This window comes from Paraburkholderia fungorum (assembly GCF_046027605.1).
Taxonomy (GTDB): Bacteria; Pseudomonadota; Gammaproteobacteria; order Burkholderiales; family Burkholderiaceae; genus Paraburkholderia; species Paraburkholderia fungorum_F.
Window position 1 is genome coordinate 1 of the sequence record NZ_JAQQEF010000038.1, and the last position, 52638, is coordinate 52638.

The following is a 52638-nucleotide window of genomic DNA, read 5'->3' on the forward strand; positions in this document are numbered from 1 at the left end:
CACCAATCATCTCTGGCAGCCAGACTTCCGATTTCGGCCAGGAAGCGATACTCAAAAGGGCCCGTGAACGTCTGAAGATCGATACGATGCAGACGTCCGCTGCCTCATCGATCTTGCGGAAACGCGAAGCGAAGGCTTGCTACGGTTGAACTGATCCACTATCAGGTTTCCAAGCGGCCAACCTTCTTTGTCGAAGGTCCTCTCGTGCTTTCTCCATTGCCCATTTGCGAACACCCGAAGTCAACGAGTGCGTTGGGCTGCCATAACTACTGAAATATGTTGTGAGCCCTCCATTTATAATTTTCACCTTGCCTACGTCATTTCCCAGCTCAGCAGGCGTGCTTTTTCGGTATGGGTCGTATATATTTATCGATCCGTTTTCTTTGGTCAGCCACTGAGATAGTACGGAATTAATATGAGTGTCCCCGAATCCGTAGCCAATTACATCAAGCTCGGTTATTGATGACATTCTTTTTTTGAATTCATTGAAAAAAGATAGGGGTGCAACTTGATCAAAACTTCCTTTAAATTTATGTGCGCCAGATAAGAGGGAGCGTCTCAAAAACTGTAATTCACCGTCGACATCAAGCACATTGAGTTCCCTAACCGTTCGCGACTGCATCTGGGCGCATACCTCGTGGCTGTGTTTTTCCACTCGCATGATTTCTTGAAGGAAAGAACCAACTCCCTCATTTTTTGCCGTAGCGCATTTTAAGTACAGATTCTTGTCCTCAACAGCAAATATGTCGAGCGAGCCGTGAAGCTTGATAAGATTCACCCCCTTTTCCTCTGGCCCGAGGAAATTCAGGTTACCTGAATCCATCTGCTCCTTGGTCAACGTGTCGAAGCGTCCAATGTTCGAGTAACGTTCGCCGCCACTTTCAAAGAACCCGTCTCGATACCGGACGCCGTGGTAAGCGCATATTTCTTCGAAATTTATATCATGATTCAGACTGAACACATGAACGCACGGATATTGATCGATGAGACCTTTAATTCCGATATAATCTTTGACCTTTTCAGCAAATAGCTTGGTTGTGTGCATCTGATCTTCGAGCAGAAGAATTTGCACACAATCTACGAGTTGTAAGAGCACGCTGTGCGCTATCTCCCAATACGGCCCTCGTGCCAAATATAGTGCCTCAAGCTCCCCCGCCATTTGCTCATAGTGAAGATTTGGGTTGGACAAAATCGCTTCGAAATGCTGGCGAAAGGTCGGATCTTTTCTAAAATCAAAAAGATGGGTGTCAAGTCTCCTTAGGATATTCGCCCTAAGAGTATTGGTAAATTCCCATACAAGTGGCATGCCGCATTCGTAAGATGCGCCAGCTCCTAGGAAGAGTGCCTTCATCGGGTTTTTCCGGAGTTTTTTTCATATTGATCCATTGTACGACGGCGTCCATGTGGTAAGCGTCCGCAGTACAGATTCCGTCCGATGGCCGTTCTAGGTCAGCTAATGTGTTGATTATCCCTTGATCCCGAATGACTCTTCTATCTCCCATTACAGACAGTCAACAAACGCCTGAGCTAAACCACTATCACGAAGTGGTGGTCGACTTGTACGCACTTTTAATTTTATGCAGGAAAACCGCGCTCGCGCGCCTGATGTATGGCTGCAACATGCTCAATGAACTTGGTCACGACTCCGGTGACCTCGTTCTTAGACTTGTCCACGTTCACGGTGGCGCTGGACAATTTGATGTGGTTAACACCTTCCGGAACTTGCGATTGCTGGACTTTCATCTCCCGTTCGGCCTCCTCGGCTACGAATTGGGGAAACTTCGATTGAAGCTCTGCCTGAAGGTGCTGGATTACGTCATAGACGTTTTCAGCAAATTCGAGTGCCTCAGCTTCCCGCACAATCTTGCCTCGGTGGATCACTTTGTTACGAGTCTCGGTAATGCGTGGCTCAAGCTTGAACGGGCAGCTCTGGTCAAGCATGTAGAGGAACTGAAATGCACCAAATTGGCGTTCTGACTGCGCTGCGACATTCTTCCAAGCCACCTCAACCGTTTCTTCCGGTATACCCTTTGCCCGGGACGAGACACGGATGTAGAACTCGTACATACGTTCTAGTGCCGTAGACATAACGGCTACGACTTCGTTTGTATATCCGTCAAGCGCTGCACGAGCGGCTGATTTCACGAGTACTTCGTATCTGCGGGCGTTGTATAGAACGACTCCTCTGTGCCCTTGATCGCAGGTGACATGAATCAAGCCATTGTCATCAAGTTCGCCAGCTATGGGATTGAACTTGGGCTGCTTCCCATCTTTTGATGCTTCTTGAATGCAATCTGGGCATGCGGCGATGGTCTTCATAGCATTTAACGTTTGAATTAAGTCCTAGCATCGATAGGGCTTGAGTGGATGATAGCTCTTTAGACAAACCTAAAAATTTTCCGATCGCTGCCTGTAGTAAGTGCATGAAACTCGGGGGGCGAATGTCGCTTTCTGGCCCGATCACTGCCTCAGTCGAACGGCATATCCCGACCCGCTTCGGGCACTGAACTGGCGATGCGCTCAACGGCTGCTTCCAAAGTGGAGCAGTCGTTCGCGCGGCGAAAACCCAGACGGAGTATTAACGTGCATTAAAAGTTGAATATTTGACGAAGCAATGTGCAAAAATTTTTCAATAATGCAAATTTCTTGTCTTCATTAGCTCGATTTTCAAAGACTCTCCTGTTATCAGAATCCGACGAACGCGATCTGGCTCAGGTTTTCCGAATTTGTCACTAAAAGAGTCACCGGTGCAGGCGCCCGTAAATTCATTCAAGCTTTTTGAAATGGACTCTTGATTGAATTTAGTATATTGCTTATCCAAATACTGAATCACCAATTCAATTTTTGTCTGAAATCCAATCGCATAGTAATTCGCAGCAGTCTTTGAGCGGTCCTCACTGGTCCAATATTCACAGGCATACGCCTCGAGTTTTGATATTGATTGAGATAGCTCTTCTATTCTTTTTGATAAATCTTGAGATTTAATGGTATATCGCGTTCTCCAATAATTTGTAAATATTGCTACTGCAGCCCCGATAAGGGCCGAGGTGATGCTTATCGAGTACTTATCCATTTTTATTTCCCGCATCTCGAATATACTTAAGAATACGGATTGCGTAAATTTCGTTCTGGGAAATGATGTTGAGTCTTGATTCAAGCTCGGAGACAGTAATTCCACGGCGCACAAGCCCACCGAAGGCGGCTTCTAAAAACGAGTCAGCAAGCCCATATGTGCCGTCCAAGTCGATTGTTACAATATCGGCTTTATCGAGCGACTCCGCGATTTGATTTGAAAGCGCTTCTCCAGAATGCGGGCCATCATTTATGAATCGACCGGCCGGGAATGGACTGAAATCTTTCGCGACGGAAATTTCGACATTATCAATCCGCGTCATTTTTCTTGAAATATATTTAAATGATATTTCAATTGACGTCCCCTGAAAAATGGCGGTTTGATCTCTAGAGAATCGATTCTCTTTTTGAGAATAAGCGACGCTTCCGTGGCGACTTTTTATGCGGAGGGACTGGAATATTCCTCGCTTCGTAGTTTCAACAATACTCGCTATCCCTAAGCCGCGGCCCGGCTGGTTGATCACGGACGGTCCGTTCGCGGCTGCTTCGATCAATTTGCTGTCCGCATCGCTATCGGAAAGAAGCTCACGCCGTGTATCCGGAGAGATTTTGTCAAATATTGATTTTGGAATCGTAACCCCGTAGTCAACGATCGAAAATTGGGCAATCGATTCGTCTAAAACAGTGATAGCGATCTGTAATTCGCAATTCAATCCTCGACGGAAATTGATGGGATATGCATGGTGAATTACATTAGAAATAAGCTCAGTCGCAGCAGCGTAAATCTCAGAAAGTAAAGGTTTTTCAATATCAAAACTATCGTTTAGCGTGTCAATCAGACTAATGGCGGCCGATAGGTTGGATTCTTGATACTCCCATTTCTTTATGTCTTCCATTTTCATCCCCGGTAAATATCGTTTGATTTGATTGACAAGTTTTGTTGAATTATAAACGCCATCACCCACCTTGGTTGGGCATTTCAGACGGAGTTCTTGCTATTTCAGGCCGAGCGAGCCGTAAGTACGCGTCGTCTACACGGGGCGTCGCCAATGACCGCTCAGAGCCGAGCGCCTGGAGGGCGTCATAGAGCCCACTGGCCAAAGCCGGCCACCGCCGATAATACGACAATGGCTCTCTGCGTTCGAGTGACAGCTTGCAAAGTGAAACTGCCTCTTGACTATCATGGCAACGCAACGGATGAAGGTCGCCTTCCGGCCGAACCCGGAAGTTCGTCGTCGGTCGACAATCAACCTTCCAGACTTAACCGCGAACTTCCGTCTTCGACCCTTAGGACCCGGCGATTTCGACGTGCCCTAAGCAGAACGAGAACTTGCCGCTGGAAACGCGAGCATTTAAGGGCTGACCTGCCGACTGGAGTCCCGTCTGTTTGGTGGCGCAGAACATGACGTCGGCGAACAGATTCCGTAGCTGTTGCGTTACGGCTTACCCGATCCGGAAATTTGACGACACTCCGCGTAGCGATTCCGAATCACCGCAGAGCCGGGTTCGGCAGCCAGATCAATTTCGAGTACGTCTCCAACTTGCCACCCCTCAGCGACCAATTCGTCCCAGAGTTCGTCGGGAAACTGCAGAATGCCGTCGCCACTCCCGTCACGGGAGTCCTGAATCTCAATGATCCAACGCTTCGAAGAAACCACTTCGCATCTCCAGATAGTTTGTGCGATTGCGGGGAGTCGGCAGGATTCGATGTGAAAGAGCAGTCGCCCCGAAATGAGCTTGATGTCGAAGGGGACGGCTCGGGGTGCAATTACATGCTATACCGACTTAGTCACCCTCCGACGAAGCTTTGGCCTCACTGGCCAAGAACCGCGAGCGCTGGAAAATCGTCGAGGGTCTCCACCCCAGCAGTTGCCATCTTGGAATGCGCTCCAGAAAGTTCAAAGTTAAACGAGCCAAACTCCGGATAGTTCGAACTTAAGTGAACCGCGGGTTCAGAGTTGGCTGAGCAGCACGCCCCGAAAACCTCATCCAAGCGGCATGACCAGTTCAAAGTTAAATGGATCTCGACATTTCCGGTTCCCACCCCTGGCGATTTCGCTTTTTGCCGCTCAACCGCAGTCGGACAGCTCGCCTCGAAACGCCACAAGTAATTGAATCTCATCGAAAAACCGGGAATTGACGAGCCGACGCGGAGCGCGCGGTGTCCAGGGAATTCCCCTACGCGCGGGTCCCCTTTCGCACTCTTTCTCGCCGGGATGTCTTGATTCGACTGCAGGATGGCGTTTTCGCGCGCTATACGGCGCCTTGCGCTGACAGTCCCTGGTGTTACGCTCAGGAAAGTAGCCTTCGCGGCAGTCAGCCGCCGTTCAGCGGCAAAATCAGCAGCCACAGAACATACCGCGAAGCGCGATTGCCGGCGAACGGCGAAACATCGCTGCGGGAGCGACTGCGATGCGAATCAGAACATATACGGCGTTGACGTTATGGGTGTTCAGCAGTGCTGCTTTCGCATGGCAGCCGCTCACCTATCCGATCCGAAGTCAAAGCGCTTATCAGCGCAGCGTCGACACCGCGATGTGTTACGCCGCGGCCAACAAGCAAACCAAGGTCAACATCGCGCACGAATCGCAGCTTCCGCCGCGCAAACCTGCAGCGCTCAAGACTTCGTCGACTGGCACGCCCTCGCGGCCGCCCTTGCCGCCCAGCAGTTTTTCAGCGACCCCGCCGGGCGCCAGCATGCCCACCGCCGCCGCCGCACCTGCTGCAAGCGGGCCCGGCGTGAACACGGCAACGGCCACCACCGCGGCGGCGACGAAAACAGCCAGTTCGACCACGGCGACTGCAACGACGACCGCGAAGACAACGACCGCTCCCACGACAACGACGACGACAACGGCGACGACCGCGGCCGCCACGCCGGCATCGGCGACGATCGCGGAGAACGGCGCCTCGGAGACGGCAGCAGCCAGTGCGGCACAGACGGCCGCGGCATCCGGCGTGAAGCTGCCGCCGCTGCCGGCGCCCGAACCACCAATGACACAGTACTGGGCCGCGTATGGCGCGTGCATGCAAGCGCGGGGTTACGTCGTCACACAGTAATCCCGCTTGCAAGCTTCGTTGCCGTGCCTTGTTTTTCTTGATTGTGGCGCCGGCATTCGACGCCCGTTTGCGAAATGGCAATGCTTAGCGACGTTACTTCCGATCAGCATGATTACCCCCAATGCGAGCACTGCGGTGCGCCGCTAGCCGGTCGCTTTACGCCGTGCCCCGAGTGCAATGCGCGCCCGGTCGGTACGCTCGGCGTGCGCCACGCACCGCCCTCTCCGCTGAACGTGCCGCTCGACGATCCTCAGCCGATGCTGCCCACCCGGCTGATAACACCGCGAATCTGGCGCCCGTCCTCAAGAGACCTGATCAATCCGTACGCCGTCACTGAAGAGCCGCAAGTCGCTGTCTCCGTCCTGCAGCGATTGCGCCAGCCCGTGGCGCTCAGCGTGTCGGTGCTGGTCGTGGCATCCGCCGTGTACCTGGGGTTCCTGCACAACGATGACTCCGTCGACGGCACGCCGATCGCGGTGTCGGGCAAAGTGACAACCCAGAACGTCAAGCCGCCGATGGCCGTCGCCCAGCGGCCGCCACCGGTCGCTGTTACTCAGCGGCCTTCACCACTCGCCGTTACTCAGCGGCCTACCCCGATCGCCGCCGCTCAGCGCCCTCCGCCTGTAGCCGTCGCCCAGCGGCCCGCGCCTGTCGTGGTCGCTCAAAGGCCCGCGCGCTCCCCGCCCATCCCGCCACCGGCCGCGCCGCTGCCGGCTGCGCGGCGCGTGGTGACCGCATCGGCCGAGGCGAAGCACAACCCGGGCGGCCAGCCCAACCCCGTGCCCAATAAACTTAGTGTGGATGCGTCGAAGCAGATCCGATCCGCCCGCGCCAATCTGCAGCAGAACAATCTGTCGGCGACCAAAGCTCGCCTCGCGGCGGCCATCGCGGCGCAACCGGATAGCCCGGACGCACAGGCCATGCGCGCTACCGTGGCCCAGCGTGAACAGCAACGGGACGCACTGCTGAGCGTGGCACGAGGTTGCAGCTATGTCGGACGATGGGCGTGTGTCTGGCTGAAAGCCGGCGATGCGCTGCTGGTCGATTCGAGCAGCAAGGAGGCCCAGAGCCTCGTGTCGCTCGCGATGCGCGAGAGCGAACTGGCGAGCGCGTGGCAACCGGCGCCCGCGGCCGAAACAACCCCCGATGAACGCAGCATCGCCATCAGCCATCATTGAACGAACCTGACCCGCCACCGCGCAAGCGGCAGGCACAGGAGGGCGAGGTGAACTATGGGGCCGGCACCGCCAGACGACTGCTGACCTGATGCGCGATCGCCCGATAACGGGCCGCCGTATCCCTCAACGTCAGGCCAACCAGCGAGCGTTGCGCCCGCGCCTGCCCTAACGCCGCGACAACGGCATCTGCATAGCACCGCACCTCGTCCGTATCGACCAGCTGCACGCCGGGAAATCCGCTCGCGAATGCAAACGACGGAATCTTGCTCGCCACGATCGGAATCCCCGACGCCAGCGCTTCGAGAAACGCCACGCTATGCGCCTCGGAGCGCGAGGGCATGACGAACACGTTCGACTCCGACAGCACGCTCGCCACATCCGTACGTGGACCGGCGACCACGACACGGTCCGCGAGTCCCAACTCCCGCACGAGGTCGATGACGGCGCGCTGGTAATCCGGATCTTCGACCACGCCGTATAGCATGAGGCGTGCGTCTGTCACCCGCTCGATCACCTCGCGGAAAGCCCGCACCGTCAAAAGCTGATTCTTCACCGCCGCATAGCGCCCGATCTGCACGACCTGGGGCGCCCGGCCGCTACGCCCGGTGCCGTCGGTGAACGCGAAGCGCCCGAGATCGACGCCGTTAGGCACCACGGTCATCGAAGGATGCGGCCCGATGGCCTGCACGTAGTCGGTCACGCCCTGCTGCGATACGCCGATCACCGCCCGGGCACGTCCCGACAGGACGTGCTCGACGCGCCGGAACAGCGGCCGCTCGAAGTCGTTGGTCGCCGAATGCATGACGTACACGACCGGCACGCGCAGCGGCAACGCGCGCGCATAAAACGAAGGAATCGTGGCATGCGCGAAAATCACGTCCGGGCCGAAACGCCGCACCGCGTGAAACAGATTCCACAGTTTGCCGGCGAGGCGGCGGCGCCGCTCCGGAAACCAGCACGCCACGCCGTGCCGCTGCAGATCGTCCTGCAAAGGCAGGAATTCGACATGCGCGGGCAACAGCGAGGCCACGCACACAGCCATGCCCTCGGCACTTTGATCGATCGCGAGATCCTTCGCCAGCACTTCGGCGCCCGACAGGCGCGGCGCCAGAATCAGATGTAGCACTCGCATCACGGCGTCCTTGCAGTCAGCGTCCTGAACAGCATCCACGCCGCGGCGCAGCCGAGGCCAAGGGTCATGGACCAGGCAATGCCCGTCACGCCCCACCAATGAACCGCCGCAGGCGCGCTGATCAGCAGCACGACGACCTGAATCAGCGAGGCATGCACGGTCGCCTTCGCGTCGCCTACCGCGCGCAGATAAGCAACCAGCACGGCGATCAACGCGCCGATCGCCATATTGATCACCAGAATTCTGAAGAGCGGCACCGCGGGCAACCAGGCGGCGCCGAGAATCAGTGAGAAGAGCGGCTCCGCGATCAGCCTCAGCACTTCGACGAACGCCGCCAGCCCAATCGCGATCACGAGAAGATAAATCTTGATGAGCCGCGAGGCCGCCTGCGGATTGCGGCGATGACGCGCCGCGAAGGTGGGAAAGAGATATTGCGACATGGCGATCGCGGCATCGGCGAGCAGCATCTGCGCGAGCCGCGAGGACATCTGATAGCTACCCAACTGCGCCGGGCCGAGCAGCTTGCCGACCACCACCTTGTCGAACTGGTTGAGCAGCAGGTTGATCACGCTGCTTGCCCAGATCCAGCGGCTGAAGCCCACGTAGTGACCGATGCCCGACCACACGGCGCGGATCGGCGGACGCGGCTTCATGGTCGCCCAGGTCAGGACGCTTTTCAGGCTTTCACCGGCGACGAGGCCGATCAGCACCGAGGCCGCACCGGCGCCCAGGTAGGCGCAGCCGAGCCCGATCGAACAATCGACAAAGGCCGCCCCCACCTCGACGCCGGCAATATGCTGGAAGCGCCGCTCGCGCTGCACGAGGTAGTAAGTGGGCGATGCCAGCCCGCGCAACAACGGCAGAAGGGCCGCAAGCTGGATCAGCACCAGTGAACCGTCCAGATGAAACTGGCTGCTCAACAATGGCGCGAGCGCGACCAGCAGCAATGAGATGAGCACGCCGCGCGCGGTCAACGTCGTCCACACTGCGCCGAGCTGCGAACGCGTCGGCGGATGTTCGCCTTGAATGACCGCTTGCGCGAGACCGGTGTCCGAGAGCGCCTCGGCAATCGCCACCGCGAGCAGCGCCACGCTCACGCTGCCGATCGCCGCCGGCCCAAGCATCCGGCCAATCGCCAGGAACTTGACCGCTACGAGTCCACGCACGGCGAACTGCTGCAACAGCACCCACGTCGCCGCACTTGCGCCGAAGCTGGACGCTATGGAAAGCGGCGGAAGCCTGATCGCCCGCAAGCTGTATCTCCGTCGGATCGGAACGCCGTTGAATCGGCTGCCCGCAACGATTCACGCATCGCTGCGAAACGCCGCCGGCGCATAATTAGTTGGGTTGCACCAGCAAGCTGGCGAGGTTTTTCATCGAACGCTATATACGACCTTACCGCGAGAGAATCGGCGGCAACCGCCATCAGCTAGGCCTGTTCAGCCGAACCGGTTACGCGCTGGTACGTTTACACACAGAACGAGTCAAATAGACCAATCCACTCGCGCCCGCGATGCTAACGTTGTTCAGCCAGCGCCTCTCGACAGCCGGCGTCAACGCTGCTTCTTTACGACGCAATCGACCACGGAAGACCACTGAATCGATGGAACAAGACTACGTCCTGATTGTGGAGCCCAACCTCACCGGTCATCGCTGGCGTTATGTTGAGTGGACCATGCAGGCCTGCACGGAGGCCGGCTATCCGTGCATCCTCGCGACCGAATCCGGCAACGAAGATCACCGGCTCGCCAGACAGATCGTAGCGGCCAATCGCGCCGACTTGCAGATTGCATTCGTCGATCCCCAGGAGCGGCCTCGCGGCCTGCTGCGTCAGTCCAACCAGTACTCGCGCTTTCATCGCTATTTCAAGCGCGTGCATCGCGTGGTCAGCCATGCGCAGCCGATCAGGCTGGTGGTCGTGCCCTATGTCGACTATTTCTTGTATGGGCTGCCGTTTCTCGGCTCGCCGTTCCGTAAGACACCGTGGATCGGCATCACGATGCGCTCGACCTTCCATCACCATAAGGTCGGCATCAAGTCACCCGACCGTCCGATCGTCAATGCGATCAAGGCGCAGCTGTTCAAACGCGCGATCCGGAGTCCAGGCCTGCGCACGCTGCTGACGATCGATCCAACGCTGCCGGAATGGGCAGCGCGCAATGCCTCGAAGACCAGCGCGGCCGTCGCCTATGTGGCCGACCCGTTTCCGGACGAGCGGGCGGAAAACCCCGTTCTGGCTCGCGAGCGGCTCGGACTGGACCCCGATCAGCGCTATCTGCTGGTGTACGGCGCGATCAGCGAACGCAAAGGGATTTATGAGCTGGTCCATGCGTTGACGCGGCTGGAACACGCGCCCACGTTGATCGTCGCGGGCGAGCAGGACGCGGGCACGCGCCATTTCATGCGCAACCATGTGCGCAGCCTCAAGCCCGCGCCGCTGATACTCGACTCGTTCATTGCGAACGACGTCGAACGCGATCTGTTCTCCGCCTGCGACGCGGTCTGGCTAGGCTACAAGGGCCACTACGGAATGAGCGGTGTGCTCGTGCAGGCGTACCGCTTCGGCAAGCCCGTGATCGCAACGGAAGACGGCTTGATCGGCTGGTTCAGCCGGCGCTGCGAACTGGGGCCGATTCTGAGCGACCTCAGTTCCGCTTCGATCGGCCGTGCGATCACTGAAACCATGACCTCGTGGCCACACGCGCCGCAAACCATTCCTTCCGCACGCGAGGATCTGCTGTCACGGCACACGCTCGGGCAATTCAAGCAGACCTTGCTTCAACAGATGGCGTGATGATCCGGCCACACGCCGGCCGCCAGGCCAGCAGCCGATCGCGCGGCGTGATCAGGACAACTGGCCACCGGCGACAGGCACTTCCTCGCGCACCGAACTGTTGCGCTTTGCCGGGAACAGCGCGTTGCGCATCAGCAGGAACGGATACTCGATCGCGCGCGTGGTGACATAGCCGATCGCAATCGCGAAAGCGAACTGCGCGGTGAGCGCCACGATCCAGATCACGCTCGGCGCAAGACCCATGGCGGTCGCCTTGCGGATCAGCATGTCGCCAGGCGCGAGCGCAAGCGAATGCCACAGGTAGATGCCATACGAATAGAGGCCGACCCAGGCAATCCCGCGATACACCCACGTCGTCTTGAGCGATCCGGAATACTCCAGCACGAACACGATCAGCGCGGCGAAACCGATCGCCTGAATCGTGTAGCCAATGCTTTCGTCGAGCGCGATGTTTTTCGTCGCAAACGCGAGCCACGCGCACAGCATCACGATGCTGGCGATCAGCAGCCACTTGCGCCTCGCAATCTGATGATAGACGCCCGGTTTCATCCAGTAGATCGCGGACAGGATCACACCGACCAGCAAACTGTCGATGCGATATTGCGTGTATGCGAACGCCCCTTCCAGGTTGCCGCCCGCCACCGCGAAGCAGCGCGCGGTTAGCACCACCACACAGATCCCGGTGAGGACGCTGACAATCGTCCACGCGCTAAGACGCCAGCGCGCGAACAGCAACAGCAGCGCCGGCAACACGAGATAAAAGTGTTCTTCGACCGCGAGACTCCAGGTCTGGGTAATCGAGGTGCCCAGATAATTCTGCAGGTGGGTCAGGTTCTGGAACAGAAACGTATTCCACGGATGGCGCCCGGCCAGCACATGGAAAGCGATCAGCACGTAATACGCGGGCCAGATGCGGAAAATCCGCCGGATGATAAAACGCTTGGCGTCGACATGACCTTTTTCCGCGTACTGTCGAAGCAGCAGGCCGCCAACCAGAAAGCCGCTCAGCGTGAAGAACAGATTGACGCCTTCGCGCCCGAAACTCTTCAGGGGATATTCGATGATCTGGATCAGCCAGTTGCCGGTATGAACGGCATGAAAGTGAAAGCCCATCACCATGATAATGGCGATGCCGCGCACGAAATCCAGCTCGATCGCCCGGCCGGCTGTTACGGGTCCCGTCCCGCCGAAAAACTTCATGTTGTTCTCCCCTATTACCATTCCCGGGCGCGTGTCCCTTTTTGCATCTTCGGTGGCGGCACGCGTGCGTGCGCGCCAACATCAAGGCATTGGCCGACAACATCAGCAAGTGTGCGCGCGTCTTGCAGAGGGCGCCCTTGCCACTGTCGCCAGAACCCAGGCAATCGGCGACGAAACCGGCCATGCACAAGGGCTGAACGGCAATATTCCCGCACAATGACCCGATGCGAGACCGTCCGCTATAGACCGACGGCGGATCGACAGCGCGGGGAGGAATCAGCAATGCGCCATCAGTATGCGACGCTCTGGATATGGATTTTTCTGTTACCGCTTGCCCTGGACTATAAGGCGCCCGACGCCAACGTAGGTCACTTCGTCCAGTTCATCTTCGTGATCCCGGTGATCGCCGCCGGACTCGCACTTGTGCTGATCGCGCCACGCTTTCACAATGGCTCGCGGCTGCGCTCGGTCATCACCTTCAGCGTGCTGCTGTGCGTGCTCGGCAGCGTTGTCGCCCAACTGGTTCAGGATAACGACACCGGCAACTATCTGCGCGTTCTCCTGCCGTTCCTGCTGTTTCTGCTCGGCTACCTCGTAGCCTGCCGTCCGTGGAGCGAATACAGAATCTCGCAGTTCGAGAAAGCCCTGTTCGTCGCCAACGTGATCGGTCTCGTGTTCACCTTTGTCTATGGCTTGGCCACGAGCGGCAGCCTCGAGGATGCGCGCTTTCGCATCATCTCCGTGACGTTGCTGGGGCTGCAAGCCGTGCTGCTGCACGAATTCGTCGTCGCCAGGCGCTTTTCGTTTTTCACCGTCGCGGTGTTCGCCTTAAGCGTGATCGTTGAGTTGCTCAGCGTGACGCGTAGTTTGCTGGTCGGCACGGTCTTGCTGTTCCTGCTTGCGATGGCGCTGAGCGCGCCGTCGATCCAGCTCATCTGGCGCACGGCCGCGCGCGGCGTGATGACCGCTGCGGTGCTGGCCGGCGTGGTCGGCATCGTGGCCGTGAGTTTTCCGGCCGTCACCGAGCACTGGACGCAGCGCATTTTCGCGTCCGAGGAAACCGTCACCGGCAAGGATCCCACCACCATCACCCGTCTCGCCGAGATGCGCGATCAGTACGACCAGGTGACGGCGTCGCCGGAAACGCTGCTGTTCGGCGAAGGCTATGGGCACTATTACCGCTATTCCCCCGTCTACCTGCCGGATCTGGCCGGCCAGATCAGCGAGAAAGACTTTTACGCGATCAACGAATGGCCGGCGGGTCACAATTTCTGGGTCTATCAGTTCTTCGCTGGCGGACTGTTGTTCGGCATCGCCATGCCTTTAGCGACCCTGGCGGCGCTGGCCATCTGCTTTTTCTCGTACCGCTACTGGCGCGTGGTGGTACCCGACGCGCCCATGCTTCCGGTGCTAGGCCGCGCCATCATGTTGTTTGCCGCGCTGCCGGCCACCTCGATCGGCGGCAATCCGCTCGGACCACGTTTCTCCGGCCTGATATTCGGCGTCGCCCTCGGCTTGATGATCGCCACACATGCACGCTTGCGGCGTGCGTTGCCGACGCCCGCGAAGCGCGTACCGAAGCCGCCGCCGCACGGACGCCCGCCCGCCATGCCTGAACTGCCGGGCAGAATCCAGCCCGGCATGGGCCGTGCCGATCTCGTCAGAACACTGGGCATGTCGCAAGCGGCAAGCAGCGCGCCCGGCTCCCGCCAGTTCGGCGCCCTCGTACCGCACACCACGCGGACGCGAAGCGCCAATCGACCGAATATCGTCCGATGAAAATTCTCCATCTGCTTGCCAGTGTCGATCCACGCGCGGGCGGCCCGGTTGAAGGCGTGCGCCGCAGCGGCGTGGCGATGCAGGACGCCGGCCACGAAATCGAAGTGGCCACCTGCGATGCGCCCGGCGATGCCTACCTCGCGGCCTTTCCGTTTCCGGTCCACGCGTTCGGGCCTGTCAAGAGCCGCTACAGCTACAGTGCGCAACTCGCGCCGTGGCTCGTCGCCAACGCAAAACGGTTCGACGCGGTGATCGTGCACGGCTTGTGGCAATACCACGGCTACGCGGCATGGAAAGCACTACGCCAAAGCGGCGTGCCCTATTACGTGTACGTGCATGGCATGCTCGACCCGTGGTTCAAACAGGCTTACCCGCTCAAGCATCTGAAGAAGTGGCTGTATTGGCCGTGGGCCGAATACCGCGTGCTGCGCGACGCACGCGCCGTCATCTTCACGACGGAGGAAGAGCGCACGCGCGCGCGTCAATCGTTCTGGTTGTACCGCGCGCATGAACGGATCGTACCGTTCGGCACGACCGTGCCGCCGCTCGAGGCCGAACCCTTGCGCGAAGCGTTCCTGCAGGCCGTGCCTGGATTGCGCGGCAAGCGCATCGTGCTGTTTCTCGGCCGCGTCCACGCGAAGAAAGGTTGCGATCTGTTGATTGATGCATTCGCACGCGTCGCCGGCCGCGATCAATCGCTGCATCTCATGATCGCGGGTCCCGACGAGACCGGCTGGGTAGCCAGTCTGCGCGACCAGGCGCAGGCGGCCGGCATCGCGCATCGCATCAGTTTGCCCGGCATGCTGCAGGGCGATCTCAAGTGGGGCGCATTTCATGCCAGCGACGTGTTCGTTCTGCCCTCGCATCAGGAGAACTTCGGCGTCGCAGTTGCCGAAGCGCTCGGCTGCGGACTGCCGGCGCTAATCTCGGACAAGGTCAACGTGTGGCGCGAGATCGAAGCCGACGGCGCTGGCATGGTTGCCGCCGACACGGTCGACGGAACGGAAAAGAATCTCGTGCGCTGGCTCGAGCTCGACGACACCGCACGCGCCACGATGCGCGCCCAGGCGACCCGTACTTTCGAAGCGCGTTTTCGCGTCGAAACCATGGTCAGCGCGTTGACCGCTCTGCTGGAAACCAGGGGCGGCACCGGCGATCCGCGTGACAACACGCTCAGCACGCTGCGCGAGCTCGCGCAACCGGGCAAGCAAGCGAGCACGCAACCCAGCAGGTGACAACGCGCCCGCCTGGCGCGCATCGTCACCTGCTGTTCTTCACTGCTCTTTCATCAACGTCGTCAAGGTCGAGGCTGCGATCGGCAGGGTTTCGACTTGGGGCTGCTGTGTCTGAACCGACATCACGGAACTATTGGCGGCCTCGTTGCGTGTGTTGCCGACGATATCCGGAACATCGAGCTGCCGCACCAGATGGCCCGCAAGGCGCAACGAAAGCGCGGCGATCGTGATAGTCGGAAAGTTGGCGCCGACGGTGGGAAACACCGAGCTGCCCGCCACGTAGAAGTTGCTCATCCCATGCACCTTGCAGTCGCGATCCACCACGCCTTCGCGAGGTGAATCGTGCATCCGCGTGGTGCCCATGTGATGCCACGTGCCCTCCAGCTTCGCGGGCCAATGCCGGCCTTCGAGCGGCACATCGAGTTCGACGTCCGCGATGCCGGCCATCTGCAACTCCTGCGCGAGCAACGCGAAGGTTTTGTCGAACGTGCGCTTCACCTGTTCGCCCAGACGCCACTCCAGCTTCACGCGCGGCATGCCGAACCGGTCGCGCTTATCCGTCGACAACGTGACGCGGCTATCGGGATCGGGCACGGCTTCGACGATCGCCTGCAACGTCACGTCGGTGATCAGCACGGGCCACTGCAGGAGCCGCGTCAAACCATAACCTACGGTGTGCAGCGGATGCGCGATCATCGTCGCGAGATCGGTCTTCAGGCTGCGGCCCGGCTGATCCTTCTGCAGCAGCGCTTCCTTGCAATGGATCAGCGCCTCGGACCCCGCGGTTCCTTCACCGTACCAGCGCGAATAGAGCCATACACGCGAGTTCAGCAACTTCTCGCGTTCCATCAACTCCTGCTTCGGCGCGAACTGCGAGGATATCTTCGTGCCGTGCGCCGACACTGCGGCATTCTGATAGTGATACTTGATGTCATACAGCTTGTTGCGGGCATTGCCCGGACGAAAACGCACTTTTCCGCACATCATCCGCGGATGATCCATGAAGTAGCGGCCCACCAGATCGTTGGCATTGCCAAGGCCCGTCTTCTGCACGTTGTTCGACGCAAGCAGGAGGCGCGCATTCTCGATGCCGCCCGTGGCCAGCACGAAAATCCGTGCGACCACCGTCATCTTGCGACCACTGATGGTCGCCACCTGGAGTCGTGAAACCGAGGTTCCTTGAGCGTCGGCGTCGATATTCTGCACATTCGCGTACAGAAACACGCGCACCCGTGACGAGCGCGACAGCTCGTCGCGATACGCCTTGCCGAAGCGCACAGGCGGGCTGAACTGCGCGACGGTATCGCGCATATCGCCGGTTGCGAGCGGAATGCGGCGCACGTCGTTGCGGCCGATTTCGCGCTCCCAGTACGCGGGGTCGAAAGTCTGCGGGCCGAGCTTCAACAGTTCGTGCGTGCGCGCGTAGTACGGCGCCAGTTCCTCGAGGCCGAACGGCCAGCCGCTGTGCGCGATCCAGTCGCGCTTCTCGAAGTCCCACGGGTCGAGCGGGCGGCACCAGCCACCCCAGCAGTTGCTGCTGCCGCCGAAGTAGCGGCTGCGCGAACCGTCCGCGAAAGTATAGGGAAGCCCGACGTTCTCGCCACGATAGAGGTCGCGGGTTTCGTCGTCCGGCCCGAACCCGCCGCTTTCGAGCATGCAGGTGTCGACTCCCGCCCTCGACATCTCCAGCGCAAGCGTAATCCCGGCGACCCCTCCGCCGATGATGCAGACCGTCGTTTCAATGACCGTATTGTGTTCAACAGTGCGAGTATCGATGAACATCCCTACTCCCCATCTTCTTCATGCAGTCTGAGTGCGTCCGGCTACTCATCCAACCGGGGCTGGCAAGCAAACCTCGCACACGCCGTCACCAAACACATCATCGGCGTCGATCGAGTCGCATCGACCGATCATCCCAAAGCGGGCGCCGACATTCCGGCTTGACAACGACTGGCCTCCTCAGCGTAAAAACGCTGCGGTTCTCTCTCTGTGGTTCAGGTCACGGAAGCAAAACGCTTCCGGATGAAACGGCATGGATTGCCGCCATACACGCCCTCTGCATCGAGCGATCGATGCACGACGGACAAAGGCGTCACCACGGCCGACCGGCCGATCGTCACACCCATCTGCACCACACATTTCGACGTGATCCAGACACCGTCCTCGATGACGATCGGCGCGACGCGCAGATCCATCGTCGTGCTCATCTCGTGAGAGCCGGCGCTCAGGAACGTACCCTGGGAAATGCACACATTCGAGCCGATGTGGATCAGTGCCTGGTTGTAGAGCCAGACATCGACGCCGAACCAGCAGTGATCGCCCACTTCCAGATTCCATGGCGCCTTCACCCGCAAGGGATGCACGAAGCGGCAACCCGTGCCGATCTTCGCGCCGAACAGGCGTAACAGCGCAACCCGGACCGACGAAAGCGGCAGCAGCTTGTTGTTGATGACGCAGGCTTCAACGACAAACCAGATGAGTTCGATCAGGGCACCGCGCCTGGCGCGATAGTTTCCCTTTCCAGCCAGACTGAGATCGATGACGCGGCCATTCTCGCGGACGCCTTCGACTTCCGGCATACGCCCGATCTGCGGATCGTCTGCGACGTTACCCATCAGCTTTCTCCTGACGACGAACGGCATTCCACATACCCATTCGTCCTGCTTACATTATGTTTCGGCTCCTTACTCAAACTGGCTTCATGGCCGTCCAGGAAAGCGTTTTGGCGGCTCGGCGCGTACTGGTTGGCGCACGATAGCTCTATTGCGACTGCATCTTCCTGGGGCCTACGATGATCACCATGCTTCGGCATACAAGAACCTCGCTGCTGCTCGCGATCGCCACCTGTGCTGCGTGTGCCGCACCGGCACTCGCGCAGAACGCAGCCCCCGCGCCTGCGGCCCCGGCGCTCGCCGCCACCGCTGCGACCAGCTACGGCACGCCCGCTCCGGCAGCACGCGCCAAACCGGGCGATGCGCGTCGCAACAGCGAAGCGCAACTGCTCGGCGCTCCGCGCGACTATGGCTCGCCGGACGCGCAGAAAGGCAATACCGCCGACGCCCAGCAGGCCGCGCTGCTCGACGAACAACGCATGACGGTGTTGGGCGGCGCGCAGCCCGCTGTGCGCAACAAGGCGCCGGGCGCCGCCAACGGCAAGGTGCGCGTGGCCGGCCAGCCAGGCCGTCCGAATGCAGCCGACGGCTTGATGCCTGACGGCGCGGCGAAAAATACCTACGCCGATCCGTACGCCACCGGCAAACACGCCGTCTACAAGTCGCCGTGGTGATATCGCATTCATGAGATGGCCGCGTACCGGATCAATCCGGCGCGGCTTCCTCCGTTGTAGCCGGCTTGCGTTGCCGCCGCGTCGCGGCGGTTGAAGATCTCGCGGCCCCGAAATACGGCTTCTCCACTTTCGCGCGCTTGCCACGCGAGTTCCGGACCAATATCGCGAGCCGCTCTTCGAAAGTGCCAATCGTCGATTCGGGCGACAGGGCACGCTCCGCATAATTGCGCGCGGCCTTGCCGAGCGCCACGCGACGTTCGCGATCGCCCGCCAGCACGGTGAGCGCCGCCGCCAAAGCCTTCACGTTGTCCGGCGGCACGACCACGCCGCGCGGCGCCACCGCGTCGTAGAGCCCCGTGCCGCGTCGCGCCATCGCAACCACGGCGCGTCCGCTTGCGAACATGCCGGTGAGCTTCGATGGCATCACCAGATCCGCCGCATCGCCGCGTTGCGGCAGAACGTGAATGTCGGCGAGGTTGAGCAGTTCGTTCAGACGGTCCGCCGGTTGCAGCGGCATGAAAACGCAATTCGCCAATCCCGCGCAGCGCTCTAGCAAACTCACTTTCGCCGCGCCGCTGCCGCAGAAAACGAAAGTGATGTCGGCACGCGTGGCAAGCGCTGCCGCCGCATCGGCAACCGTTTCGATGCCCTGTTTCGCGCCCATGTTGCCCGAGTACAGCACTACCTTCTGGTCAGGCGGAATCCCAAGCAGGCGCCGGTATTCGCTCGCGCGCGCAAGCGGAAAGATGGTCGACACATCGACCCAATTGGGCAGACACACGACCCGCGAGGACTCGACTCCCTTGACGACCGCGCGCGCACTCATCTGCGGCGTAATCGACGACACGGTATCGAAGCGCCGCAGCAGCGTGCTTTCGATCCAGCGTGCCACGCGAGCCGCCCGCGAGCTTTTCAGAAGACCCAGATCGAAAGCCGCGTCGACTTCGAAATCCTGAATGTGCAGCCAGGCACTCGCGCGCGCCATCCGCGAGAGCAGCAACATGGCAGGCGCGCACATCAGCGTGGGCGCAATCAGCATTGCCGCATCGGGGCGCCACAGCACCTGCCGCGCGAGCAGCGGCAACGAAGTCGTCGCGAAACTCGCCAGATGCAGCATCCGCTTCAGGCCGTTGGGACGCGCGGGCACCCACAGCGGCGCGCGCCAGATCGCGACGCCGTCGCGCGTCTCGCGTTGATAGCGCCACGACACATAGTTCGCCGCCACGCGCCACTCCGGATAATAGGGCGGCGCGCACACCACCCGAACCTCGTGGCCGCGGTTGGCCAGAAGCACCGCCATTTCCGCCGTGTACTTGCCCACTCCCGTCAGTTCAGGCGCGTAGTTGAGGCCGTAGATCAGAATCTTCATTGTGGCTGCCAGAACGAGTTAGAGCTTCGCTTGCGCGACGAAGGCCGTGAGGCGCGTCAGTCGCTCAGCATCAGCGCGCAGCCACGAGCGATATTGGCGGCGGCGGAAGGCGGATCGAAACGGCGAATCACATCCATGCAGCGGCGCGCCGTGCCGCCGGCGTCGGCGAACGCTTCCATCGCCTTGAGCATCGTGCGTTGCAAGCCGGCGACATCGCCCGCCGTGAAGGCATAGCCGCTCACGCCGTCGATCACCAGCTCCGGCACACAGCCGCAACTCTCGCTAACCACCGCGGGGCAGCCATGCGCGAGCGCCTCGTTGACGACGAGTCCCCACGGCTCGCTATAGCTCGGCAGCACCATGCAGGTCGCGCCGTAATATTCCTGGGTGAGCGGTTCATCCTGCAAACTGCCGGCAAAGGTCACTGCCTCGCCCAGTTCAAGTTCGGCCACTTTCGCGTGCAGCGCGTCCGCCATCGGCCCGGTGCCGACAATGCGCAACTGCGCCGCTGGAATACGCCGACGCAAACCGGCGAACGCCTCGATCAGCGTGCCAATGCCCTTCTCTTCCGAAAGACGGCCCACATAGAGAAACACCGGCGGATTGCCGGCGCGCGCCGCCACCCGCTCAACCAGCGCGCGCTCCGGCGAAAACGAGCCGGGCATTGCGGCGGCCTGACACGGCACGAAAATCTTGTCGCGCTTGGCGCCAAGTGAAAGCAGATACTCGCGGCTGCGCTCGCCGAAACCGAAATAGCCGTCGCAGAGCGAGAAGAACACGCGCTTCGGAATCGAGGTCAGCAGCTTCTTGGGCCGGTCGCGCGCAGTGGAATCGCAGAACACCGCGCGCCGCTTGCCGGTCACGATGCACGCCGCCAGCATCGCCCAGTATTCCGGACGGTGGTAACCCGGCAGAACGATCAGATCCGATTTGGTCCGCAGAACTTCCCAGGTGAGCCGCGCGATCATCTTCATCGTCGGCACATCTTCGTAGCAGCCGTCGAACAGCTTCTGCATCGGATAGCGATGGTACGAATAGTCGACATCCGAAAAGCCGACACGATCGTGCTCGGTATCCGCAATCTGCACCATCGAGTAGCGAATCGCGCCGGACGACGAAATGTTATGCAAAGCGGAGAACACGACACCCTTGTGGCGCGACCATACGACGTTGTGGAAGATCGTGACTGACGCTGTCATTTTTATGCCACTCCTCGAAAAATCGTCCCTGTGTGCGTTGCACGCTACCCGCGCGTCACGCGCCACGCGCTCCCCCAGTTCCGGAAACGCGCTCAACGGCCCTTCAGTGCGCGCCTATACGTGCAAGGCGGCGACGGAGGTCGAGCCGGCGTGTAGTTCAACGAATTCCCGATACGTTGACGCGAGGCCTTCCTCGAGGCCAATGGTCGCGTGCCAGCCCATTTGCGCGAGCCGCGATACGTCGAGCAGCTTGCGCGGCGTGCCGTCAGGTTTGGATGCGTCGAAGACGAGTTCGCCCTCGAAGCCCACCACCTTGCAGATGCACTCGGCCAGTTCGCGAATCGACAGGTCTTCACCCACGCCGACGTTGAACAGGCCTTCTGTGACGTTATGCTCGAGCACGAAGAGGGTCGCCGCGGCGAGATCGTCGACGTGCAGAAACTCGCGGCACGGCGTGCCCGATCCCCACACCGTCAAGGTCGCGCTGCCGTTCACCTTCGCTTCGTGTGCCTTGCGCAGCAGCGCCGGTAAAACATGGCTGCTGTTCAGATCGTAGTTATCGTTGGGGCCATACAGATTGGTCGGCATCAGCGAGACATACTGCGTGTTGTATTCGCGGTTGTAGGCCTCGCACAGCTTGAGGCCGGCGATCTTCGCGATCGCGTAGGCGTCGTTGGTCGGCTCGAGCGGCGAGGTCAACAGATACTCCTCGCGAATCGGCTGCGGACACTGCTTCGGATAAATGCACGACGAACCGAAGAACACCAGCCGCTCGACCTGGGCACGAAACGCGGCGTGAATCACGTTGGTTTCGATCACCAGGTTTTCATAGATGAACTCACCCGGCTGCGACGCGTTGGCTAGGATGCCGCCCACCCGCGCGGCCGCGAGCAGCACCACCTCGATCTTTTCCCGCTCGAAAAAGCCATTCACGGCCGCCTGATCCATGAGGTCGAGCTCCGCCCGCGGTCGCGTGACGACGTTGTAATAGCCCTCGGCAGCGAGCCGCCGGACCAACGCGGAGCCGACCATGCCGCGGTGGCCCGCGACGAAGATGCGTGCTTGTTTGTTCATTGCCGTTACTCGTGATGTTCCAGCGCCGTGAAACCGGCCAGCGTGACGAGCGCGTCACGTCTTGCAATCTGATAGTCCGCGCGCACCATTTCCTTGACCAGTGAGGCGAACGACGTAGTCGGCTGCCAGCCAAGCTTGGCATGCGCTTTCGACGGATCGCCCAGCAGCGTCTCGACTTCGGCCGGACGGAAGTAGCGTGGATCGACACGCACGATCACGTCGCCGGGCGACATCCTGATCTCGCGCCCTTCCACCTTGTCGACAACGCCGATTTCATCCACGCCGGTGCCTTCGAAACGCACGGTGACACCCAGTTCGGCCGCGGCATGCCGGACGAAGTCACGCACGCTGTACTGCACGCCGGTGGCGATGACGTAGTCCTCCGGCTGTTCCTGTTGCAACATGCGCCACTGCATTTCCACGTAGTCGCGCGCATGACCCCAGTCGCGCAACGCCGACAGATTGCCGAGATACAGGATCTTCTGCATGCCCACCGCGATGCGCGCCACGGCGCGCGTGATCTTGCGCGTCACGAAAGTCTCGCCACGCACCGGCGATTCGTGATTGAACAGAATCCCGTTGCAGGCATAAAGCCCGTAAGCCTCGCGGTAATTGACCGTGGTCCAGTACGCGAACAGCTTGGCCACCGCGTACGGGCTGCGTGGATAGAACGGGGTAGTCTCCGATTGCGGAATCTGTTGCACGAGGCCATACAGTTCCGAGGTCGAGGCCTGATAGAAACGCGTCTTGTGCTGAAGCCCGAGAATCCGGATCGCTTCGAGAATCCGCAGCGCGCCAAGGCCGTCGGCATTGGCCGTGTATTCCGGTTCCTCGAACGAAACCGCCACGTGGCTCTGCGCCGCGAGGTTGTAGATCTCGTCTGGCTCGACCCGCTGAATCACGCGCAGGATGCTGGTCGAGTCGGTCAGGTCGGCGTGATGCAGGAAGAGTCGCTGATCCGGGTCGTGCGGATCGCGATAGAGATGATCGATCCGGTCTGTATTGAACAGGGATGACCTGCGTTTGATGCCATGTACGTCGTAATCCTTGGCGAGCAGCAGCTCGGCGAGATACGACCCGTCCTGTCCAGTGATGCCGGTGATCAGCGCGACCTTGCGTTTCATGGAGCTATCCCTCTCGTTAAGCTTTACGATGCCAGTGCCACAGCACGATTCGAGCGATCGGCCCCGTCGCGGAGCCGCCGCTGCGTCAACCCTTAACCTGCGATGCTGTCGTAGCCGTAATAACCGCCCTGATAGCCGGAACCGAGGAAGGCCCCTTCCTGAGGCACGTCGGTCAGCAGCACGCCTCTGAGCGATACGCCGCCGTTGAGCAGCCGCTTGGCCGTCTCGGCAATCTCGTTCAGCGGATGGCGGCCGTGGCGCACCACCAGCAGCGTCGTGCCGGCGTGCTTGCCGATCAGCGTCGAGTCGGTCACGGCAAGTACCGGCGGCGTGTCGACGATCACGAGGTCATAGTGCGACTTCAATTCCTCGAGCATCGTTTCGAAGCGCTTGCTCATCAGCAATTCGGACGGATGCGAAGGCAGCGTGCCCTTGGCGAGCACATCAAGGCCGGGCAGCACGTCGCGCTGGATCATCGACGTCAGATCGCCGCCGCTCAGCACGTCGGAAAGACCCGGTTGATGGCCGACGCCGAAATGCGAATGGACGTCGCCGCGCCGCATGTCGCCGTCGATAATCAGCACCCGCTTGTTCGCCGAGGCCACCAGCGCCGCCAGATTCACCGACAGGAAGGACTTGCCGGTATCGGGCCGCGAACCCGTGATCATCACGACGTTGTTCTCGGCGTGATCGAGCGACAACTGCAACGAGGTCCGCAGATTGCGCACGCCTTCCACGGCGATGTCTTCCGGCGCCTGCTGCGCAAGCACATGCAGCCCACGGCGGCGCAACATGACGTTTTCCTGCAAACGCAACTGGGTCTGGCTGCGCGGCACGATCGCGAACACCGGCACGCCGAGCACCGCTTCGAGTTCATCCGGACGTTCCACGCCGCCGTAGATCGCGCGCTTGAAGAAGGTCAGCATGATGCCGATCAGCAAGCCACCGCCAAGCGCGATCAGGATCGCCAGCACACGCTTCGGACGCACCGGCTCGTCAGGCGTTTCGGCGAAGTCCACCACGCGCACGTTGCCGACCTGGCCGGCTTTCGCCACCCGGAGTTGCTGCGCACTGTTCAGCAGATTGGTATAGAGCTCCGTGTCGACATGCACGTCGCGCAGCAAACGCAATGCGGTCTGCTCGGTATCCGGCATCACCGCCACGCTGCGGTTCATGGTGGCCGCCGCGCCCTGCAACGCCGCGATCTGTGCATCCAGCGCGGCTACCGCCGGGTGATTCGCGGTGAAGCGCTGCGACATCTCCGCGCGTTGCTGCTGCAGATCGAGCAGCTTCGTCTTGTTGTCGACGACCTGCTGCAGCAGCAGGCGGCTTTCTTCGCCAAGATCGACCGTGCCGTGCGCGTTGCGGAACTTGTTATAGCGTTGCTCGGCTTCGTCGAGTTCCTTGCGCAAGCCCGGCAATTGCTGGTCGAGGAAGGCCAGCATGTGCTCCGCCTCGGTCGAGCGGCTCTCCACATCCTGCCGCACGAATTCGCGCGCCATGCTGTTGACGATCGCCGCAGTCAGTGCCGGGTCGCCGCCTTCGAGACTCGTGCGTATCACGCCCGACTGCAGCGTGGTCTCCGCGACTACCAGCGCCTTTTGCAAGCGGTCCACGGTGCCCAGCGTCGAGGCGCGTTGCAGTTCGAAACGCGAGCCGGGCGCGCCGACCAGTTTATCGACGTGCAACGCAATCGGACCGTCGGCGGTATCGGTTTCCACGGTCTCGCCGACATGGCCGGAGAGAATCGCGATCCCGTTCTTGTCGCGCAGCACGTACGAACCGCCATCGCCCGCAATCAGCGTAAAGGTCGTGTCGTAAAAGTCCTTCGACGTATCGAAGCGCGACACGGCAATGCTCTCGTCACCCCAGGCGTAGTCGGACAGGTTGATGAACGACGGCAACTTGAAGCCCCATTGTCCGTTCACCAGGCCCGCGATCATGCCGCCGATGAACGGCAAGGTGCGCGGCCCGGCCGTAATGTCGAGGTGCAGGTTCTTGACCGTTTCCTCGGTGACGAGACGCGACTTCAGCAACTCGATCTCCGCCGCCGTCGAGGGCTTGGTGTCGAACATGCCGGTGAGCGGCGGCAAGGAATCCTTGCCGTTCGCATTGGCATTGGCCGTCTTGTCCTCGACGTGGAACAGGACATCCGCGCGATACGTCGGCGGCGCGAGGAACGCGTACGCGCAGCCCAGCGCGAGTGCGATCAGCGTCACCATCACGATCGTGCGCCAGCCCCTCACGATCGTGCGCAGATAGTCCGACAGATGCAGCTCGTCCGGTCCGGACACGTCGGTGTAGCGGTTTTCGAAGTTGATTGCCATTTTGTTCACCCAACAAAGCCCGGCGGTTCAAGGTCTGGATTCGAATCTTTACTTCGCGAGCACGACACCGGTGACCGCGGCATTGATAGCCGGCAGCAACAGGTTCAGCACACGGTTGAAGCGGACCAAGCCCCCTTGACCGACATACACGACGTCCTTCGGTTGGAGCTCGAACTGATTGGCGAGGATCATGGACACCGGCGAAGTCGCATCGAGGTGGTAGACCTGCGGCGAGTCGCTGGTCGAATTACGGATCACGAACAGCTGTTTGGCCGCCGCCGTGTTCGAATCGAAGCTTCCGCTGTCGGAAATGGCCTGCGAAAGTGTCAGCGAACCGTTACGCATCGGCAGGATGGTCGCCGGTTTGTTGACCTCGCCCATCACATACACGCCGCTGTCTTCACGCGATGCCACCCGCACCATGTCGCCGGCCTGAAGGTAAATCTCCGACGGATTGCGGCCGCGCTTGACCATGTCGTCCACGTTGAGCGGATACGTCACGCCGTTGCGGATCAACTCCACGCGGCTACGATCCGCATTGGCGCTGAAGCCGCCGCCCTGGCTGATCGCACTCGTCAGCGTCAGCGGAATATCGGTGACCGACTGGGCTCCCGGCGTACGTACTTCGCCGTCGATGAAGACCTGCGCGTTCCGGAATGAAGCCACCCGCACGGTCACTTCCGGCTTCTGATACACATTACTCAGACGCTTGTGCAGTTCCTTCTGGATCGTCGCGACGTCTTTGCCGGCCACATGCACCGTGCCCGCGTAGGGGAACTGAACATCACCGTTTTCGTCGATCAGAAAACCGGGAGCGGCATCCGACGTCTTCGCGTTCTGCGCGGGCTGGCCGAGCGCCGCCGCGAGTTCCGGGTGATCCCACACGACAATCTGCAGCACGTCGCCCGGGCCGACCTTGTATGCCGTCGGTTTGCCGAACAGCGCCATGGTCTGCGTCGGCAGCGGCGAGGACGTCTGCGCCTGGTTCATCTTGCGCAGCAGTGCGAGGTTGATATCGGTAATCGGTATCTGCTGTTGCTGTGATGCTTCGGTGCTGTAGTCCCCGCCCGTGTCCTGAATAGCGGCCGGCGTGATCATCCGTTGACCCGGTACTTCCCCGCATCCGGAAAGCAGTGCTGTAGCTGTGAAAATCACGAGACTTCCCGTGCGTATACCAAGCGAGCTCATGGTGTTTCCTCCTTGCGCCAGCGAACTGTCCTCGGGGGAGGCAGCGCCCAGCGTGCTTGTTAACTACTTAGTAAGCGTTTCGATGCACCAGTCCGGCGACAATCGTCGCGCCGATAATCCGCATATCGAGCGCGAACGACCAATGCCCCAGGTAGTACAGGTCATGTTCGACGCGACGCTCCATCTTCTCGATGCGGTCGGTTTCGCCACGAAAGCCGTTGATCTGCGCCCAACCCGTAATGCCCGGCTTGATCCGGTAGCGATTGATGTAGCCGGCAACCACTTTCTGATAGAGGTCGTCGTGCTCGAGTGCATGGGGACGCGGTCCGACGACCGACATGTCGCCACGCAACACGTTGAAGAATTGCGGCAGCTCGTCGAGGCTGGTGCGGCGTAAAAATGCGCCGACTCGCGTGACGCGCGGATCATTGCGCGTCGCCTGTCTGAGCGTGCCCTTTTGCTCGGCATGCATACGCATGGAGCGGAATTTGTAGATCGTGAACACGCGGCCATCCGCGCCTTTACGCTTCTGTTTGAAGAAAACCGGGCCGCGCGACGAGAGCTTCACCGCAATCGCGATCGCGAACATGATCGGCGCGAGGCAGATCAGCGCCGTGGCGGCGAACAGGCGATCGAAGATTTCCTTCTTCAGCATCGAACTGGCCGACAGCGGCGAGGCGACGAGGTTGATCGCCGGCACCCCGAGCAGATCGATCACGCCGCTGCCTTCGAAGAGCGCGAGGCTGCGCACGTCAGGCATGAAGCGGATATTCACCAGGTCGTCGCGGAACTCGCTCACCAGCGCGCAAATCAGCGGCTCCTCGGTGAGCGAGACCATCAGCCAGAGTTCGTGCACGTCGTTGGTGCGGATATAGTCGGCGAGCGCGTCCACGGTGTCGTATACCGGTACGCGCGGACTGGTGACGGGCGACAGTTCCGGACGCGTGTTGTAGACGGCGGTGGCGCGAAAGCCGGTGGTGGGCGCCGAATCGATCCGGCGGATGATCGCGTCGCATTGCGAACCGCTGCCGACGATCGCGACCTGGTGCAGATTCAGGCCGGCACTGCGCGCACGCGCCAGCACCGCATGCGTCACCAGCCGGTAAGCGATCAGGAGGCCGCCCGTCACCGCGGTCCAGTACGAGAACCACAGCCGCGACACGAAGTCGATGCGGTGCAGCGAATACATCAGCACAAGCGCACTGCCCTGCACGATCAGCCACGCGAGCGCCACCTGTCCGGCGAGCGAGAGCTTGGAACGGCCGCGCCAGGATTCATACACCCCGAACGCTGGAAAGATGGCCAGCGCGAAGGCAGCGGAAAACATCACGAGCGCCCAATAGAACCCCGATTGAGCGAGGTAATCGAAGCGGATCTGCGACGCCACCGCCGCCCCCGCGAGCACCAACGCGACATCGAAAACTCGCGCGAGTAAATCCTGAAACTTGCGCATTTTGCTTACCTCGTTCTTGCCGTTCGTTCTTTTCCGCACATCATTGCGGGAGCGCTGTTAGGAGCAGCGGCCGTAGTTGTCGTTGAACCTCACAATGTCGTCTTCACCGAGATAGGTGCCTGACTGGATTTCAATGATTTCGAGCGGCACCTTGCCGGGGTTTTCGAGCCGGTGACGGGTGCCGAGCGGGATGTAGGTCGATTCGTTTTCACTGAGCAGGAACTGCTCGTCGCCGCGCGTGACGAGCGCTGTGCCGCGCACGACAACCCAGTGTTCGGCGCGGTGGTGGTGCAGTTGCAGCGATAGCTGCGCGCCCGGCGTCACGACGATGCGCTTGACCTGGAAGCGTTCGCCGTGGTCGATGGAATCGTAGAAACCCCAGGGGCGCCGCACCTTGCGATGCGCATCCGCTTCGGGGGCGTGCTGCGCCTTGATCCGCGACACCAGGCCCTTGACGTCCTGCACGTGCGAACGGTCGACCACCAGCACCGCATCCGCCGTTTCGACGACCACCACATTGGTCGTGCCGACGCAGGCGACCAGCCGCCCTTCGGAATGCGCATAGCTCGACACCGCGCCTTCGAACGTCACGCGGCCGCGCCCGGCGTTGCCGTTGGCGTCCTTCTCCATCGCGGCCCAGACGGCGTCCCATGAACCGAGGTCCGACCAGCCCGCATCGAGCCGCACGACGACGCCTGCGGGATTCGCGCCGGACATCGCTTGCGGGTCCGCGCCGCGAGCCGCGGCGGTCTGGTCCGGAGCACCCACGTCGTCTGGCTCGCTCAGTTCGGCGCCGTCCGTGAGACGCTCCATCACGGCGTAGTCGATCGAGTCGGCAGGCGTTGCCAGGAAGGCGTCCAGCAGCGGACGAAAGTACGCGCCTTCGCTGCGGCCGTTCACGAACGCTCGCTCGCAAGCGGCGTGCATCTCCGGTTGCAAGCGTTTCAGCAATTCGAGCCACACGCGTGCCCGCACGACAAAGATGCCGGCATTCCACCAATACGTGCCTGCCGCGACGTACTGCGTGGCGATCTCCTCGGCCGGCTTCTCGATGAAGCTGTCGATCGCATGGCCGCCGTCGGGCAGTTGCGCGCCGATGCGGATATAGCCGAAGCCCGTATCGGCACGCGTGGGCGGCACGCCGAGCGTGGCGATCGAGCCCCGGTCCGCGTACCTGGCAGCACGTTCCAGCGCGCCTTGTAATGCGGGCACATCCGCGATCGAATGATCAGACGGCATCACAACGAGAATCGCGTCGCCGCCCTCGGCGCACGCGAGCGACGCCGCGAGCGTCAAAGCCGGGGCCGTATCGCGCCGCGCAGGCTCGACGATCAGCCGCGCGTCCATGCCGTTTTCACGAAGCTGCTCGGCAATCACAAAGCGGTGTTCTTCGCCGCACACGATGATCGGCGACGCGTCCACGTTCCAACCAGCGGGAAATCCGTCCATCCGCCGCGCGGTTGCCTGCAGCAACGAGTCAGAGCCGACGACGTCGATCAGTTGCTTCGGAAAGTTCTCACGCGACACCGGCCACAGACGCGTACCCGAGCCACCGGCAAGAATGACCGGGACGATGCGCGCGCAATGCGTACCGGCAGACCCGGCACTTGCGCCGTCCGGGTTCACCGACGCAGCGCCCACCACTCCCTGAGTCAACATATTCGGATTCCTGATAAATTTCTGAAGTCAACGAAGGTCTTAACGAAGCCATGCACGAAATATTCCGTGGTAGCGCGGAAAACCGCGTCGCCGCGCGTACGTACGCTAACCGCCGACCATGCGGCGGCTTTGAATCCGGAACTCAGTGGGGGAAATTCTCATGCGCTTACGGAAGACCTTGGCGAGGCGGTCACCGTTACCCATGCCGGTGCGCCGGGCAATCTTGTCCACCGGCAATTCCGACTCGGTCAGCAGGCTGCAGGTCACCGCGAGGCGCTCATGCAACAGGAAACTCGAGGGCGTAATACCCATTTCCATCTTGAAGCGGCGCAGGAAGTTGCGCTCGCTCATCGCGGCGAACTGCGCCGCGTCGGCGATCGAAATCGACTGCTGGCAATTTTCTTGCAGCCAGCGCGCCGCGGCGCGTACTTTGTCGCCCGGGCTCAACCCGCCGTCTTCACCCAGCAGCGGTGCGAGGTTCGAGCACGAATCGGCGAGCAGACGCTCGGCGACCGTGCGGGCGGTCGCGCCGCCGAGATCGCGCTTGATCATCGCAAGCGCGCTGCGCATCGATTCGAGCCGGTCGCCCGCATCGCCGTTCGGTTCGGTCTGGCGCGGCGGCATTGACTGCTGCTGGTGGAAATCCGCGCTTTCCTTGCTGTCCGGCACATAGGCCGCATCGAGCAGCGCGCGTCCTTCCGCAATCGGCCGGATCATGCCGGTGTTGCGGCGCACGCGCCGCAACCAGGCGATCAGACGCTCGTCGCCGGCCGCGGCACAGGCGCCTTTGCCACCGGCCACATACAACGCGTCGAAGCCGCCGTAATGCCGCGCGTCGAGTCCGTCAGTCCAGACCCGCAGTGCCGAAGACGAGGTCACCATGCCGCCGTCGGCCGACAGGAAGGAAACGTCATACAACCAGCCGCCCGAGCCGGACGATGCCAGTTCGTTCGCGGCCTGAAACACCTCGGCAACCACGCCCGCGCCCTGCAGCGAGCAGTCGTTGAACATCAGTATCGCGATGCGACGCATACCCTTGTTCGGCGCGTGCACCCAGCGCAACATTGCAGATTCGAGACTCGCGCAGGTCATAGTCATCCTCTCAACAGAAAACGAATCTACTTTTCAACCTTGAACGCCGCACAGAGGCATGCTCTGTGCAGTGCATCATAGCCATCCCCGATCAAGCATTTAGCCGCCATGACCGAAAGTGCAGACATGTTGGCGTTTCGATATGGTGGCCAGCCAGTGATTTTCGGAACAATCCCGGCACTACTAATTTTTCAATGAATTTAATGCCAATTCTGCATATGAATGAATTTACGTTTCGCGAATTCTAATGCTAATTAATGCATTTTTTTCGTGCGTTGCCACACATACAGTCACTGCTCGCAATGCTTGAGTGGCACCTTGATCCGCCTACTGATTCCGCAGATTTGAAGTGACTTCTCTCCCACCCACCGCCAGAATGAGGGCAGCCGTCCTAGCTACGGCGGCTCATGCTCTTACAAGATTCCAGGGGGACTTTCTTCCGACGATATATTCAGTCGGCAGAGATGTGTAAAACAGTCTCCAATATAAGCACTTTCGCTGGCGACAAAATTATTTAATTCGTTGTTATTGGATCCACTTAATATAAACAGGACGATTAATGTTTCAAACGTGAAACACCGAAATAAGCCAACTTTAGTCCGCTAGGCAATAGGCGGGCCAATGGCGGATTGTGTCGGATCACAACCGGTACGATTCCGCCAACACATTGCGGAAATGGCCTATGCGGTTTCCGCAACACATTGCGATGTGAGGTAGCCTGAGGCGGCTGTGGCCTGGTCAACTAGCCATTGCGCGTCGTCTTGTTACCGGAACGTCAACGTCGAACGACACGGGGAACATATGTCGAATGTACGCGAACAACGCGCGCTGCGACCACTCGTCGGCGCCTTTGCCACTCACGGGTTTGCACTGCGTGCCACTGCCTCGACAGCGGCGTTTATCCTGCTTGGCTCGATCGCCGCCCCGTACAGCGCGGCAGCGGCTTCGGCCAGTCCCGGCGGCGCGAGCAATCCCGAGCTGACGGTTGATGGCAGAAAGTGGACACCCTGCGCGGCGGAGTACGGCACCTGCCGGTTCAGCGGTACACGTGACGTGCTGTACGGCACGATCGAGCAACATGTCATCAAGACGTTTTTGAACAGCGCGGATTGCAATAACGGTGTGTTCGGCGATCCGGCGCCCGGCGTGGAGAAGCGCTGCGCGGTTGCGCTCACCCCTGTCGATGCGGGCGCGGCGGCGAAGGTGGCGGCAGCTTCGGCGAACCAGGACAGCGCGCCGGAATCGGTGGCCAACGTGCCTTCTGCATTGAAGGCGCCGCCCGGCGCGGGCCTGCGCTGCGCGGCACCTTCCTCACAGGTGCGCGCAGCCGCGAACGGCGATCTGCTGGAAGCGGACACGCCGAGCGACGGCACGCGCCTCTTCGCGGCGGACCAACCGTTCGCGCTCGTTTTCACGACACGTCCGACGCAAAACGACACGCTCAACTGGCAGATCCGCGACAGCTGGAACGCCGTGCGCGCCAGCGGCCGCTTCCCCGTTGCCGCGGGCGCCACGCTGTCGACGCTCAGTTGCGCGTCGACCGTTGCGGGCTACTTCGCCGTCTCCGCTTCGCTGGAGCGCGCGCATGGCCAGCTCGAATCGCGTGGGACACGTCCTGCGGGAATCGCTACCTTCGGCGTACTCCCCGACACCTCGGCTGCTTTGCCGGCCGTACGCTTTCCGTATGAAGACTTGCATCGGTTCGGTGGCCAGGGCACCGCTTATCTCGCGCCCGGGCAGCATTGCTGCGACGGCGACGGCTATCGGCCGGTCTATACGGCGCTCGGCCTTTCCTGGGCGAACGACAACCGCAACTGGTATATGGAAGAGCCCAAAAAAGCGGGCACGTTCGATCCCGCCAGCAAACAGTTGGTCCCCTATTTCCGGCGCGGCGACATCATGCGCTTGATCCAGCTCGACGGCATTCCGCAGTGGGCGAGCCCGACCGGCAAGGAGACGCACAGCTATGCGCCGACCTCGCTCACGCAAATGAAGGACTACATGGCAAAAGTCGGCGCCGAGTCCAACCGCACACGGATGACCTACTTCCCCAAACAGCGCGACAACTACTATCAGGTGACATGGGAACCGGATGCCGATGGCGGGCTGCCGTGGCGCGATACCGACGCAAATTTCATCGCCATGTATAAAGCCGTCTGGGAGGGCATTCATCAGACGGACCCGCATGCAGTGGTAATGGGTGTGACGTACGCGTCGGTTCAGGCCAACGTGACGTGGATGCGCCGTCTCGGTCCGCAGGGGATCGGCCGTTATATGGACGGCATGACCATTCACGGCTATTACGACATCGGCACGACACCGTCGCATCCTCCCGAACGAGTCGCCGACTCAGGCAATCAAGGCACGGTGCCAGGCGCGCTGCCCGCCGCGATGCGGGCGCTGCGCCACGAGCTGCGGCAGTATCTGAAGCCCGGCGCGCCGCTGTTCGTTACAGAAACTGGCATCAGCTACGACATCGGCCAGGCGTACGGCAAAAACTATCCGGGCGCGAACGTCCTGTATGCGCAAGCGGCAGTCGTGGCACGCACGCATCTCATCCTGCTCGGCGAAGGTGCGGACATGACCTACGTCTTCTACCTGGCGGACATGCCGGAGGCCGCGGCCGGTTACGGGGTGTTCTTTGAACTCGATCATCCGCAGGGCGCCTTCGGCGCCGCTCGCATCAGCCCCAAACCGGCCGCGCTCGCGGTGGCGGCCATGACGCGAATCATCGACGGGACGGGTACGCTCGGACCACTCAAAGGTCTGCCAAAAGGCGTATACGCCTATGCATTCCGCAGGCTTGGCGGCGGCAAGATCGTGACGGCGCTGTGGACGCATGACAACGACGCGTGGAACGCCAAAACCGGTTTCAGCGCGAGCCAGAGCGTGGACTATCGCCTGCGCGTGGATGCGCCGGGCACGTCGGGCGAAGTGGTGGTGTTCGACATGATGGGCAACGCGTCGACGCTGCCGTATCGTGACGGTTTCGCAAGCCTCAAGCTGTCGCCGACACCGATCTATGTGGTCTCCGCCAACGCCGGAGTGTTCAAGGACGCAGTGACGACGCCGGAGGGTTACGTTGCTCGCTAGCTGTGCCGTGCCGTGCATCATGCGCATCGGCAAACAGCAGCCGATCTTCAGACATCACGCACTGTCGAGACGCGACGATACTTCGGCGTGATGTGACAGGGCAGGCCCTTCCTTACACCCGTAGAATCCAGACGGAGACTATTTCGCACGCATATCAACGCGCTGGAGCCGAGAGATGAACGGCCTCGCATGGACGATGCTGGTGTTAGCCGCGATGATCGGGGCGTTTCTCTTCGCCACGATCGGCGCGATTCTGGTGGCATTGCTGCTGGCGAATGTGTCAGGCCGTCTCACCCGGGACGACGAACATCACGGCGACTACTAGCGCCTTCAGGTTCCCCTCACGATCACCCCGCGCTCAACCCGCGCACGCCCCGCAGGAGATGACATGCTGACCGAGATCGATTTCCTGGACGTGGTGCGTCTGACGCCGCTGGTCGCGATCGATCTGATCGTCAGCGACGCCGAAGGCCGCGTGTTGATCGGCCGCCGTCGCAATCGCCCTGCCCGCGGCACATGGTTCGTACCCGGCGGGCGCATTCATAAAGACGAAACGCTCGACGCGGCGTTCACGCGCGTTGCCGACGCCGAATTGGGTATCGCAAGGCTGACGCGTTCGACCGCACGCTTCGAGGGCGTATTCGAACACCACTACAACGACAACTTCGCCGCCGAACCCGATGTGTCGACGCACTACATCGTGCTCGCCTATTCGCTGCAGTTCACGAGCACCGTCTCGGTTGGCCGGCTCGATCAGCACAGCGAATATCTCTGGCTTGCGCCTTCCGAATTGCTCGCGCGCGCCGATGTCCACGAGAACACCAAGGCTTACTTTCGCTAGCATCAGCGCGAGCGCCGGCGCCGCCATTGGGGCCAACGCTCGCGGTGTGTGCATGACCGATAGCCGGCCCGCAAAGTGACGCCTACTGTGAGTTCGCCAACGTGGCGGACCACGCCGATAAAGTATGATCGAGCTCACCGTCAGGGCTCGAATCAACATGCGATCATCGGCATCCAGGCTCGTTCGCGATTCATTTATTGCTTGTGCAGCGCTACTTTTCTTCGCTTTCCTTCCCGGTTCTGCCCGCGCGGCGACATGCAGCGCCGGTACGCTAGTCACGGTCGTCGCTCATCTCGATGACGATCTGCTGTTCGTGGACCCCGCCATCACCGAGCGGCTCGACGCCGGCTGGTGCATTACTACCGTGCATCTGATCGGCGGCGCCAACGGTGCGAATTTCGCTTATGTGCTGACACGCGAGCGCGCTTCGCGGCTCGCTTATGCGCGCATGGCGGGGGTGCCCGACGAATGGATCGAAACCAACATTCAGATCGCCGGCAAGCTCGTGCATCAGATGGTGCTGAAAGCGAAGCCGCAGGTGCGCCTGCTCGAACTGCGCTTGCCCGGCGGCGCCGTGCGCGGCGGCCGCGTACCGCTCGGCCTCCTGTGGGAACAGCGCGCCATAGTCACTACCTACCCGATGAACGCCGACGGTTCCGTGCGCGTGCAATACGATCGCGACTCGCTGTCGGCCACACTGAAAGCGATACTCGCCGAGGCCTCGCAGATCTACACACTCAATCCGGACACGGTGCCGTTTCTCGAGCATCCCGATCACATCTACGCCGCGCGCATCACGCGCCATGTCGCGCAAACGCTGAGCAAAAGCGTGCCGATCGAATATCACATCACCTATCCGACCGGCGACTGGCCCGGCAACGTTCCAGCGGCTGAGGTTCAGCGCAAACGTGACATCGTCGCCAGCTATTTTTCTGTCGACGGAAGCGAGTTCTCGCACGTATTCGGTGAATTTCAATGGGACGGCAATTGGGTCGCGCGCCGCTATGCCTTCACCGATCGCAGCGATCGCCGCGTGGCGGATTTCCAGTCGCGTCCCATTCAACTATTCAACGCGGCGTCGAGCCGCTGTCTGACCTCGGCGGGCAGCGGCCAGGCACCGACACTCGCCGCGTGTACCGGCTCATCCACGCAGCAATGGCGCTGGGAGCCGCTAACCGTCTATCCCGGCAATACGCGCAACGCCGCGCTTGTCAGCGTCGCGACTTCGCAATGCATCGCCGAACGCGATGGCTATCTGATGGCCGAGACCTGCGATCAATGGGACATCGCGCAAAGCTGGACACCGTGGGACTTCGGCCTCGTCTATACGCCGCTGCGCCACTGTCTCGGCGAAAACGACGGCAAGCTGACCATGCGCGGCTGCTCCTCGCTCACTACGCGCTATCGTTGGGCGACCACGCAACGCACCCAGGCCACCGATCTGCGGCTCGCTGGCGCGATGGTGGGTGACATCGCCGGCACGGGCGAGCAAGCCGCGGTCTATGTGCAGCGGCAACACGATGGACCTGGATTCAACGTCTATGCGGCGTCGCTCGTGAAAGCGTCACCGCCCGCCCTTTGGTATGCGAGCACGGTGCCCTTCGATCCGCGCGCCACGGCGCCGAGTTGCGCTGCGGATGCGTTGTGCTTCGACAGTGCGCGCTTTCTGCTCGGCGACTTCGATGGAGACGGCAAGGCGGATTTGATGGTGGTCACCGCTCGGCAAGGCGGCACGGCGTTCTGGTTACTTCGCAGTACAGGCGATCGCTTCGAAGCCCCTCGTCTCTGGCTTCAAACCAGCACTACGTTCAGGCCTGATCTGACGCAGCAATATGTGGCAGCGGATTTCAACGGAACGGGACGTAGCGGCGTGCTGATCGCGCAGAAGCGGATCGATAGCGGGCTCGACTTGTGGCTCGCGTCTTCCACGGGCTCGGCCGGCTCGACACCGGCACTCGTGACCCAGGCAAAAAACCTGGCGCAAAACGCAAATCTTCTGCCGGTCCAGGTTCCAGGGTCACGCGCGTCACTGGTCGCGGTGGATGGCGCGAACGGCCGGCTCGCGCTCACCCCAATCGCCAATGACGGCACGCGCATGAGCATCGGCGAACGCAGACTATTACCGGCCAGTTTCCTACCGGATTTCGTCAAGATGACAGTCGGGTCTGTGCAAGGCAAAGCGAGCACTACGCTGATTCTTTTGACACCGCATCTCGACGGCACGAACGAGGACGGCGTCGTCGACATCGACACCCTCGACACGGCGGACGCGAAGAGTGAGCCGATTCAGGCCGCGAAACTGCACGGCATGTCGTGGTCAGATGTTTTTCCGGCTTTCGCGCGTGACAAGCGCAATGCGGCGCTCGTGCTCTATCGAAGAGTCGACGCGACGCTCGGTGATTTCTATTTCACCGGCGGCGCACCGGCACTGACGCGCTATCCGGTTGGCGACGGTTTCGCGCTGGGCGCGGCGGAAGATCTCGGCCAACTGCCGGGGTTGTTCTCGGAGACGGTACGGATCGATCGATTGGCTCAGTAGGCTGGTGCGGCGGGTGGCTCAGTAGCGAGCCGATCGATGCGACGTGGCTCAGGCGGAAACCCGCAGTGGCTGGACGAACTGGCGCGCGATCGTCATGTAGCGCTCTGCCGTGTCATGCAACGTGTATCCGGCGAGTTGCCGGTTCGCCCGCGGCATGTCGAGCGCGCCGACCAAGGCACGGCCATAGGCGTCAGGATCGGTCGTATCGACGAGATTGACACCGGCAAAGCCACTGGCAAAACCGAACGACGGAATCCGGCTCGCCACGACCGGGATACCCGACGCGAGCGCCTCCAGGAAGCCGATGCTCTGCGCCTCGAAGCGCGAGGGCATGGCAAAGACACGCGAGGAACGCAGGATCGCCGCGACGTCCAGGCGCGGCCCGCATACCGTCACGCGACTCTCCAAACCGAGTTGCTGAACAAGCGACACCACGGCCGCGTGATAGTCGAGATCTTCGACGACACCGCACAGCAGCAGACGTGCTTCGGGCTCGCTCTGCAGGACACGCTCGAACGCGCGGATCGTGTGCAACTGGCTCTTGCCTTCTATATAGCGGCCTAGCTGAACGATCTGCTTCGCGGGCACTTCGATATCCGGTGCAGACGCGCTGTTGTCCTCCGCGAACAGCGACGCGTCCACGCCATTCGGAATCACGACCATCGCCGGATGCTTGCCGATCTCTCGCAGGTAGTCGTCGATATTCTGCTGCGACACGCCGATGATCGCTCGCGCCCGCCGTGACAGCAACCGCTCGGCCTGCTTGAGCGCGCTGTTCTCGAAATCGTTGACGCCGGAGTGCATCACCCAGACGATCGGCGTGTGCACCGGTAGAAGACGCACATAGAGTGCAGCGAGCGTGGCGTGAGCCACGATGAAATCAGGGCGGAACTGGCGCACCACGCGATACAGATGCAGCAGTTTGCCCACCCTGCCGTAGCGTGTGCTCGGGAACAGGCAGGTGACGCCGGCAGCCTGAAGCTCCGCGCGAATGCCAGCGAAATCGTCCTGTTGGGGAAGCAACGAGGTAATGCAAACCTCATGACCGGCGCGCTGATGATGAATCGCCACACCCTTTACAAGCACCTCTGCCCCGGATAGCCGCGGTGCGTGAACCAACTGAAGAATTCTCACGATTTATCTCTCTGGATAACCGCATTTTTTGCGCAGCGGATGGCATGCCAACCAGCAGGTACTGGCCACAAGACCATTGGCACCCATCTCCGTTTATCTGGCGCACCCCCTTTCGCGGGGCGCGGCTTCGTCTTTCATAAAACAGCGACAGTTCCGCTGCGAAGTCCCTATCGCGAGGAAACCTTACACCCAAGGCCCAGCACTTTTTCGCCAACCCCTAGTTTCTATCGGCGGCGAAATGAGCGCTAGCGCCCATTTCCCTGCGGTTTACACCGATTTGTATTAGTTAGGCATCCGTTTCAAATCTTTTCGACCCCTATTCCAAATGGCGGATAAAGACTGGTCTCACCATACGTATTCTTTCGTTAGAACAATGCAATTAGTACTGCCTTATTGTTCATACGTAACGACTCGTTACTTCTTTTAAATATTCAATTGCCGTATGGTGACGGTCGATTCTTCCCGTTAGTGCCTTTCTTGCTTACAGAACAGTAAAAATTTCGTCAGCGGGTGCCAGAAGTTCGAGTACTGCGATGTGATTTGCACTGTCATCAAGACCTTGGTCGTTTTCGTCGTACCTTCCCCGGTCGTCCGATTCCGCCAGATCCGCTATCTCGCATGGCACGGATTCGTATGACCAGAATTTCTCTGCAGAGGAATGCGTTTGGGGCTGGCAACCCGGGAAGCCATCACTTTCGCGCAATGGTCCGTTACGCGCGCACGAGGGCTGGTACCGACGCATCGGCTTCGGCTGGCCTGCAATTGAACCCGGATGTTCACTCCGTCTCCGGACGCGCTTTGCGCGAAGAGGCGAACGAATGTTCCGCTAACGCATTGGTTAAAGATTGATGAAATCGCAACTACTCCTACTCTCGACACTTTCCCTGGCACTTGCAGCTTGCGGTGGTGGTGGTGGCGGCAGCGGTAATAGCACCAGCAGCAACGGGGCAACCCAGGCCAACGGAAGCGCTGGCGCGTCGCCGAGCTCGGCTGCGGCCGGAAATAGCAGCACGGGCGGCACCGCCACGGTGAACGGCGCGGGCAGCACCGCCGCGGCACTGAGCTGTGCAGCGCCGGCCGTCTCCGCGGGTTCCGGCAGCGCCACCCTTTCCGCCGACACGCCGAGCGCGGACGGCACACGCATCTTCGCCGCCGGCAGCACGTTCCAACTCGCTTTCACCACAAACGTGCCGAGCGCCGACACGCTGAAATGGGCCGTCACGGACACGCTCGGCAGGGTCGCGGCGAGCGGCAGCACCGCCGTCCCGAGCGGCTCGAAGACCATCACGTTGAATTGCACTTCGACGCTCGCCGGCTATTTCGCCGCGACGGGCACGCTCGCGCAGAACGGTGGCCAGTTGCCGCAAGCCGGCACGCGCCCGGTGGGCATTGCGACCTTCGGCGTGACACCGAACCTGTCCGGCGTCATTCCCGCCGTCAACTACGCGCGTCAGGAACAGCACCGCTTCGGCATGCAGGGCGCGAACGACAACGGTCCGCTGCTCGCCGCACTGGGTATTTCGTCGACGATCGACGACCGCCAGTTGTCGACGATGGAACCGAACGCAGCGAACACATTCAATCCTTCCGCTAACAATCTCGATCCGTTCTACAAGAGCGGCAACGTGATGCGCCTGATCCGTCTCGACGGCATTCCCGCGTGGGCGAGCAGCACGGGCGCGTTCCAGGACGACACGAGCGTGCCGACCAGTCTGTCGTATTACCAGAGCTACATGAGCCGCGTCGGCACGGAATCGAACGCGATTCGCGCGGCGTACTTTCCGACCCAGTCGGCGAACTACTATCAGGTGACGTGGGAACCGAATGAGTTCTGGACCGACACGGACGCCAACTTCGTGGCGCTGTATCAGTCCGTCTATCAAGGCATTCACTCGACTGATCCGCACGCCGTGGTGATGGGCCCGACCGATGCGTTCCCGAGCCTGACCACGACGCGTCTGAAGCGCCTCGCGCCGCTCGGCTTCGGCCAATACATCGACGCCGTGGCGACGCACGGTTACTACGACGCGGGTACTTCGCCGTCGCATCCGCCGGAGCGCTATGATGCCGACCCGTCGACCGCCGAAGGATCGCTGCGCGGCCAGATGCGTGATCTGCGCGCGGAAATGGCCGCCGATTATCGTCCGGGCATGCATCTGTTCTCGACGGAAGCGGGCATCAGCTATGACCTTGGCAGCTCGTACGGTCCGAACTATCCGAGTGCGAACGTGCTGTACGCACAAGCGGCGGTCGCGGCGCGCATGCACATCATCACGCTCGGCGAAGGTGCGGATCAGACCTATGTGTTTTATGGTGCGGACTATCCGGGTGAGGTTGGCTACGGGACCTTCTTTGATCTGACCGACGCGCAGGGGGCTTTTGGCGCGACGAACATTAGTCCGAAGCCGGTTGCCATGGCGATTAGTGCAATGACGCATACGCTTGATGGCACCACCACGCTTGGGGCGGTGAATGGGACGCCGACCGGTATTTACGCGTACGCGTTCCAGCAGGTGGGCAATGGCGCGGTCATCACCGCCTTGTGGGCGCACAACAACAGCGTGTGGGATGCGAGTGTTGGGTTTAGCTCGACGTATAGCGTGCCGTATAGCCTTGCGGTGGATGCACCGGGCACCAGCGGGACTGTGAAGGTGGTCGATATGATGGGGAATGCGACTAGTGCGAATTATAGTAATGGGTCGCTTACGCTTAATCTGACTGAGTCGCCGGTTTATGTGGTGTCGAATAATGCTTCTGTTGCTAAGGGGAATTCGACCGTGCCGGTGGGGTATGTTGGGATGTGAGTTGCTTTTCCTTCGCGCTGGCTGCTTGGTCTTTCCTCGGTCTCGTTCTTTGGCCTTTCCTTGAATTGTTAGTGGTCTATTAGCGTCGCCCCTGTGCGGGGCGGCACTTACTTTCTTTGCCGCCGCAAAGAAAGATAAGCAAAGAAAGCGGCTCAACCCGCCAGCTCATAAGCGGGTCCCCCGCACAGTCACGGGAGTGGCACATCTGGAATCCGTGCCCTCGCACATTCGACGTTTTTGACAACGCGCTCATCAGCTCCCACTCCGCACTGCGTGCGTCGCGGATGGGTCTGCCTGGGAAACCGGGGCTTCGTTTCAATGCCGTGGGGGCCATCGGCTTCGCCTCGGCGATGCGCCAATGAGCGTAGGGGAGAAACGTCGCAAACATCCGATGCGCGCGTTCCGATCCTTTTACATTGAGACTGCAAGTTGTGTTGTCTTGTGCCTCACCACAGTCCGACTGTTGGCACCGTTAAGGCAACAAGAAGGCGCGAAATCATCCTCGCGCCTTTTTTATTGCTGTGGTGTACTGATCGCTAGTTTTCTTTAGTGGGCAACGACAGGTGTCCATGCACCCGCTTTTGCCTGCGACGCAACCTGCGTGTGCATCGGCCTGCACTGCTCGGCTTCCGCAGACTCCGTATTGGGCCGGTCATCCGACTCCGCCCGCACCGCCTCCGATAAAAGACTCGCAGCTCGCTTCGCGGTGATACAGCTATGAGGCACGTCCTTCGCATCTAGCGCGATCACCTGGTACAGCTCGCGGTCGCATTCAATCTCCCGCTCGTACGCCTCGCCAGTTTCTACAAGCAGTTCCAGCAGCGCCTGCTGGCTTTGCCGTTCGTCTCTTGTCATGGAAGGCATCCGACGTATTGAGGTCGCAAGCGTAACCAGTCTCTCAAGTTGATCCAACTGCCGGTTGCATAAATCGAAAGCTGAAAGCGCGAGTTTCTCGTACTGAAGCGCATCAACAGGCGCGCGTGAGGCCGCCCGGGGTTTCTTGGTGGATTTGCTCATGGTGCGATTTCCAGTTAGTTCCTGAATCGCCCGACACTCGCCAAAAGATGGGGTGAGCGGGCACGTAGCGAGGTTGACAGACTGGGTAACGAAACGAAACCAGCGGACCTTGCGGCCCCCTCACCACGGCCCGCCCATAGAAACGGCGTGCGTAGAAGGGCACTACCCACTTTCGCAGGTAGTGCGTTTCGTTACTGCAGGCTGTCAAACCCGCGCCGTTTTGTCTAACGGCAGGAACAATCTAAACCACCTATTTTTTGAGACGATCAACCAAACAGGCTAAACGCGCGAATTATAACTAATCTTTACATTTGGCCGGGGCGTCCCGTTGTACTGGTTGGCATGCAGCCCATGATGTCCTTGACCATGCATGCGATTTCACCGAAAGGCGCGCTGCTTCAGCGCGGGCACTGCGCCCTTCGCGACGATGAAGGGGAATTGCCGACCCGCTTGTGGCCGTGCGAGCCGAAACACATTTCATAGAACCTTTTTTGCTCGACGACCGTAGCTGGACGCAGCTGCTAATTCCCTGCCGTAGCAGCGTGCGCCACGCGCCCGATCCGCTGGCCGACATCCTTCCGCCGCGTTTTCCCCCCATGTTTCATTGACGCCGTGTATTGGCGCGTATCACCTCTTCACCTCGTCGCCTCTTTGCCTCGTCGCCTCTTTGCCTCGTCGCCTCTTTGCCTCTTTGCCTCTTTGCCTCTTTGCCTCTTTGCCTCTTTGCCTCTTTGCCTCTTTGCCTCTTTGCCTCTTTGCCTCTTTGCCTCTTCGCCTCTTCGCCTCTGTCGATTTTCTTTCTTGCCGCTATCGCTATGGCGCATCGTCGAGGCGAAGCCGATGGCCCCAACCCACCCAAACGAAGCCCCGATTTCCCATGCATACCCATCCGTGACGCACGCAGTGCGGAGCGGGAGCTGATGAGCGCTTTGTCACAGGCGTTGAATGTGCGAGGGCACGGATTCCAGATGCACCACTACCGCGACTGTGCGGGGGACCCGCTTAAGAATTAACGGTTTGAGCCGCTTTCTCTTGCTTACTTCTCTTTGCGGCGGCAAAGAGAAGTAAGTGCCCGCCCCGCACAGGGGCGACGCTAATAGACCGATAAGAAAACAAGGAAAGGCCAACGCCATAAAAGCACAGACCAACAAGCGCCGCGTAGGCAAAAGCCCGACCAAAGCCTAACGCCGCAGGCAAACCGACAACAAGCGCCGCGCAGGCAACCAAGATCAAACAAACCCCAACCCTGCAGGCGTACAGCCAACAACTCCCTGACAGCAAAAAAAACCAGAAACTCCCCCATAAAAGCCAAAATCCAGCGCACACTACCCTACTGCTCCCTCTCGGAGCGACAAAAGCCTACTGGGGAGTCCATCATGGCAAAAGGTCAAATGCGCAGTAACCGCGAAGTAAAGAAACCGAAACAGGCGAAGAAGCCTCAACCGGCTACCACGCCGTCGGGCGCGCCGCCGATCCGCGTGGCGCCGACCGTATCGGCAACCCAGAAGAAACACTAAAGACGCACTAAACGAGCAAGCCCGCCCCACCAGGCGGGCACCGACACCTACCTCGAGATATCCTCCAACGCGACATCCCGTGTCTTCGGCCCAAGTATCCCGATGGCCAGCATGACGACCACCATCGCTCCCGAAGTAAACACAAACACCCCGTCCACGCCGAACCGGCTCAAACACCCCGCAATCACAAACGCGGAAAACATCGCCGAAATCCTGCTCCACGAATAAACAAATCCCACGGCCCTCGCCCGGATACTGGTCGGAAACAGCTCCGCCTGATATGCGTGATAGCTATAAGAAATAATATTGCCCGCCAGCACAAGGCAAACACCCAGACTCACCAGCAACACCGTCTCCCGCGCCTGACTGAACAATAGCCCGCACACTACGTTCACCGCCGCCATGCAGATAATCACCGTCTTACGCTCGAAGCGGTCGGCAATCAGCATTCCCAATAACGGCCCAAGCGGCGCCGCAATCGCAATCACGCTCGCATACATCAAACTCGTCGTCACCGTAATGCCCTGCTTGATCAACAAAGTCGGAATCCAGTTTGCGAAGCCGTAATAACCCATCGTCTGGAACACATGGAAAATGATCAGCATCAGCGTGCGTTTGCGATAAGGCGGCACTAGCAGATCGCGAAACGCCGCACGCGCGCGCACCGGTTCGGGTAACGCCGGTTCCGGCAAAGACCGCCCATATTCGCGTTCGACGCGCGCTTCAAGCCGCTTCATCACCGCATCGGCTTCCTCGATGCGGCCTTTCTGTGCGAGCCAGCGTGGACTCTCCGGCAAACGCAGACGAATCCACCACACCACGATCGCGCCCATCACGCCAGTCAGCACGACCAGACGCCAGCCGTCGAGACCGAAATAACGGTGCGGCACCAGCAAGTACGAGAGAAACGCGACGATCGGCACCGCGCAGAAACCGACCGCCTGCGAGAACGCCGACGCGCGGCCGCGCACATGCTTCGGCACGAGCTCGGAGATGTACGTGCCGATCGTCACGATCTCCACGCCGATCCCGATCCCCGCGATGAAGCGCCATAGATTGAGCCCGAGCGCCGTGTCCTGGAACGCCATGATGATGTTGGCCGCGGTGTACCACAGCAGCGACCATGTGAAAATCGCGCGTCGGCCGAAGCGGTCGGCGAGAAAGCCGCATGCCGCCGTGCCGATGAACAGGCCCGCGAATAACGCCGCGATGAAGCTCGCCACGCCGCTGGTGCCGAACAGGCCATGGGTCGTCGCGGTGAGAATGCCGCTGCGCACGAGGCCCGGCGCGATGTAGCCGGAGAACATCAGGTCGTACAGCTCGAAGAAGAGGCCCAGGCTCAACAGCATCACCAGTTGCCAGATCGAGCGCGTCGCGGGCAAGCGGTCGAGCCGCGCGGAAATGCGCGCGCCGTCCAGCGCGATCTCTTCTGCGTGGCCGCTTGCCGATGCGCCCGCCCCTGAGGGCAAATCACCCAGCGCGCCGGCATCGCCGACCGCTGTCGCACACACCGCCTGATTCGACGATTTCATCATCTGTCTCCTTTGTCGATCGGAGTTAGCGCTTCAGCGCTTACTCCGATCCCATTCAAAGCTGTCGATCGGAGTTAGCGTGTCGGCTTCGGGCGCCGTCCCAGCAATCGCCACGCTTACGCAGCCTCTTGGGGCGACTCCGCCACGCCGCCGCCCAACGCCGCGATCTGCGCTTCGTCGTAGCCCAAACCACGCAGCACGTCGGCGGTGTGTTCACCGATCTTCGCGATCGGCTGGCGCGGCTGCAAACGCGCGCCGTCCATCGAAATCGGCAGCAAGGGCATCGCGGTTTCGCTGCCATCATCGAGGGTCAAACGCGCAAGGCCGCCGCTCTCGTTCAGATGCGGATCGTCGAACAGATCTTCGGGTTTCGTGATCGACGCGAACGGAATGTGGTCGCGTTCGAACAGTGGCACAAGTGCAGCACCTTCGAAGCGACTCAAGGTTTCGCCGAGCGTCTTCAGCAACCACTCGCGTGCCAGCACGCGGTCGTTGTTGGTCGCGAGGCGCGGATCGGCCAGCAGATCCGCGCGACCGAGAATCGCACATAGCGCACGCCACTGTCCGTCGCCGGTCGCGGCGATGAACATCTGCTCGTCGTTGGCAAGCCGGAACACGTCGTAGACGGCCCATGCGCTGATGCGCTCGGGCATCGGCGCGGCGGCCACGCCGGTCGCGGCGAACTGCTGCATGTGTTGCGCGGAAAGCAGCACGCAGTTTTCGAACAGCGCGCTTTGTACTTCCTTGCCGCGTCCGCTCGTATGTCGTTCGTGCAATGCGGCAAGCACGCCGATCGCGCCGAACATGCCACCCATGATGTCGTTGACCGAACTGCCGGCACGCAACGGACGGCCTACCGGTCCGGTCATGTAGGCGAGGCCGGCCATCATCTGCACGACTTCGTCCAGAGCGAGGCGGTGTTCGTACGGACCGTTCAGAAAGCCTTTGTGCGAGACGTAGATCAGCTTGGGATTGCGTTCGCGCAGCGAAGCGTAGTCGAGTCCCAGGCTCGCCATGCGGCCCGGCTTGAAGTTCTCGACGAATACATCCGCGGTATCGACCAGCTTGTGCAGCGCGGCCAGTCCCGCTTCGCTATCGAGATCGAGTGCGACGCTCTTCTTGTTGCGATTGAAGGTGCGAAAAAAACCCGCACCGGTGCCGAGTAAGCGGCGCGTACCGTCGCCGCGCGGCGGCTCGACCTTGATGACTTCGGCGCCGAGGTCGCCAAGAATCATCCCGCAGGTCGGCCCCATCACCATATGCGACAACTCGACCACGCGAATGCCGGCAAGTGGCAACGCGCCCGGTTGCTCCGAAGAAGCAACTGCAGAAGGAACGGAAGAGGCGGACGTAGAAGAAACTGGAGTCATTGCAGCACCTGTGATCCGGAAGGTTCAAAACGTTGAGCAGCGGCAATAAACTGCTTCGGCAAACCGGCACGCGCCAGATAACCGTACAGCGGTTCGCCGGGCAGCGCATCGGCAAGCACGTCGCGCGACGCGATGAGTCTGGTGAGGTCGATGCCGGTGTCGTAACCCATGCTGTCGAGCATGAACACGAGGTCTTCAGTGTTCACGTTGCCAGTCGCACCCGGCGCATGCGGACAGCCGCCGAGTCCGGCAAGCGACGCGTCGAATTCGCGGATTCCGTGCTGCAGCGCGATCAGCGTGTTCGCGAGACCGAGGCCGCGCGTGTCGTGGAAATGCAGCGAACGCAGCTTGCTTCCCGCAACGTCTCGCACCCGTTCGATGATTTCGCCGACCTGGCGCGGCGTCGCTTCACCGGTCGTATCGCCGAGCGCGATGACGTCGGCGCCCGCCTGCAACGCGGCGCGCGCGATCCGGACGATATCGGCGTAAGGCACCGCGCCTTGCAGCGTGCAGCCGAACACCGTCGACAATCCGGCGATCAATTCCACGCGCCGCGCGTTCGCGCTAGCCGCGCTATCGATCAGTTCGCGCATCGCGGCAAACGACTCGATCATCTCGACAGGCGTCTTGCGAACATTGGCGAGGCTATGCGCCGCGCTCACCGAAATCGGCGCGACGATCCGATGCACGCCGGACTCGAGCGCACGTTGCGCGCCCTTCAGGTTCGGCACCAACGCCGTCACGATCAGATCGTCATAGGTGAGTGCGTGGGCGATCACTTCGTCGGCGTCGGCCATTTGCGGCAGCAACTTCGCCGGCACGAACGACGCGACTTCCATATGCCGCACGCCGGCGGCATAGGCGGCGTCGATCCAGCGCCGCTTGAACTCGGTGGGCATCGTGCGAGCGATGCTTTGCAGGCCGTCGCGCATGCCGACTTCGGTCACGACGACGCGCTCCTGGGTGTCACTCATGGTCTTGAATCCCGATCTTGAATCTTGCGTGGAGTGCAGGGAATGAAGCAGTTGAGCGACAGCGTGCCCGCTCGCGACCACGCGGCAAAGTCTGCGTTGACGACGCACTCCATCGCCGCTCGCGATGGCGGCAAAGGCACGCGGGACGGGCGTGGGGCGCCGCAAAGGGGAAACCCTTAAGGGCTTTTCACAGGCAGACCGAAGGACGTTGTGGGAGCGCTCAGAAATAGTCGGGAGACCGTGGGACAAGCTGAAAGGTCGCCGAGCAGTCTTTCAGACGGCGTTTGAATTGCGCATCAAAGGCAAACCGCGAGGAGAGCTCAAACCGATCTCAACAGATGATCGAGCAGATGGGACGCCGTCAGCGTCAGCGCGTTGCGGTCGCGCATGCAGATCACGAAGCGCCGCTCCGCCCACGCTTCGCACAATGGCACGGCGACGATGCCGTATTCATCGGCGGCATGTCTGGGCAGCGCCTCGCTCGGCAGGATCGCGACGGCAAGGCCCGCCTGGATAAAACGATAGGCGGCGTCGAAGGTCGACACGTAGGTTCGATAGTTGAGCTCGCTGCCTTTTTCCACCGCTATGCGCTGCATCAGCGCGTTCACCGACGCGTTCGATGCCAGCCCGAGATGGTCGAATGCCAGCGTCTGCTCGAAGCCGACTGCCGCCTCTCCTGCCAGCGGATGATCGCGTGGCACGATCAGCGCAAGATGATCGGAGCGATACGGCAACACGTCGAGACTGCCCATCGGCACCACATCTCGGCAAATGCCGAGATCGGCCACCCCTTCTTCCAGACCGCGCACGATCTCGGCGCTGACGCGCTCTTCGACATCGACACGGACTTGCGGGTTGGCTTTCAAAAACACCGAGAGAGCCTCGGGCAGAAACTCGACCATCGACGACACATTCGCCAGCACCCGCACGTGACCGCGCGCGCCCGCCGCGTATTCGCTGAGCTCCGCCTGCAACCGTTCGTGGCCGCGCATGATGAACCGCGCGTGCCTGAGGAGCGCCTCGCCGGCAGCGGTCGCGCGCACGCCGCGCTGGCTGCGCGAGAGCAGCGCGACATCGACTAGTGCTTCAAGATCGGCGAGCCGTTTGCTGACCGCGGACGGCGCGATGAACTCACGTTCAGCCGCGCGCGCAATCGTGCCTTCCTCGCAAACGGCGATGAACAAGCGCAACGTCACCTGATCGATTTGCCACATGAACGAGCGGGTACCCGATGTTTGAAGTGGGAAAATTATGCCCGAGGAAAGCGCAGGCCGAGTTCATCTCAGGGTATCCACGGTCTGCGCACGCGTGTGCGCCGTTGATTGCACGCCAGGTTGTGAAGGCAAATCGTGTGCGGAATGATGTAGTTTGATGCGGCGCGGGGTCGCCCCGTCTGAATCCCGCCGCCTTGCTCCGGATTTTCTATCTGGCTATGCTTGGGGTCGCGCCGGCATGTCGCCTCGCCTGCCCGCACGCGAGAACCGCAGCGCACGCAACCCATCACCAAACAGAACAACCGATAAAGGCTTGCCCATGTCCACCGCCAGTCTCTTCATCACCTCCGCGGGCGTCGGCCTCGCGATTGCCGCACCGGTCGGCCCAATGGGCATGCTATGCATTCGCCGCACGCTGACGGGTGGTCCGCGCGCAGGGCTCGCAATCGGCTTCGGCATTGCAACCGGCGATGCGGTTTATGGTTTGATCGCGGCACTCGGCCTTGTCGGCATTTCGCAGTTCATGCTGGCCTACGACCGACCCTTGCATCTGCTTGCCGGTCTGTTTCTGCTTTATCTCGGCGTGCGGGCCTTGCTGCAAAAAACGCCAGTCGTAGATGCAGCCAATGGCAACGGCAATGGCAATGGCAATGCCAATGGCAATGCCAACGGTGACAGCAAGCTCGCCCAGGCAGGCCGCGCCGGCGCGCTGCGCGCCTATGCGAGTTCGCTGCTGCTCACATTGACCAACCCGCAAACCGTCATCATGTTCGCCGCACTGTTCACGACGCTCGCCCCGCGCGGCGCATTTTCATCGAGCATCGCATTGACCACGGTCGGCGGCGTATTTTGCGGGTCGATCGCGTGGTGGTGTTTCCTCGTGACCGTCGTGTCGCTCGCGCGTCATGCGATCGGCAGCAAGCTGCGCGTGGCGATCGACCGGATCGTCGGATTCACGCTGGCAGCGTTCGGCATCGTCGAGATTCGCCGTGCGCTTTGAATGAGGTTGAACGGCGCCGCGCTGGTGGCGCTCAGCGTCGCGCCTTCGACTCACGAGCGGCCGCGCAACGCCACGAACACCACGCCGGCAATCGCCATCAAACCACCGCATAGCGTCGCGAGACCCGGGCGCTCGCCGGTCAGCAGCGCGGACAACGCCGTCGCCACCGCTGGCGTCAGATACAGGAAATTGGCCGCGCGCGCCGCGCCGAAGTAACCGAGCGCGAACGTCCAAGTCGCATAGCCGAGCGCCGCGGGAAACACGCCGAGCACCAGCACCGCCTGCAATGTGCCGTGCGGCGCACTGCCAAGCGAACTCAGCGCGCCCGGCAGCCACGGCGCCAGCAATACCGCCCCCGCGAGCAACGTGTACGCGGTACAGGTCAGCGCTCCATAGACCGGAATCAGACGCCGCTGCAGCACGAAGTAGCTCGCCGAACACAGCGCCGCGCCAAGAATCAGCGTACTGCCCGCACCGAGCGTCAGCCCGCCGGGTTGACCTCGCGCGATCACGGCAATGCCGGCGAGACTGATTAACGAACCGAGCCATCCCCAACGATTGAATCGCTCCCCGAGAAATACGGCCGCCAGCAGCGCCGTGAAAATCGGCAGCGTATTGACGATAAAACTCGCCGCGCCTGGCGCCACCGTTTTCTCGCCGGTATTGAGCAGCGCGTTGTAAAGCGCGACGCCGAGAAAACCGCACAGTACGAATCGCACACCGTCGCGCCATGTCGGCAAGCGCGGCCGCCGGAAGACGAGCCATGCGATCACCAGCAGCGCCGCGGTGGCAAAACGCGCCGCCGCCAATTGCAACGGCGACAAACCCTGCAAGCCGATGCGAATGAATGGAAAGGCGGACGCCCAGGAGACGATGGTGAAGGCGACCGCGCCAGCGGCCAGGAGCGGTTGCCGCGCGGCACGCGGCGATGGGGATGGGGATGAAGTGAGTGTGTTCATGCGCAAATGGTGCCGCGCCGGGAGCTGCTAAGCTAGCGCACAAATGAACATCGTGATGTGAATATGGCTCACACCTCCCCATCAACGCCGCCCGCCTCGTCGGCGCGGCCGCCGCTGGCGAGCCTCGAAACCGTCTGCGCCGTCGCCCGCGAAGGCTCGTTTCTCGCCGCCGCCGAAGTCGCCGGATTGACGCACGGCGCAATCAGCCGGCGGGTCGCCGCGGTCGAAAACTGGCTCGGCATGACCTTGTTCGAACGCCATGCGCGCGGCGTTCGGCTGACGCCGGACGGGCAACGCTTCGTCGGACGGATCGAGCAGGCGTTCGGCATCATCGACAGCGCGGCGGATCAGTGGCGCTCGCCGCGCAGCCCGCAACTGGTCAAGCTGAGCATGGTGCCCGCGTTCGCCAAGCTGTGGTTCTTCGAGCGCCAGGCGGCCTTCGAAAGCGAAGCCCCGGCGCTGCGCATCCAGCTCGATATCGACCATCGCAACGTGGACCTCGCCGGCGGCGAAGCGGATCTGGCGATTCGCTACGGGCGCGGCAGCTGGCGTCAGCTGGAGGTCAAGCCGTTCCTGCCGGAGACGCTCTATCCGGTCGCGCATCCCGCGCTCGCCGCGCAACTGGCGAAGCAGCGGGATCACCGTGGCGATGCCGCACTGCTCAATGTGCCGCTGTTGCACGACTCGGATGTGACCGGCTGGCGCGCATGGTTCGACGCGCTCGCGATTCCGTTGAAGCCGCGTGCGCAAGATCGCCGCTTCGAAGACTACACACTGGTGCTGGCCGCCGCCGAAGCCGGACTCGGCTTGGCGCTGGCGCGCGTGCCGTTCGCCGACGCGTACCTGCGCAAGAGCGGTCTCGTGCGGGTGAGCCGCCACGAAGTCGCGTCGCCGCTGAAATACTACTTCGTGCATGCGAAGGGCGAGAGCCGGCCCGAAGTGCTGGCGCTGATCGAGCGGATGCAGGCGGCGCAGCACGGCCCGTCGTAACGCTTGCACGCGTGCGCGGCAGTTTTGCGACAATAGCGGCTTTCGCCGCGCCGCCTGGGCCTTCGCCGACATATGCCGACATATGCCGACATTCGCCGCCTCTCGAAGGCGTGCGCGCGCCGGCCTCGCCACCTAAACCTGTCCAACCCACCCGATCATCCGCGGTCTGCTCTCAATGGCTCTTCCCCACATCGAACTGCTGTATTCCTTCTCCGGCCTGTTCGTCGGCTTTCTGGTCGGACTGACAGGCGTCGGCGGCGGCTCGCTGATGACGCCGATCCTGGTCCTGCTGTTCAACGTGCATCCGGCCACCGCGGTCGGCACCGATCTGCTGTACGCGGCCGCCACCAAGGCGACCGGCACGCTGGTGCACGGTCTGAAAGGCTCCGTCGACTGGCAGATCACCCTGCGTCTCGGGGGGGGCGCGGGGGGG

General features: G+C 61.2%; 43 protein-coding genes. 16 read left to right on the forward strand and 27 right to left on the reverse strand.

All coding sequences use genetic code 11. From position 1 onward, the window contains the following. Window positions 1–139: 139 nt before the first annotated feature. The 5 genes from PQR53_RS35585 to PQR53_RS35605 form a co-directional block, all read right to left on the reverse strand. The gene (locus PQR53_RS35585; RefSeq protein ID WP_408464786.1) at window positions 140–1351 is read right to left on the reverse strand and encodes a hypothetical protein; all 1212 of its coding nucleotides are present in this window, start codon (window positions 1349–1351) and stop codon (window positions 140–142) included. A gap of 224 nt (window positions 1352–1575) precedes the next feature. After that, window positions 1576–2319: a hypothetical protein gene (locus tag PQR53_RS35590; RefSeq protein WP_408464788.1), complete on the reverse strand. Its 744-nt coding sequence runs from the start codon at window positions 2317–2319 to the stop codon at window positions 1576–1578. A gap of 310 nt (window positions 2320–2629) precedes the next feature. After that, window positions 2630–3073 (reverse strand): hypothetical protein, encoded by a 444-nt coding sequence (locus tag PQR53_RS35595; protein WP_408464790.1) that lies wholly within the window; start codon window positions 3071–3073, stop codon window positions 2630–2632. Next, window positions 3066–3974, reverse strand: a complete 909-nt coding sequence (locus PQR53_RS35600) for an STAS-like domain-containing protein (RefSeq protein WP_408464792.1) — start codon at window positions 3972–3974, stop codon at window positions 3066–3068. Before PQR53_RS35600 ends, PQR53_RS35595 begins: the two co-directional genes overlap by 8 nt. Before the next feature lie 911 nt (window positions 3975–4885). Further along, a complete protein-coding gene (locus PQR53_RS35605) occupies window positions 4886–5422 on the reverse strand; it encodes a hypothetical protein (RefSeq protein ID WP_408464794.1) in 537 nt (178 codons plus the stop codon). A 62-nt stretch (window positions 5423–5484) separates the two neighbouring features. On the opposite strand from PQR53_RS35605, the gene PQR53_RS35610 reads away from it, so the two are divergent. Both PQR53_RS35610 and PQR53_RS35615 read left to right on the forward strand, forming a co-directional pair. Beyond that, complete coding sequence (locus PQR53_RS35610) at window positions 5485–6132, forward strand: hypothetical protein (protein WP_408464796.1); 648 nt, start codon at window positions 5485–5487, stop codon at window positions 6130–6132. Between the two features lie 80 nt (window positions 6133–6212). Next, a complete protein-coding gene (locus PQR53_RS35615) occupies window positions 6213–7310 on the forward strand; it encodes a hypothetical protein (RefSeq protein ID WP_408464798.1) in 1098 nt (365 codons plus the stop codon). Window positions 7311–7362: 52 nt separating this feature from the next. Here PQR53_RS35615 and PQR53_RS35620 read toward each other — a convergent pair whose 3' ends face one another. Further along, window positions 7363–8442, reverse strand: coding sequence for a glycosyltransferase (locus tag PQR53_RS35620; protein ID WP_408464800.1), 1080 nt, complete (start codon window positions 8440–8442; stop codon window positions 7363–7365). After that, the gene (locus tag PQR53_RS35625) at window positions 8442–9695 is read right to left on the reverse strand and encodes an oligosaccharide flippase family protein (protein WP_408464802.1); all 1254 of its coding nucleotides are present in this window, start codon (window positions 9693–9695) and stop codon (window positions 8442–8444) included. Before PQR53_RS35625 ends, PQR53_RS35620 begins: the two co-directional genes overlap by 1 nt. A gap of 350 nt (window positions 9696–10045) precedes the next feature. Between PQR53_RS35625 and PQR53_RS35630 the strand changes: the two genes are divergently transcribed. After that, window positions 10046–11236 carry a glycosyltransferase gene (locus tag PQR53_RS35630; RefSeq protein ID WP_408464804.1) on the forward strand — a complete coding sequence of 397 codons (1191 nt, stop codon included), beginning with the start codon at window positions 10046–10048 and terminating at the stop codon, window positions 11234–11236. 51 nt (window positions 11237–11287) lie between these two features. Here the strand turns inward: PQR53_RS35630 and PQR53_RS35635 are convergent, their stop codons facing one another. Continuing rightward, window positions 11288–12436: an acyltransferase family protein gene (locus PQR53_RS35635; RefSeq protein ID WP_408464806.1), complete on the reverse strand. Its 1149-nt coding sequence runs from the start codon at window positions 12434–12436 to the stop codon at window positions 11288–11290. Between PQR53_RS35635 and PQR53_RS35640 the strand changes: the two genes are divergently transcribed. The 3 genes from PQR53_RS35640 to PQR53_RS35650 all read left to right on the forward strand — a co-directional run bounded on the left by PQR53_RS35640 (window position 12435) and on the right by PQR53_RS35650 (window position 15450). After that, on the forward strand, window positions 12435–12656 hold the full coding sequence (locus PQR53_RS35640; protein ID WP_408464808.1) for a hypothetical protein: 222 nt from the start codon (window positions 12435–12437) through the stop codon (window positions 12654–12656). The two genes, PQR53_RS35635 and PQR53_RS35640, sit on opposite strands and share 2 nt — an antisense overlap. A gap of 62 nt (window positions 12657–12718) precedes the next feature. Then, on the forward strand, window positions 12719–14215 hold the full coding sequence (locus PQR53_RS35645; RefSeq protein ID WP_408464810.1) for an O-antigen ligase family protein: 1497 nt from the start codon (window positions 12719–12721) through the stop codon (window positions 14213–14215). Continuing rightward, window positions 14212–15450 carry a glycosyltransferase gene (locus PQR53_RS35650; RefSeq protein ID WP_408464812.1) on the forward strand — a complete coding sequence of 413 codons (1239 nt, stop codon included), beginning with the start codon at window positions 14212–14214 and terminating at the stop codon, window positions 15448–15450. Before PQR53_RS35645 ends, PQR53_RS35650 begins: the two co-directional genes overlap by 4 nt. Window positions 15451–15489: 39 nt before the next feature. Here the strand turns inward: PQR53_RS35650 and PQR53_RS35655 are convergent, their stop codons facing one another. Next, a complete protein-coding gene (locus PQR53_RS35655) occupies window positions 15490–17232 on the reverse strand; it encodes an FAD-dependent oxidoreductase (RefSeq protein ID WP_408464814.1) in 1743 nt (580 codons plus the stop codon). A 212-nt stretch (window positions 17233–17444) separates the two neighbouring features. Beyond that, window positions 17445–18065, reverse strand: coding sequence for an LbetaH domain-containing protein (locus tag PQR53_RS35660; RefSeq protein WP_408464816.1), 621 nt, complete (start codon window positions 18063–18065; stop codon window positions 17445–17447). A gap of 176 nt (window positions 18066–18241) precedes the next feature. On the opposite strand from PQR53_RS35660, the gene PQR53_RS35665 reads away from it, so the two are divergent. Beyond that, complete coding sequence (locus tag PQR53_RS35665) at window positions 18242–18736, forward strand: hypothetical protein (protein WP_408464818.1); 495 nt, start codon at window positions 18242–18244, stop codon at window positions 18734–18736. 31 nt (window positions 18737–18767) lie between these two features. Here PQR53_RS35665 and PQR53_RS35670 read toward each other — a convergent pair whose 3' ends face one another. The 9 genes from PQR53_RS35670 to PQR53_RS35710 all read right to left on the reverse strand — a co-directional run bounded on the left by PQR53_RS35670 (window position 18768) and on the right by PQR53_RS35710 (window position 31221). Next, window positions 18768–20105: a glycosyltransferase WbuB gene (locus PQR53_RS35670; RefSeq protein WP_408464820.1), complete on the reverse strand. Its 1338-nt coding sequence runs from the start codon at window positions 20103–20105 to the stop codon at window positions 18768–18770. Window positions 20106–20161: 56 nt separating this feature from the next. Then, the gene (locus PQR53_RS35675; protein WP_408464822.1) at window positions 20162–21304 is read right to left on the reverse strand and encodes a glycosyltransferase family 4 protein; all 1143 of its coding nucleotides are present in this window, start codon (window positions 21302–21304) and stop codon (window positions 20162–20164) included. A gap of 114 nt (window positions 21305–21418) precedes the next feature. Beyond that, window positions 21419–22378 carry a GDP-L-fucose synthase family protein gene (locus PQR53_RS35680; protein ID WP_408464824.1) on the reverse strand — a complete coding sequence of 320 codons (960 nt, stop codon included), beginning with the start codon at window positions 22376–22378 and terminating at the stop codon, window positions 21419–21421. Window positions 22379–22383: 5 nt separating this feature from the next. Further along, window positions 22384–23502, reverse strand: a complete 1119-nt coding sequence (gmd, locus tag PQR53_RS35685) for a GDP-mannose 4,6-dehydratase (RefSeq protein ID WP_408464826.1) — start codon at window positions 23500–23502, stop codon at window positions 22384–22386. 92 nt (window positions 23503–23594) lie between these two features. After that, complete coding sequence (locus PQR53_RS35690; protein ID WP_408464828.1) at window positions 23595–25829, reverse strand: polysaccharide biosynthesis tyrosine autokinase; 2235 nt, start codon at window positions 25827–25829, stop codon at window positions 23595–23597. Window positions 25830–25877: 48 nt separating this feature from the next. After that, window positions 25878–27017: a polysaccharide biosynthesis/export family protein gene (locus PQR53_RS35695; RefSeq protein ID WP_408464830.1), complete on the reverse strand. Its 1140-nt coding sequence runs from the start codon at window positions 27015–27017 to the stop codon at window positions 25878–25880. Window positions 27018–27084: 67 nt separating this feature from the next. Next, window positions 27085–28470 carry an undecaprenyl-phosphate glucose phosphotransferase gene (locus PQR53_RS35700; RefSeq protein WP_408464832.1) on the reverse strand — a complete coding sequence of 462 codons (1386 nt, stop codon included), beginning with the start codon at window positions 28468–28470 and terminating at the stop codon, window positions 27085–27087. A gap of 57 nt (window positions 28471–28527) precedes the next feature. Then, on the reverse strand, window positions 28528–30129 hold the full coding sequence (locus PQR53_RS35705; protein ID WP_408464834.1) for a sugar phosphate nucleotidyltransferase: 1602 nt from the start codon (window positions 30127–30129) through the stop codon (window positions 28528–28530). A 105-nt stretch (window positions 30130–30234) separates the two neighbouring features. Next, window positions 30235–31221 carry a helix-turn-helix domain-containing protein gene (locus tag PQR53_RS35710; RefSeq protein ID WP_408464868.1) on the reverse strand — a complete coding sequence of 329 codons (987 nt, stop codon included), beginning with the start codon at window positions 31219–31221 and terminating at the stop codon, window positions 30235–30237. 801 nt (window positions 31222–32022) lie between these two features. Between PQR53_RS35710 and PQR53_RS35715 the strand changes: the two genes are divergently transcribed. From PQR53_RS35715 to PQR53_RS35730, 4 genes are all read left to right on the forward strand, one after another. After that, on the forward strand, window positions 32023–34314 hold the full coding sequence (locus tag PQR53_RS35715; RefSeq protein WP_408464836.1) for a hypothetical protein: 2292 nt from the start codon (window positions 32023–32025) through the stop codon (window positions 34312–34314). Window positions 34315–34489: 175 nt separating this feature from the next. Next, the gene (locus tag PQR53_RS35720) at window positions 34490–34639 is read left to right on the forward strand and encodes a hypothetical protein (protein ID WP_408464838.1); all 150 of its coding nucleotides are present in this window, start codon (window positions 34490–34492) and stop codon (window positions 34637–34639) included. Between the two features lie 63 nt (window positions 34640–34702). Further along, a complete protein-coding gene (locus PQR53_RS35725) occupies window positions 34703–35155 on the forward strand; it encodes a GDP-mannose mannosyl hydrolase (protein WP_408464840.1) in 453 nt (150 codons plus the stop codon). A gap of 157 nt (window positions 35156–35312) precedes the next feature. Then, window positions 35313–37694: a PIG-L family deacetylase gene (locus tag PQR53_RS35730; protein ID WP_408464842.1), complete on the forward strand. Its 2382-nt coding sequence runs from the start codon at window positions 35313–35315 to the stop codon at window positions 37692–37694. A gap of 48 nt (window positions 37695–37742) precedes the next feature. On the opposite strand, the gene PQR53_RS35735 is transcribed toward PQR53_RS35730, so the two are convergent. Both PQR53_RS35735 and PQR53_RS35740 read right to left on the reverse strand, forming a co-directional pair. Further along, entirely contained in the window at window positions 37743–38828 is a 1086-nt protein-coding gene (locus PQR53_RS35735) for a glycosyltransferase family 4 protein (RefSeq protein ID WP_408464844.1), read from the reverse strand. 838 nt (window positions 38829–39666) lie between these two features. Beyond that, complete coding sequence (locus PQR53_RS35740; protein WP_408464846.1) at window positions 39667–40128, reverse strand: hypothetical protein; 462 nt, start codon at window positions 40126–40128, stop codon at window positions 39667–39669. Between PQR53_RS35740 and PQR53_RS35745 the strand changes: the two genes are divergently transcribed. Further along, window positions 40118–41632 carry a hypothetical protein gene (locus PQR53_RS35745; protein WP_408464848.1) on the forward strand — a complete coding sequence of 505 codons (1515 nt, stop codon included), beginning with the start codon at window positions 40118–40120 and terminating at the stop codon, window positions 41630–41632. The genes PQR53_RS35740 and PQR53_RS35745 overlap by 11 nt on opposite strands. 546 nt (window positions 41633–42178) lie before the next feature. On the opposite strand, the gene PQR53_RS35750 is transcribed toward PQR53_RS35745, so the two are convergent. Then, window positions 42179–42649, reverse strand: a complete 471-nt coding sequence (locus PQR53_RS35750) for a hypothetical protein (protein WP_408464850.1) — start codon at window positions 42647–42649, stop codon at window positions 42179–42181. A gap of 1376 nt (window positions 42650–44025) precedes the next feature. Between PQR53_RS35750 and PQR53_RS35755 the strand changes: the two genes are divergently transcribed. Next, window positions 44026–44166, forward strand: coding sequence for a hypothetical protein (locus PQR53_RS35755; RefSeq protein WP_179736412.1), 141 nt, complete (start codon window positions 44026–44028; stop codon window positions 44164–44166). Between the two features lie 47 nt (window positions 44167–44213). Here the strand turns inward: PQR53_RS35755 and PQR53_RS35760 are convergent, their stop codons facing one another. From PQR53_RS35760 to PQR53_RS35775, 4 genes are all read right to left on the reverse strand, one after another. Further along, window positions 44214–45698, reverse strand: a complete 1485-nt coding sequence (locus PQR53_RS35760) for an MFS transporter (protein ID WP_408464852.1) — start codon at window positions 45696–45698, stop codon at window positions 44214–44216. Window positions 45699–45814: 116 nt separating this feature from the next. Further along, complete coding sequence (locus tag PQR53_RS35765; RefSeq protein WP_408464854.1) at window positions 45815–47068, reverse strand: CaiB/BaiF CoA transferase family protein; 1254 nt, start codon at window positions 47066–47068, stop codon at window positions 45815–45817. Continuing rightward, window positions 47065–48042, reverse strand: coding sequence for a hydroxymethylglutaryl-CoA lyase (locus PQR53_RS35770; RefSeq protein WP_408464856.1), 978 nt, complete (start codon window positions 48040–48042; stop codon window positions 47065–47067). The genes PQR53_RS35765 and PQR53_RS35770 overlap by 4 nt, the downstream gene beginning before the upstream one ends. 320 nt (window positions 48043–48362) lie before the next feature. Beyond that, entirely contained in the window at window positions 48363–49256 is an 894-nt protein-coding gene (locus tag PQR53_RS35775) for a LysR family transcriptional regulator (protein WP_408464858.1), read from the reverse strand. Window positions 49257–49575: 319 nt separating this feature from the next. On the opposite strand from PQR53_RS35775, the gene PQR53_RS35780 reads away from it, so the two are divergent. Continuing rightward, window positions 49576–50256 (forward strand): LysE family translocator, encoded by a 681-nt coding sequence (locus tag PQR53_RS35780; RefSeq protein ID WP_408464860.1) that lies wholly within the window; start codon window positions 49576–49578, stop codon window positions 50254–50256. 50 nt (window positions 50257–50306) lie between these two features. On the opposite strand, the gene PQR53_RS35785 is transcribed toward PQR53_RS35780, so the two are convergent. Then, window positions 50307–51215, reverse strand: a complete 909-nt coding sequence (locus PQR53_RS35785; protein WP_408464862.1) for a DMT family transporter — start codon at window positions 51213–51215, stop codon at window positions 50307–50309. A gap of 63 nt (window positions 51216–51278) precedes the next feature. On the opposite strand from PQR53_RS35785, the gene PQR53_RS35790 reads away from it, so the two are divergent. Both PQR53_RS35790 and PQR53_RS35795 read left to right on the forward strand, forming a co-directional pair. Further along, window positions 51279–52205, forward strand: a complete 927-nt coding sequence (locus tag PQR53_RS35790) for a LysR substrate-binding domain-containing protein (RefSeq protein ID WP_408464864.1) — start codon at window positions 51279–51281, stop codon at window positions 52203–52205. A 175-nt stretch (window positions 52206–52380) separates the two neighbouring features. Further along, the coding region (locus PQR53_RS35795; protein WP_408464866.1) for a TSUP family transporter at window positions 52381–52638 on the forward strand (258 nt) is incomplete at its 3' end.

Coding starts and splice junctions, on each gene's coding strand:
- PQR53_RS35585 (WP_408464786.1), bottom strand. CDS start 1,351: ATGAAGGCACTCTTCCTAGGAGCTGGCGCATCTTACGAATGCGGCATG.
- PQR53_RS35590 (WP_408464788.1), bottom strand. CDS start 2,319: ATGAAGACCATCGCCGCATGCCCAGATTGCATTCAAGAAGCATCAAAA.
- PQR53_RS35595 (WP_408464790.1), bottom strand. CDS start 3,073: ATGGATAAGTACTCGATAAGCATCACCTCGGCCCTTATCGGGGCTGCA.
- PQR53_RS35600 (WP_408464792.1), bottom strand. CDS start 3,974: ATGAAAATGGAAGACATAAAGAAATGGGAGTATCAAGAATCCAACCTA.
- PQR53_RS35610 (WP_408464796.1), top strand. CDS start 5,485: ATGCGAATCAGAACATATACGGCGTTGACGTTATGGGTGTTCAGCAGT.
- PQR53_RS35615 (WP_408464798.1), top strand. CDS start 6,213: ATGCTTAGCGACGTTACTTCCGATCAGCATGATTACCCCCAATGCGAG.
- PQR53_RS35620 (WP_408464800.1), bottom strand. CDS start 8,442: ATGCGAGTGCTACATCTGATTCTGGCGCCGCGCCTGTCGGGCGCCGAA.
- PQR53_RS35630 (WP_408464804.1), top strand. CDS start 10,046: ATGGAACAAGACTACGTCCTGATTGTGGAGCCCAACCTCACCGGTCAT.
- PQR53_RS35640 (WP_408464808.1), top strand. CDS start 12,435: ATGTTGTTCTCCCCTATTACCATTCCCGGGCGCGTGTCCCTTTTTGCA.
- PQR53_RS35635 (WP_408464806.1), bottom strand. CDS start 12,436: ATGAAGTTTTTCGGCGGGACGGGACCCGTAACAGCCGGCCGGGCGATC.
- PQR53_RS35645 (WP_408464810.1), top strand. CDS start 12,719: ATGCGCCATCAGTATGCGACGCTCTGGATATGGATTTTTCTGTTACCG.
- PQR53_RS35650 (WP_408464812.1), top strand. CDS start 14,212: ATGAAAATTCTCCATCTGCTTGCCAGTGTCGATCCACGCGCGGGCGGC.
- PQR53_RS35655 (WP_408464814.1), bottom strand. CDS start 17,232: ATGTTCATCGATACTCGCACTGTTGAACACAATACGGTCATTGAAACG.
- PQR53_RS35660 (WP_408464816.1), bottom strand. CDS start 18,065: ATGGGTAACGTCGCAGACGATCCGCAGATCGGGCGTATGCCGGAAGTC.
- PQR53_RS35665 (WP_408464818.1), top strand. CDS start 18,242: ATGATCACCATGCTTCGGCATACAAGAACCTCGCTGCTGCTCGCGATC.
- PQR53_RS35670 (WP_408464820.1), bottom strand. CDS start 20,105: ATGAAGATTCTGATCTACGGCCTCAACTACGCGCCTGAACTGACGGGA.
- PQR53_RS35675 (WP_408464822.1), bottom strand. CDS start 21,304: ATGACAGCGTCAGTCACGATCTTCCACAACGTCGTATGGTCGCGCCAC.
- PQR53_RS35680 (WP_408464824.1), bottom strand. CDS start 22,378: ATGAACAAACAAGCACGCATCTTCGTCGCGGGCCACCGCGGCATGGTC.
- gmd (WP_408464826.1), bottom strand. CDS start 23,502: ATGAAACGCAAGGTCGCGCTGATCACCGGCATCACTGGACAGGACGGG.
- PQR53_RS35690 (WP_408464828.1), bottom strand. CDS start 25,829: ATGGCAATCAACTTCGAAAACCGCTACACCGACGTGTCCGGACCGGAC.
- PQR53_RS35695 (WP_408464830.1), bottom strand. CDS start 27,017: ATGAGCTCGCTTGGTATACGCACGGGAAGTCTCGTGATTTTCACAGCT.
- PQR53_RS35700 (WP_408464832.1), bottom strand. CDS start 28,470: ATGCGCAAGTTTCAGGATTTACTCGCGCGAGTTTTCGATGTCGCGTTG.
- PQR53_RS35705 (WP_408464834.1), bottom strand. CDS start 30,129: ATGTTGACTCAGGGAGTGGTGGGCGCTGCGTCGGTGAACCCGGACGGC.
- PQR53_RS35710 (WP_408464868.1), bottom strand. CDS start 31,221: ATGACCTGCGCGAGTCTCGAATCTGCAATGTTGCGCTGGGTGCACGCG.
- PQR53_RS35715 (WP_408464836.1), top strand. CDS start 32,023: ATGTCGAATGTACGCGAACAACGCGCGCTGCGACCACTCGTCGGCGCC.
- PQR53_RS35720 (WP_408464838.1), top strand. CDS start 34,490: ATGAACGGCCTCGCATGGACGATGCTGGTGTTAGCCGCGATGATCGGG.
- PQR53_RS35725 (WP_408464840.1), top strand. CDS start 34,703: ATGCTGACCGAGATCGATTTCCTGGACGTGGTGCGTCTGACGCCGCTG.
- PQR53_RS35730 (WP_408464842.1), top strand. CDS start 35,313: ATGCGATCATCGGCATCCAGGCTCGTTCGCGATTCATTTATTGCTTGT.
- PQR53_RS35750 (WP_408464850.1), bottom strand. CDS start 42,649: ATGAGCAAATCCACCAAGAAACCCCGGGCGGCCTCACGCGCGCCTGTT.
- PQR53_RS35755 (WP_179736412.1), top strand. CDS start 44,026: ATGGCAAAAGGTCAAATGCGCAGTAACCGCGAAGTAAAGAAACCGAAA.
- PQR53_RS35760 (WP_408464852.1), bottom strand. CDS start 45,698: ATGAAATCGTCGAATCAGGCGGTGTGTGCGACAGCGGTCGGCGATGCC.
- PQR53_RS35765 (WP_408464854.1), bottom strand. CDS start 47,068: ATGACTCCAGTTTCTTCTACGTCCGCCTCTTCCGTTCCTTCTGCAGTT.
- PQR53_RS35770 (WP_408464856.1), bottom strand. CDS start 48,042: ATGAGTGACACCCAGGAGCGCGTCGTCGTGACCGAAGTCGGCATGCGC.
- PQR53_RS35775 (WP_408464858.1), bottom strand. CDS start 49,256: ATGTGGCAAATCGATCAGGTGACGTTGCGCTTGTTCATCGCCGTTTGC.
- PQR53_RS35780 (WP_408464860.1), top strand. CDS start 49,576: ATGTCCACCGCCAGTCTCTTCATCACCTCCGCGGGCGTCGGCCTCGCG.
- PQR53_RS35785 (WP_408464862.1), bottom strand. CDS start 51,215: ATGAACACACTCACTTCATCCCCATCCCCATCGCCGCGTGCCGCGCGG.
- PQR53_RS35790 (WP_408464864.1), top strand. CDS start 51,279: ATGGCTCACACCTCCCCATCAACGCCGCCCGCCTCGTCGGCGCGGCCG.